Source organism: Halopenitus sp. POP-27, assembly GCF_029889855.1.
Classification (GTDB): Archaea; Halobacteriota; Halobacteria; order Halobacteriales; family Haloferacaceae; genus Halopenitus; species Halopenitus malekzadehii.
Window position 1 is genome coordinate 1 of record NZ_JARANU010000017.1, and the last position, 55,732, is coordinate 55,732.

The window sequence follows — 55,732 nt, forward strand, 5'->3', positions numbered from 1 at the left end:
GTACGGGGGAAGTTCGGGGGGAGTTTGGGGGAGAACTACTCGTAGATCGGGTGGGCGTCGCAGAGCTCCTCGACGCGCTCGCCGACCTCGTAGATGACGTCCTCGGAGTCGTGGTCGTCGACGACCCGGTAGATCAGGTCGGCGACCTCCTCGACCTCCTCGACGCCGAAGCCGCGGGTCGTGATCCCGGCGGTACCGGCCCGGATCCCGGAGGGGTCGAAGGCCGAGCGCGTCTCGCCGGGCACCGTGTTCCCGTTGAGAACGATGTTCGCCGCCGCCAGCGCGTCCTCGGCGTCCCCGCCGCTGAGGTCGGGGTGGGACTCACGCAGGTCGACGAGCACGAGATGGGTGTCGGTCCCGCCGGAGACGAGCGAGAGGCCGTGGTCGGCGAGCCGGTCGCCGAGGGCCTGGGCGTTCTCGACGACTTGTTCGGCGTACGTCTGGAACTCGGGTTCAAGCGCCTCGCCGAACCCGACCGCCTTGCCGGCGATGTTGTGCATCAGGGGGCCGCCCTGGCCGCCCGGGAACACCGCCTTGTCGATCGCGTCGGCGTGTTCGTCCCCGCACATCACGATCCCGCCGCGGCCGGCGCGGATCGTCTTGTGCGTCGAGCCGGTGACGAAGTCGGCGATCCCGACCGGCGAGTCGTGGACGCCGGCCGCCACGAGCCCGGTGATGTGTGCCATGTCGGCGAGGTGGTAGGCGTCGACCGCGTCGGCGGCCGCCTGAATGCGGTCCCACTCGACCTCGCGCGGGTACGCGGAGTAGCCGGAGACGACGATGTCGGGATCGAACGATTCGGCGAGGTCGCGGAGCCCCTCGTAATCGATGGTGCCGGTCTCGGGGTCCACCTCGTACTGCTCGACGTCGTAGAGCTGCCCGACGAAGTTGGCCGGATGGCCGTGTGAGAGGTGCCCGCCGTGGGTGAGATCCAGCGACAGAATCTTGTCGCCCGGCTCGAGCATCGCGAAGTAGACGGCCTGATTGGCCTGGGTCCCCGAGTGCGGCTGGACGTTGACGTGTTCGGCGCCCCACAGCTCCTTGGCTCGATCGATCGCGAGCTGTTCGACGTCGTCGGCGTACTCACAGCCCGCGTAGTAGCGGGATTCGGGATACCCCTCCGCGTACTTGTTCGTGAGGACGCTGCCCTGTGCGGCCAGCACGGCCTCGCTTGCGTGGTTCTCGCTCGCGATCATCGCAAGCGTCCGTTCCTGCCGTTCGAGCTCGCCCTCCAGCGCGTCCGCGACCGCGGGATCGGTCTCGCGAACCTGGTCGTAGTCCATATTGAACTCCCTGAGTGACACCACAATAAGCCTGTCCGTCCGGCCGGAACCGTGACACGTTCCCTCGGGAAACTGACCGATCCAACCGATCCGACCGATCCGACCGATCCGAACCACGTTCACTGACGAACGGCTCGACGCAGGACCCAACCGACGGAGTCGAGGACGACGCCGACGCCGGCGCCGACGGCGTTGATCCCGGCATCGGCGAGCCCGCCCGACCGCCACGGGAGCGGCACCTGAAGGACCTCGATGACTGCCCCGTAGCCCGTCGCGAGCACGACCGCGGCCCCGACCACGCACAGCCGTGACCAGCCGACGGATGCTGCGGTCAGCGTTCGGCGACAGGAGACGGCGAGGGCGCCGTATGCGATCAGGTGGCTCACGAGGAAGGGATCGAGGCCGAACGGAATCGGACTCCCACCCGGATCACCCCCGGCGAGTCCGCCGTCCGGAACCGGAACCAGTGAGGCCGCGAGGACGACGATCGCGAGAACCGCGAGGACTGCGAGACCTCTCGGTCGGTACCGACGTCCCAGCAGTGACGCGACCGTCGCGGGTCGGCCGTCTCGGTCCATCGATCCGTCTCGATCCATCGATCGGGGATCGGATCGCCACCCGTTTATCCGACGCGATCGATGGGACACCAATGAGCGACACGCTGACCGACGACCTCTATCAACGCACGATGGCGCTGATCGAGCCCGGGGACATCGAGCTGATCGGCTGTATCGTCCACTCACAGTACGACGGACAGTCGGATCTGGAGATGCACGAGCTGACGGTCGCGATCAACGACGTGATCGCCGAGGCAGCCGGAACGGGCGAGACGTACATCGAAGCCGGCAACGACGACACCGACTTCTCCTCGAACCAGTTCCAGGGTCGCACACTCGCGGACGAGGCGTTCGTCTGGGAGTGCCAACAGCTGCTTCGGGACGGAACCTTCGATCTGGTCTTCTATTACGAGGCCGACGCCGACCAGGAGGCGATCGTGGACGGGATCGAGGCGCTCGAGGGCGTCGAGAGCGTGACCCCGGTTCCCTGACCGGACGGAGACACGATGGTGAACGACGTCGACGTCGAGCCGGAAACGGTCTTGATCCCGGGGGGCCGGGACGTGCGAGCGAGCCACGACCGTGCCCACGCGGGCAGGGACGCGGCCGCCTGCGTGGTCGCGTGCCCGCCCCATCCCGAACACGGCGGAACCCGTCATAACGGTCACCTCCAGGCCGTCTCGTCGGTGCTCCGGGACCGGGGCGTCGACTGTCTCCGGTTCGATTACGGGGACTGGGACGGCGGTCCCGGCGAGTTGGCCGACGTCGAGGCAGCGATGGCGTGGGCACGCGATCGCTACGACCACGTCGGCCTCTTCGGCTACTCCTTCGGCGGCTGTCTCGCGCTGGTGGCCGCCGCGGACGCCGATCGAGGCGAGCTTGCCGCCGTCTCGGCGCTCGCGCCGGCCCGACGGGTTGCGGACGGGATCGACGCGGCGGCGGCGATCGACCGGATCGCCGTCCCGCTCCAAGTGGTCTATGGATCGCGGGATACCACCGCGGAGTGGGAGCCCGTCGTCGACCGCGCCCGGGCGGTCGAGACCGGAGGATCGGATTCGGAAGCGACAGGGGCGGCGTCGACGGGGTCGGATCCGGCGGCGGAAGCAGATGCGGGGGAGGGGGCGACGTGGTCGGATCCCCCGGAAGCCGGAAGCGACCACTCGGCAGTCTCGCTCACCGAGATCCCCGCGGACCACTTCTTCGTGGGGCAAGCCGACCGGGTCGGAGAAACGGTCGGATCGTGGCTCGCCGACCGGCTGTAGTCACCGTCGATCGGGACGGCTGGCCGGGCCTCACACCTCGAGGTTCGGAGTCGGGATCGCGCCCTCGTCGTCCGTGGGATCGTACTCGTCGATCGCCGCAAGGACGACCGCGAGCGTTCCGTCGGCGCTCCACCGGCCCGTGTTGATCGCGAGGTCGTAGATCGACCGGTCGCCGACGTCGATGTCGTAGTAGGACTCATAGCGTTGGGCCTCGATCACCTCTCGAACCCGCATCTCGGCCGACAGCTCCTCGCGGTCGGCGGTACGGTCGATCCGGACCTCCTCGGGCGCGTCGAGCCAGATCCGGAGGTCGGCCCGGTTGCCGGCGATCCAGCCGGCCAGCCGCGACTCGAGGACGAACGCCTTGTTCGCCGCACCCCACTCCTCGGCGATCCGCTGAAGCCGGCGATCGAGCTCGCGGTCGAGATCGTCGGACTCGCCCGCCTTCGCGACCAGCTGTGAGAGGCTCATCCCCCGATCCTCGGCGATCGACCGAAAGATCTCCCCGCCGGAAACGTACCCACAGTCGAGCACCGTCGAGAGTCGCTCACACAACGTCGTCGCGCCACAGCCGGGCGACCCCGAAACCGTGATGAAGAGGTTGCTGTCGATGCGTCGATCGGGTGCCGGATCCGTCGTGGTCATCCGAGTGGCGTCTCGCGCGCGAGACGGGTAAGGATGGGGGTACCGACGAGGATGCGGATGAAGGGGACGGACGGGAACGAGGAGAATCTTGAGAGGAGAGACGATCGGGAGATCGATGCGGCTGCCTCGATCGGCCCGTCGGATATGATTAACTCATATTGTATATAAATACGCGATTTGAATATGATATGATTTAATCACTAAACGGGGAGAATGACGAAGTCACGACTGACGAACGGTTCCATTCAACAGCGTTAAACGGGCATTTTGTGGCGTCTATCAGCGATTTAAATGGATTTCACGGCCGAACCCAACGATGTCCACAAGATACAGTATAACCACATATATAAAATATAGTATTTATATGTCTTATTAATAGATCTGATGGGAAACCGACGTCTATCACTACCGGCCTCGAACCGCCACCGACGGGGCGTCACGCCCGGCGATCACTCCTCGACGAGTTTTGATCGAGCCGCATCGGGAAGGTTGTCGACGACGTCGGCCCCGCTCGTGACTTCGTCCATCACGAACCGCGAGGAGGTCTCGTTGACCCCGTCGATCGCCACCATCTCCTCGATCACGGCGTTCATCTGGGACCGATCCTGCACGCGGGAGACCACGACGAAATCGACGTCGCCCATCGTGTAATAGACCTGCTCGACCCCCTTCACATCGGCCAGATCCGTTCCGATGGTCTCGGAGTAGCCCTGCTCGTGGGTGACGGACACCTCGGTGAGTGCGACCATATCGAGACCGAACGCCAGCGGGTCGAGATCGGCGGTCACACTCCGGATCACGCCGGCATCCTTCAGTTTGTTCAGCCGGTAATGGACCGCCGACTTCGAGAGGTCGAGCTGCTGTGAGAGCGTATCCAGGCTCACGTCGAAATCCGACTCGACGCACCGCAACAGCTCGATGTCCATCTCGTCGAACCGGCCGTCGCTCGAATTCGACATACCACGCGTTCGAGACGACGCAACATAAATATTTTCAAGATACCCAGATTCGTTCGGACAGCGTTCCGTTATATCGCGATATCTGTGATAGTTATTCGGACAGTGTTCGAAGACTCCAACGACGAGACGGGATCGGCCGAGGGGCGAATCGGGCGTGCGCGACGTCGGCGGTGTGCGGGACCGTGTCGACGTCGACGGCCCTCGGAGATTCCGATGCCGATACCCCAATGCCGATACCCCAATGCCGATACCCCAATGCCGATACCCCAATGCCGATACCTCGATGCCGGTCGCGGACGGTCGGGACTCTCAGGCGATCATCGCGTCGTCGGAGATCTCGAGTGCGGCGTCCAGCGACGTGATCGCCTCGTCGATCTCCGACTCCGTGATCGTCAACGGCGGCGCGATGATCAGCGTGTTGATCATGTTCGCGACGTACGTTCCGTTCTCGTAGGCGGCGGCAGCCACCTCGTCGACGACCGTGCTCCCCTTTCCGACCTTGTCCTCACGCTCGCCGAAGGGCACGCGTTCCTCGGAGTGCTTCGTCAGCTCGAGCCCGCGGAAGAGCCCGACGCCGCGGGCCTCGCCCACACTCGGGTGGGCGTCGGCGAGCTCCTCGAGCTGCTCGCCGAGGTACTCGCCCGTCTCACTGGCGCGCTCGATCAGGTTCTCCTCCTGATAGGTCTCGATCGCCGCGAGGCCGGCCGCACACGCCACGGGGTGGCCCGCGTACGTGTGACCGTGGGTCAACATATTGTCCTCGAAGTGGGCCGCGATCTCCGGCGTCACGATGGTCGCACCCAGCGGCTGATAGGCCCCGGTCAACCCCTTCGCCATCGTCATGATGTCGGGGGTGACGCCGAAGACGTCGCTGCCGAACCATTCGCCGGTACGGCCGAAGCCGGCCATCACCTCGTCACAGATGAGCAGCGCGCCGTGGTCGTGGGCGATCTCCTTGAGTCGCGGAAGGTACTCCTCGGGCGGTACGAGGATGCCGTTCGATCCGACGATCGGCTCGACGAGCACGGCGGCGACGGTGTCGCCCTCGAGCATCAGCATCTCGTCGATGTACTCGAGGCTCTCCATCGGGTCCATCGTGGACCCGTACGCGTACGGATCCGGAGCCTTGATCGCGCCGGGAATGCCGGGTTCGGCGGCGAGCCGGCGCGGGTCGCCCGTCACGCTGATCGACCCGTACGTCGCGCCGTGGTACGAGCGGTATCGGGAGACGATCTTGTCCTTGCCGGTGTAGAACTTCGCGATCTTGATCGCGGCCTCGACCGCCTCGGTGCCGCTCGTGGAGAAGAACGTCTTCGTGAGGTCGCCCGGGGTGACCTCCGCGAGCTTCTCGCCGAGGCGTGCGCGCGCCTCCGTCGTGTAGTTCGGCGCGACGTACGGGACGGAGTCGGCCTGATCCGCGATCGCCTCGGATACCCGGTCGGCGGCGTGGCCCAGGTTCGAACACATCAACTGCCCGGAAAAGTCGATGAAGTCGTTGCCAGCGGCGTCGGTGAAGCGAACGCCGTCGGCGTCGACGATCTGGGTCGGGTCGACCTCGCTTTGATACGACCACGTCCCGAAGACGTGTTCCTTGTCGATCCGCTCGATCTCGGTTCGGTCATCGGTCGGGTCGGACATGATGTATCCACCGTACGCAGGGCTATTTGATTAATCTTTGCACGAGGCGAGTCTTTAGAGCACAACCTCCGAGGTTCGACCGTTCTTGTGGAACTTTTCCGACTAGATCGGGAATACCACGTATATCGTCCATCAAACGAGGAACGTTTATAACCCTCCGGTGTGATGGTGTAGCAAACGCATGTCGAGTCAGACAGAGCTTCAGTACGGCACGGTGGAGAACTACGTCGGCGGTGAGTGGACGACGCCGACGGTGGACGGCGAGAACGTCACCAATCCCGCGACGGGTGAATCGATCGCGCGCGTCGAGTACAGCTCGGCGGACGAGGTCGACGACGCGGTCGCGACCGGCCAGGCGGCCTTCGAGGAGTGGCACCAGCGCCCGGTCGAGGAGCGGATCCAGCCGCTGTTCGAGTTCAAACAGCTGCTCGAGGACCACCAGGACGAACTGGCGGAGCTGCTGGTACAGGAACACGGCAAGACCTTCGGCGAGGCGAAAGGCGAGCTGCGTCGCGGCATCGAGAACGTCGAGGTCGCCTGCGGAATTCCCTCGCTGATGCAGGCGGGCCACGTCGAGAACGCGGCGCCGAACATTGACGAGACCGCGGTTCGGAAGCCGCTCGGCGTCTTCGCCGCCGTCACGCCGTTCAACTTCCCGGGGATGATCCCGCTGTGGTTCCTCCCGTACGCGGTGGCAACCGGCAACTCGTTCATCCTGAAGCCGAGCGAACAGACGCCGCTGACCGCGGAGTACCTCTTCGACCTCATCGATCAGGCGGGATTCCCGGACGGCGTCGTCCAGCTCGTTCACGGCAGCGTCGACACGGTGAACACGATCCTCGAACACGACGGCATCGAGGGCGTCTCCTTCGTCGGGAGTACGCCGGTCGCACAGACGATCTACGAGAAGGCGGCGGCCAACGGCAAGCGCGTCCAGGCGCAGGGCGGCGCGAAGAACCACGTGATCGTGACGGAGTCCGCGGATCTGGAGTTCGCCGCGAAGAAGACCGTCGGGTCCGCGTTGGCCTGCGGCGGCGAACGCTGTCTGGCGAACGACGTCGTCGTCGTCGAGGAGTCGGTCTACGAGGAGTTCGTCGACCTGGTACACGCGGAGGTCGAACGGCAAGTCGTCGGCAACGGGCTCGACGACGACACGACGATCGGCGCGCTCATCTCCGCGGAACACGAACAGCGCGTCCGCAACTACGTGGAGACGGGCGTCCAGGAGGGCGCGGAACTGATCTACGACGGCCGCGACGAGACCGTCGAGGGCCACGAGGACGGCAACTTCCTCGGTCCGTGTCTGTTCCGTGACGTGACCTCGGACATGGTGATCTCCCGGGAGGAGATCTTCGGTCCGGTCCTCGGCCTGCTGTCCGCAAGCGGCATCGACGAGGCGATCGACGTCATGAACGAGAGCGACTTCGGGAACGCGGCGAGCCTGTTCACCGGTAGCGGGTCCGAAGCGGCGAAGTTCCGCCACCGCGCGGAAGCCGGCAACCTCGCCGTGAACGCGGGGACGGCGGCGCCGATGGCGTTCTTCCACTTCGGCGGTCAGAAGGACTCGTTCTTCGGCGACCTGCACGCGCAGTCGGAGGACGTGGTCCGGTTCTACACCGACGAGACGGTCTACATCGAGCGCTGGCCCGACGCCTAACGCGTCCGCGACGCCGAGGGCCGCCGTCGATCCGGTCGGTCCGTGAGGGAGCGGATCGTGGTGGCCCGTCTTCCCGCAGGATGATCGCCCGTGTCCGGTGTGTGTGTGTCAACGCTGAATCAATATACTATTTAGGATCCGTTTCGCGAATAGAGAAGGCCGAAGACGGATGTACCGACCGGAAGACGGGAGAACGTACACATCCGGAGACGCGTTATGATCTTGTCTGATAGTATTTATATACAACATCGTGTATTATTTCCTGAATAATTCTTTTGCGTGTCGACGTCGAACGGATCCCATGGCCGAAGCGACAGCTGAGGACGAACTGCGATCGCTGATCCGAGACCTGGTCCGGATCGAGACCGAGAATCCGCCCGGCAACGAACGGGCGTGTGCGGAGTACATCGTCGAGTGGTTCGACGACCGGGGTCTCGACGCCGACCTCGTCTCGGAACCGTATGCCGACCGGCCGCAGGTCGGTCTCCGAGTCGGGGACGGCGATCCGACCCTCGTGGTGAACGGTCACATCGACGTCGTTCCCGCGGGCGATCGGGCGGAATGGACCCACGATCCGTACGGCGGGACGGTCGAGGACGGGCGACTGTACGGACGCGGCAGCGCCGATATGAAGGCGGGCGTGGCGGTGGGAATGGCCGCGACCGCGGCGCTCGCCGAGGAGGTTGAGTCGGGCGACCTCGACGGGTCGATCGTGTTCCACGCGGCGATCGGCGAGGAGACCGCGGAGCCGGGGACGCGGACGCTGCTCGAGTCCGGCTACGACGGCGACTACGGGATCGTGCTCGAACCCACCCAGCTGCGAGCCGCGACGAGCGAGAAGGGACTCGCCTGGTACGAGATCACGGTCGCCGGCGATCCATCCCACGCGAGCCACCCCGACCAGGGGACCAACGCCGTGCTGGCGGCACGGCCGGTCCTCGACGCGCTCGCCGACTACGACGAGCGCATCCGGGAGCGTGAGGACGACCTCGTGGGGAGCGCATACGCGACCGTCACGATGGTCGAGGCCGGGACCAAGGAGAACGTCGTTCCCGAACGGGCGACGATCACCGTCGATCGTCGGTTCCTCCCGGCGGAGGACGTCGACGAGATCGACGCGGAGATCGACGCCCTCCTGGAGGAGGTCGCCCGCGAACACGGCGTCGACGCCTCCTGGGAGCGGACGCGCACCTACGAGTCCGCCGCGATCGACGTCGACAGCGAGTTGGCGACCGTGATCCGACGGCACTCCGCGGCGGCCGCGAACGCCGACACCGACCCGTGGGGGATCGAGGCCTCGACGGACGTCCGCAACTTCGTGAACGACGCCGATATGGAGGCGATCACGTGGGGGCCGGGCGACCTCGCGCAGGCACACACCTACGATGAACACGTCGATCTGGCGAACGCGGCGGCCGGCCTCGAAGCCCTGGTCGGCGCCGCACGCGAGTTGCTCGGGGACGCGTAAGAGACGAGAGGTGGCGGAGGGTCGTGCAGGCACGAGCGGTGTGAGCGGGTGAAGACGTGCCCGCACGAAGACGTGCCCGCGTGACGACGGACGTGCCGAAACGACTCGGGTCGACTACCCACCCAGATAGAGCTGCCGAACCTCCTCGTTGTCGAGGAGGGTCTGGCTCTCGTCGGCGAACCGAACGCTGCCCATCTCGATGACGTAGCCGCGATCGGTGTTCTTGAGCGCCTTGACGGCGTTTTGCTCGACCATCAGGATGCTCACGCCGGCGTCCTGGACGGTCTGGATCAGCTCGAAGATGGTATCGACGAGCGACGGCGCGAGCCCGAGCGACGGCTCGTCGAGGACGAGGATGTCGGGATCGCTTATCAGCGCCCTGGCGATGGAGACCATCTGCTGTTCCCCGCCGCTCATCGTCTTGGCCTTCTGGTCGAGTCGCTCCTCGACGCGCGGGAAGATGTCGAGCAGCCACTCGGTGTTCTCGGCCTTCTCCTCGTCGTCGATCAGCCACGCGCCCATGTCCAGGTGTTCCTGGACGGTCATCTCCGGAAACATCGTGTTCCCCTGCGGGACGATGCTGAGCCCGCGACCGACGAGCTGTTCCGTGGTCAGATCGGTGACGTCCTCGCCGTTGAGCCGGACCGTTCCCTCCCAGCAGGGGAGGTAGCCGGTCAACGCCTTGAGAACGGTCGACTTGCCGGCGCCGTTCGGGCCGATGATGCAGACCGACTCGCCGTCCCGGACCTCCATCGAGACCTCGTGAACGATCTCGTTGGAGCCGTAGCCGGTGGTTACGTCGGTCGCTTCCAGGATCGCGTCCGTGTCGTGTTCACTCATCGTCATCACTCCCGAAGTAGGCCTCGAGGACCCGTTCGTCGTTCTTGACTTCAGATGGCGGTCCGCGCGTCAACACCGATCCGGACTCCATCACGACGATGTCCTCACACTCCGACATCACCACGTCCATGTCGTGTTCGACGAGCACGAAGGTCTTCCCCTGTTCGAGGAAGGTCCGCATCATCTCGAGGATCTTGTTCTCCATCGTCGGGTTCACGCCCGCGAGGGGCTCGTCGAGCAGGATGAGCTCCGGTTCGAGCATCAACACCTGACAGATCCCGACGAGCTTCTGTTGCCCGAACGAGAGGTCTCCGGCGAGGTTGTTCTGCTTCTCGGTGAGCTCGATCATCTCGAGCAGTTCGTCCGCACGCGACTCCGGCTGGTCGGTGAGCTGGCTCGCGATGAGCAGGTTTTCACGGACCGTCATCCGGTTGAGAACGCGCGTCTGCTGGAAGGTCCGAACGAGTCCCCGCTCGGCGTTCTTCCGGAGCGCGTTGTTCGTAATGTCCTCGCCGTTGAAGTAGACCGATCCGGACGTCGGCGACAGCACGCCGGTGATCAGGTCGAAGAGGGTCGACTTGCCGGCGCCGTTCGGCCCGATGAGGCCGACGAACGTCCCCGGCTCGATGCCGAAGGAGACGTCGTCGACGGCGACGAGTTCGCCGAACTTCTTCGTCATACCGTCGAGTTCGAGGATGTAGTCGTCGTTAGGAACGGACATTCAGATCGACCTCCATCGGGGGAGATAATCGTTCTCCTTGAGGTATTCGATGATCCCCTCCGGCATGAAGAGGATGATCGCGATGATCGCGACCCCGAAGAAGAACTGGTAGGCCTGCGGGAACGCCGACCAGAGCAGCTCGTAGAGCACCACGAAGATGATGCCGCCGAGGAGGGGCCCGAAAACGGTCCCCAGCCCGCCGAACAGCACCATCACGATCGGGAACTCGGTGTACTGAATGTTGAACACGCTGGTCGGGTCGATGTACGAGATGTTGAACGCGAGCACCCCGCCGATCAGTCCCGCGACCGCCGTGTGGATCGCCATCCCGATGATCTTCTCGCGGACCGTCTTCACGCCGAGAGAGGCCGCAAGCGTCTCGTCGTCGCGGATCGCCAGTAGTCGAAGCCCGAACGGAGAGTTCGCGATCCGGTAGGTGAGGTAGATCAGACACAGCGTGATCGTGACGATCAGGTAGTACTGTCCGGTCAGGTCGAGTTCGGGGAAAAAGGAGATCCCGCTCCCGCCCCGCGTGATCGGCCGCATATAGGAACTGGAGAAGAACAGCCGGGCGCCCGTCGCTGCCGCGAGCATCGCGATCGCGAAGTACGCGCCGCGAAGCCGGAGCATCGGGATGCTGAGGGTGGTCCCGACGACCGCGGTGACGACCATCGCGGTCACGAGCGCGAGGGGCCACGGGAAGCCGAGGTCGACGATCGTGAGGACCGTGAGGTACGCCCCGAACCCGACGAACCCGGCGTAGCCGAAGTTGATGTAGCCGGTGAACCCCGACAGGAAGTTCCAGCCGTACGCCAGCCCGGTGAACATGAAGATCGAGAAGGTCACCTGCGTGATGTAGGATCCGGCAAGATGGGGGATGGCGGCTAACACGACGAGCGCACCCAGGAACAGCCCGCGGTACTGGGTCCGTGACAGCGACCGTACCGTGGTGGCGAGCCGCGTTTGTGCGACGCTCGCGTCATCCGCGTCGTCCGCGTCGTCCGAAACAGCGTTTCGTGCCATATTCACTCACCCTCCGCGTCACTGCGGCCGAACAGTCCCTGCGGCCGGACCAGCAACATCACCACGAGCAGGACGAACGCGAGCATCGTCGCCTCGTTCGAGGAGATCTGATAGGTCGCGACCGCCTCGACGATGCCGAAGCCGATCCCGCCGACGGCGGCCCCGACGAGGCTTCCCAGGCCGCCGATGATAACGACCACGAAGGACTTGAGGAGGTACTGCAGCCCCATGAAGGGCTGGATCGTGTACAGCATTCCGGCGATCGCCCCGGCGGCGCCCGCCGTCGCGGCGCCGAGCCCGAACGAGACCATCCGAACGTGTCGGGTGTTGATCCCACATGCACGTGCGATCTCGGGGTTCTGCGAGGTGGCTCGGATCGCCTTCCCCCAGTCGGTGTACCGAAGGAAGAGGAAGAAGAGCGTAGCCACGACGATCGCAACCCCGAATCCGAGCGGGCGGTTCAGCGAGACCGTCGCGCCGAGGATCGAGACGGATTCCGCGAGGTAATCGATGGAGCGGTAGTCGGCGCTGAAGGCGAGCTGCGCGAGGTTGCGCAGACACAGCGCCAGCCCGAACGTCAGGATCAGCGAGGTGAGTTCGGTGTTCTCGTGGATCCGTTCCAACAGCAGCCACTGGATGAACGCGCCGAACGCGAACAGCAGCGGAACCGACAGGACGAGGCTGACCACCGGGCTGACGTTCAACAGCGCCCAGCTGTAGAAGGCCGCGTAGGCGCCCAACATTACGAACTCCCCGTGGGCCAGGTTGATGACGTTCTGGACCCCAAAGACGAGACTCAACCCGAGCGCGATCAGGCCGTAGAAGGCCCCCAGGAAGATCCCGATGACGAGCAGTTCAACGATTAGTGATGTCGTGACCATTCTTGTGAAGCGTCGTTCCGTATCGTGTGTGTGGACACGTGTAGTGCGTGTAAGCTGGTGTGTCTATCGTGCGAATACTGCATCGAAATGCCGGGAGCGTTACCACCCGGGGTGCGGGTAGATGGGATCCGCGGTGGCGTACTCGGCCGGCCGGACGGCCTCCTGGGTCATCCCGTCCTCACCCTCCTGCCACTGGCCAAGGCTGGGCGTCTGTCCCACCTGGATGCCCTGGTCGTCGACCTCGTAGACCCCGTTCGCGAACGGGATCTCCATCTCGATCTCGTGGAGCTGTTCGGCGATCGCCGTCTGGTCGATCTCGCCGACGTTCCGGATCGCCTGCTCCATCACCAGACAGCCGGCGTAGCCGCCGGCGGCGTGGTAGTCGACCTCGCCGGGGTCGGAGTACTCCTCCGAGAAGAGGTCCATGAATCCCTCGGTGAACTCCTGATTGTACGGCAGCTCGAAGAACGGCGCCCAGAAGAGGTCGCCGGTGACCCCGAGCGCGGCGTCGCCGACCGACTCCGCGAACGCCGGCGCCATTCCGCCGACGACCCACGCGAAGATGCCGGGCGAGAGGCCGACCGATTGAGCGGCCTGCGTCAGCCCGATCGCATCCTCGGTGTAGCCGCCGCCCATCACGATATCGGGGTCCTCCTCCGCGACCGTGTTGAGGACCGAGGAGTAATCGTTGATGTCGGTCGGATACGCCTCCTCGTGAACGACCTCGAGGCCCTGTTCCTCGGCGTAGGGGATGTGGCCGGACGCGACCGACGTCGGGAACGCGGCGTCCTCGTAGACGACGGCTATGGTCTCGGCGCCGTTCTCGACCGCGATGTCGATGGCGCTGCGGACGTAGGTGTACGCCGGCGCGATCGCCTGCGTGGTGTACTGGACGTCACGCTCCTCGAGGACGGAGGTGTCGGACATCATCGGCATAATACACGCCATCTCGGCGTCCTCGATGATCGGAATGACTGCGCTCGAAACGGTGCTCCCGTACGGGCCGAGCAGGACGTCGACCTCGTCCTCGTTGATCAGCCGCTGGTAGAGGTTGACCCCGCGGGAGGGATCGGACTGGTCGTCGTAGTGGACCAACTCGACCTCGCGACCGAGAAGGCCCTCGTCGTCGTCGGCAAGAAGGCTGTTGCCCTCGTTGATCTGGTGGATCCAGAAGTCATATCCCTCCTTCATCGTCACGCCCTCCGTGGCAGTGGGCCCGGTCGTCGACGTGCTCGCCCCGATGGTGATCACGTCGTCGCCGCCACCGCCGCCACCCATACAGCCCGCCGTCGCGGCGAGCGCGCCCGCGGCCGCAGTCGTCTCGACGAACCGACGCCGACTGAACCGCGGCGTCGCGGATCGGTTTCGAGGTACTTCAGAGTCGTTGTGATCTGACATGGTACGGACTCGCATTTGCCACCCACATATATAATAGTTTCCCAAGGTGTGCGAGAACTCGGGAGCGAGGGTAAAGTTTTTTAAATAATTTAGAAGGATATTGAATAGTAATCAAGAATAATATCGATCGGTGATATTCATTCAATCATTCATTCGTCACCGTGCGAAAACGAGCACCGGTCACCGATACCACGCTCGTATCCGGAACGCCGCCGTGCGGGAAGTCCACCATCGGCGTACTCGAAGCAACGCTCCCACTCAGGGGTTCCCACGACGCGCCAGAACGAGGAACACGACCGTCGCCGCCAGACAGCAGCCGGCAAGTGACAGCCAGGCGACCGCGAACGACGCCGTATCGACGAGATAGCCGAATATCGGCGGCGCGACGATGGCGCCGGCGTTCACCGCGGTCTGTGCGCCGGCGGTCGCCGTTCCCATCTGGTCGGCGGGAACGATCACGGTGAGGTACGAGTAGTAGATCCCCATAAACCCCAACAGCGCATATCCGATCACGGCAAGCACGAGAACGCTCGTCGAGACGGTCTCGACGACGGTCAGCGAGGCGAGCCCGCCGCCGGCGACGAGCCCGTGGAGGCCGAGCAATCGTGGGGCACTCCAGGCTTCGGATCGTGGCAACCGATCGAGGACGTATCCGGAGACGATGCGGCCGCCGCTGCCGGCCACCTGGACCACGGCGAGGAGGAATCCTGCGACGGCCGCCGAGGCCGCCAGCGTGTCGGTCCCGAACACGACGACGTACCCGGTCGTCGTGAACATCGCCGCGCCGAAGAAGAACCCGGCAACGACCAGAAGCGTGTACTCGGGCGGTGCCTCGAGTTGCCACGGTCGCGGGATTTCGGGGTCGTCCGTCCCGCCGGATCCCTCGTAACTCGCCGCGAAGCCGACCGCCACCACGATCGCGACGCCGGCGACGGCGAAAAACCCGCCGGGCCAGCCGACCAGCCCGCCGACCGTCGTGACGACGACGGCGCTGATCGCGCTGCCGGCGGTGACCCCGACCTGCTTGATACCCATCGCGAGGTTGCGCCGTCCCTCGGTGACGGCGTTGACGATCGCCCGATTCGTCGACGGGATCGCCGTCGCGTAGAGGACGCCCAGACAGAACACGACGACGAGCAGCGCCGCGTACGAGGGTGCGAGGCCGATCCCGCCCGCGGTAACACCGAGGCCGAGCAGCCCGACGATCATCGTTCGCCGCTCCCCGAAGGCGTCGATCAGGGCGCCGACCGGAAACAGCGAGATCGTGTAGCCCACCATCAACGTCGTCACCACGAGCCCGATAAGCGACCCCGACAGCGAGAACGCGTCCCGAAGCAACGACGTCCCGGCGAAGACGCTATAAAAACAGAGGCTCGCGGTCGTCTGCCAGCCGGTGATGACGGCGACGGGTCGCCGGACGCTGTGTGAGGCCATCGGACGTGCGACCGACTTCGACGGGGTGGGTCAAATCAGTTTGCTCCGGATCGGCGAGAGTCCCGCCGCAGTTCGATCCTGACCGCCGGCAAAGCTTTGTACACCCGGTCTCGAACGGTCGGTATGCGGATCGATATCGATCGGGATAGACTTGTCGAGACGATGAAAGAGCAGGCCGAGATCGGCGCCACCGACGACGGTGGCCTCCACCGGCTGACGCTGAGTGACGCGGACCGGGAGGTCAGGGACTGGTTTCGGGACCGAATGGAGGCAGCAGGCCTCTCGGTTCGAGTCGACGAGATGGGAAACATGTTCGGACGCCGTCCGGGAGCCGACCCGGACGCCGGAACCGTCCTCCTCGGGTCCCACCTCGACTCACAGCCGAACGGTGGCATCTATGACGGACCGCTCGGGGTGATCGCGGCGCTCGAGTTCGTCCGAACCCTCGAGGACGAGGGGATCGAGACCGACCACCCGATCGAGGTCGTCAACTGGACCAATGAGGAGGGATCCCGGTTCCAGCCCGCGATGATGTCGAGCGGCGTCTGGGCCGGCGAGATCCCGCTCGAAGAGGCCTACGACACGACGGATGCCGACGGCATTCGGTTCGAGGACGCGCTGGAAGAGATCGGCTACCGGGGGGACGTTCCCGCGGAGCCGACCCGGGAGTACGACGCGGCGCTCGAGCTCCACGTCGAGCAGGGACCGTATCTCGAGCAGGAGGAGCGGGACGTCGGCGTCGTCACCGGGATCGTCGGCCTCCGCTGGGGGGAGGTCACGTTCACCGGCCAGGCGAACCACTCGGGAACGACCCCGATGCACTACCGCAGCGACGCGCTGGTGGCCGCAAGCGACGTCATCGGACAGGTCCGGCGGATCCCCGGCACGCTCGGCGAACGGACGGTGGGGACCACCGGCGCGCTGGAGGTCGAACCCGGCTCGATCAACATCGTTCCCGAGACGGTCCGGTTCACGGTCGACTTCCGGGATCCCGACGACGACGTCGCCGACGAGGCGATCGAGCGCGTCAAAGCCGAGGTCGCCGCGGCGGCGGATCGCGAGGGCGTCGACTGGGAGTACGAACGGCGGATGGACGCCGCAAGTGTCACGTTCCCCGACCGGTGTGTCGATGCGGTCCGGTCGGCGGCCGCCGATCTCGGCTACGACGCGCGCGAACTCGTCAGCGGCGCGGGCCACGACGCCACGTACATGGCGAGCGTCTGTGACACCGCGATGGTGTTCGCGGTGAGCGAGGGCGGCAAGAGCCACACGCCCGAGGAGTACACGAGCTGGGACGACTGTTACGCGGCGGCGAACACGCTCGCGAACGCCGCACTCGATCTCGCCGGAGTCGCGGAGCGAACAACGGGAGGTGATGACGCGGATGTCTGAGGACGACCGCGAGGGATCCTCCGGGGACCTCGATCGGATGCGTGCGGAGGCCGACCGGCTCGGGTTCGACGTGTCGGACGCGCTGCTCGAGGGGTGTTTGGACACCGCTCGCGACCTCGAGCGAACGGCCGGCGATCTGGGGACGGAGGCGACCAGCACGGCCACCCGGTCCCCGGAGGTGGCACCTGCCGGGGATCATCGGGAGTTCCTCGCGACCTACGAGACGCCGCGCCAGGAGTCCGAGACGGGGGCGCTTGCCGGACGGCGCGTGGCGCTGAAGGACAACGTCGCGGTCGCCGATCTGCCGATGACGTGCGGGTCGGACCGGGTTGCGGTCACGCCCGAGACCGACGCCGCCGTGACCGAACGGCTGCTTGCCGCCGGCGCGTCGGTCGTCGGGAAGGCGAACATGGACGCGTTCGCCTTCGGACCGAGCGGCGAGTTCAGCGACTACGGGCCGGTCGAGAACCCGACCGCCACCGACCGCGTTCCCGGCGGCTCCTCCTCGGGAAGCGGCGCTGCGGTCGCTGCCGGAACGGTCGACGTCGCGCTCGGAACCGACACCGGCGGGTCGGTCCGCATTCCGGCGGCGTGTTGTGGCGTCGTCGGCGTCAAGCCGACCCACGGGGTTGTTCCGCGGCACGGCTTCGTCTCGTTCGCGCCGTCCCTCGACACGATCGGCCCGCTCGCCAGGGACGTCGAGACGGCACGGCGCGCGCTCACGGCCATCGCCGGCCCGGATCCGCGAGACCCGACCACGAGTTCCCGAGGACTCCCCGCCCGCGGCACCGACGACACGCTGTCGGAGGACGGAACGCTGCCGGAGAACGCCACCGTCGGCCTCCCGACGTCGTTCTTCGAGGCGTCGGACGACGTCGTCTCGGAGTCGGTCCGTGAGGCCGTGGCGGCAGCGGACGTCGAGGCGACGTCGGTCGAACTCGACCGCGGAGCGATCGAGGAGGCGTACTTCCTCGTCGGCGCGGCCGAGTTCGTCTGGTACCTCGATCAGACCGGCGTCGTCCGTGGACAGGGTCCCGACTACACGCCGGCGGTCCGATCGCTGCTCGCGGCGGTCAAGGAAGCCGACCTCGGCGATCACGTCGCCTCCCGGCTGCTCGCGTCCGCCTTCCTCGACACCGAGACGGACGGCGAGGCGTATCTCGCGGCACGGCGGGAGGCGATCGCGTTCGGTGAGCGCGTGCAGGACGCACTCGCCGACGTCGACGCGCTCGTGATGCCGACCCTTCGAACGCTCCCACCGACGCGGGGACGAATGGAGACGACGGCGGACCTGTTGACGCTGCTGGGGAACACGGCCCCGTTCAACCTCGCCGGAACCCCGGCGACGGCGGTCCCCGTCGACACCGTCGACGGGCTTTCGGTCAGCGCGCAGGTGGTCGGCGCGCCCTTCGACGATCACGTGACGATGGCGATCGCCGACCGGCTGCAGTCCTGATCCGGTGTCTCGCCGATCGACGGTGGTGGATCGGCCTCATCGGGTCGGCCCCATCGGGCCGGCCTCATCGGATCGGCCTCATCGATCGGCCTCATCGGGTCGGCCCCATCGGGCCGGCCTCATCGGGCGACCACTCCTCGCCGACGCGATCGGCGCCCATCAGCTGGTCGCCGTCGTGTTCGGTGAACACGATCTTCCCGTTGGGCCGCGGCACCGCCCACTCGGCGGCCAACCAGTCGATGACCGCGAGCGCGAACGATCGACGACGCTCGAACGATCGGCCGCGGCGAACGTCGGCGTCGAGGACCGCCAGGGGCCCCTCGACGGCGCGGCCCAGGGACATCGCGGAGGGGGGATGCTCGCGGATCGTGACCGCGATGTGGCCGGTCGAGGTCCGCATCTCCGCGCCGTATATGTCGGTCACCGCCTCGGAGAACGCCCGCCGGTCGGCGTCGGTCGGATCAGCCGTCGTGTCGAGGGCGAGATGGGGCATCGTTCGAGAATGTCCGGAAAGAGGCATAAATGATTCGGTAGGTACACACATACCATACCAGTTCGTTCGGGAATTTCGCTGCTCGACGAGGGTACGCCGTGGGCCATCGACCAACGCGTTCGACATCGCAGAACAGGTGTGGGTGGCGATCGCGACGAAATGTGGAACGGTTCCCGACCCGATCGGGCCTGAAGGACCGTCGGTGAGGTTGGACAAGCAGGGGAGACCGTCGGTGAAGCCGGACGACCGAGGGACATCGATCGCCCGCATCGCGTGGTATCGTGGGATACGTGTCGTCTATCGCTCTTGCAGTATTTATTACACACATAGAGGTGTAATAGTGCTGTGATGGACGGCGAAAGCGATCACGAGGGATGGAGTCGGGAACGAGCCAGCCACCGACGGCCGATCGCGTTCGAACATACAGAAACCGAGATGGCCGATGACCGGCGTGAAATCGGTCGATGGCGGCGAAACGGGCGGAACGGTTGCATATCCTGTTCCGCATCGTAGAACAATGGTTGAGGCGATTGCGGTACCGAGCGACATACCCGTGACAGACCGACGGTGATGACCGATGGTGATGACCGACGGGCGGCCGGCTCAACGGGTGAGGTCGAGATCGAGCGCCCGGTTCAGCAGGTCGTCGTCGTAGTAGGCGTCCGTTTGTGCCGGATGGATGCGGTCGATCGTGCGAACGCGACGGATCGTGTTGTGGAACCCCTTGAGGCTGGCCTCGTCGACCATGCGCCCGTCGATGACGACCGCGCCGGTGCCGCCGCGTTTCGCCCGGTTGTACCGTTCGATCCGCTCGACGTCGCGTTCGAGCGCCTCGGGGGTCGGCATATGGACCGTGTTGGCCTGGACGGTCTGGTTGGGATGGAGCGACCAGGATCCGTCGATCCCGAGTCCTGCCTCGTGTTCGAGGCGATCGACGTAGGCGTCGCCGTTGTAATAGGTCACGCCGGCCCGTTCCGTGAACAGGTCGTCGAACGGACCGCCGATCGAGAGGAGGCCGGCCGCGCTCGTCTCGTTCGAGAGCGCCTCGAGGGTCCCGTCCCACCGCGGCCGGTCGCCGAGATCGCGGCTTCCGAGATCCGCCGCGTAGTCGAGCGGTCCGAACGCGATCGCGGCGAGCCGGGAGTCGGCGCCGAACCGGGCGATCGGACGCAGGTCGGACCGGGCTCGACTCGTCTCGACGACGACCGTCAGGTCGAAGCTTCCGGGCTCGTAGCCGTGGGCCGCCTCCACCTCGGAGACGACGTCCGCCGCGCGTTCGACGTCCGGCCGGCGACCGACCTTGGGAACGACGAACCCGTCGATGGCGTCGCCGGCGCCGGCGACGAGCGCGTCGATCTGGTCCCGGCCCGCGTCCCGGACGGTCTCGTCCAGATGGCTCCACTCGACGCGCGGCCAGACCTCGCCGCCGACGTCGTGGGACGGAACCAACTCGACGACGTTCTCGACGCCATCGCGTTTCGAGTCCGGCGCCGTTCCGTCCTCGAGATCGGGAACGAGCCAATCCGGCGCACGAAACCCCTCGGCCGTCAGGGCGGAGCGAAGGTACTTCGCGGCGTCGTCGGGTCCGGCGTCATCCGTCGAGACGGCAGCCGGTGCGGTCTGAAACGTCCGACACAGGCGAATATCGTCGGTCATCTGTCTGTCTCCGGTTGTGGCGAGTTACCGTGTGGTTAGAACCCTTTCGGAACCGAGGCCGAGGGAGACGGCGACGTCAACGGGGCGATGGACGATCGATCTCGCTGGAACGAGTACAATATATAAAAAATAAATATATAAAAGTAAAACGGTAATACTGGAAAACCGCTCGGCCGAGTTCCGTGACGAGACGGCATCCATCGAACGGTGAATGCGACGACCACGAAAGACGAGTATATTCGATGATTGGAATTTATTTTGAACAGACGGGTACATATATACGATAGCACACGATATTCTATCGGTATTGGGAGTGGTGATCCCGGGAACACTCATCAATTAGCTAGATCGAACATAAGCACGATCTCGAGAAATGCGGACGGATATCCACAGCAAATATAATACTAGTATATCTTATATACTGTCTAAATATACTATTTCTTATATGCTATCGGCGCAACCCACTCCGGGTTCCCCGATGATGATCCCTGCGGCTCCCGGCGGTGGGTATCCATCGGCAGCCGATCCTCGCGGCGCAAACACGCTTGGAGACGATCAGTTGTAGCCGCGCCACCGGTGGCCGCACTCCTGGCACTTGAAAAAGCGCGTCGGGGGCTCGTCGGCCGCGCCGGTCTGTTTGATCGTGTACCAGGCTTCGCCGTGGCCACACTCGTCGCAGACGACGTCGGTCGCGGTCGGCTTCCCCTCGAAGTTCGCGTTCTCCTCGGTTTCGATCGGCGAGGAGTCGCCCTGTCGTTCCGTCGAGACGAACTGCTCCGCGAGATCGTCGTCCTGGTCCGCCGTCGCGCCACAGTCGTCGTTTTGACACACCATTCGGCCGTCGACCGACACCATCATCGATCCGCACTCGTCACAGAATTGCATCGGTGCTGTTTACCGGGCTATGGCCGGGAACGGCTTGAAGGTTCGCTCCGAGAGCCGACCGGACAGACGGAGCCTCTCGCGCCCGTGCTCACGCATCCACTCTCGTTCACTCGTTCACGCGGTCGAACATCGGACCGTCGGTCGAGACCATCGGACAGTTCCGGACGCGGAACCGGTCCATCTCGATCACTTCGACGATCTGTGTCCCCTCGTGGGTACAGGCCATCGTCGGCGGATCGGTGCTGTGTGGGCAGCGTTGGCAGTACTCGCGTTTGTCGACGAGCCGGTCGTCGTACTCGGGGGACTCCCCGAACTCGCCGGCGTCGTCGGCGAAGTCGGCCGCCGCGTTCGGTCGGGGACCGCTTTCGGCGTCGAGGGCCGACTCCGTCGGGGGAGCTGACTCAACCGATCCCGGGTCGTCAGTCTCGAGCGCCCCCCAGACGTCCACCTCACCGACGTCGACGTCCATCGCCTCGAAGGGATCGTCCGCAGCCGTATCGGCAGGATCCACATCGGCCGGATCCGCATCGGTCGGATCCGCATCGATCGCGAGCTCGTCGACCATCCGGTCCAGTTCGTCCCGCCCACGACCGGTCGTGTCCGCAGAGTCGGCGGCGGAGCGGTCGGGACCGGAATCATCCGTCTCGGTGCCATCCGTCTCGGTGCCATCCGTCTCGGTGCCGTCCGTTTCGGCACGGTACCGGTCGGTCCCGTACTCCGAGAGATCGATCGGGTCGATCTCAGTCGCCTCGTCCGTGGACGTGTCCGTCCCGGTCGGCTCAGCCGGCTCCGTCGGCTCCGGCTCGTCGCCCGGCTCCGCCGATCCATCCTCGCTCATTCCGACTCACCCTCACCCTCGAAGACGTCGGCCGCTTCGCGCGGCTCCGTCGTGTCACCCTCCAGCGCCGGCGGGTCGCCGACGAGGAGCCATGCGCTGCCGAAGAAGCCCGATTTCGGCTCGACGCCGGTGAAGTGGCTGTCACAGTGTGGACAGCGAGCGCGGCCGAGGAGTCCGATCCGGACCGATTTCTCACACGATTCACAGGCGGCTTCAGCCACCCCGTTTCGGTTCGCCTCCTCGAGCAGCGCCTCGTGTGCCTCCCGCCGTGCGTGGGTCGTCTCGAGCCGGTCGAGACGGCGCTGTGCGTTTACGAGCGCGCCCGCAAGCCGAGTGAGCTTCTCGTCGTGGTCCGAAACGCGCTCGGCGTGGGCGTCCACGTCCGCACGCACCCCATCCACACGCGTGTCGGCCGCGTCGACGTCCCCTTCGAGGTCGTCTATCCGGGCCGAGACGGACTGAACCGTCGATCGAAGCGTCCCGAGGCGGTCGTCGATCTCGGGGTGGGTGTGGTCCTTCGAGGCTCGCGATTCGGCCTCCTGGAGCACGCTGATGATGCGTTCGCGAACGTCGGCGATCTGCTCGTCGAGCTCGTCACGAAGCGTCTCGACGTCGGTTTCGATCCGGTCGAGTTCGGCGTCCGTTCGATCGAGGCCCTCACGAACCCGATCGAGCGTCTCGGAGTCGGGAACGTCCACCCCGCGCTCCTCGGCGAGGCGAACGACCGCACGAGCGAGCAACTCCTCCCGGCGGTCGGCGGAGAGCTCCGCCAGTTCCGCCGGCCACTCGTCGTCCCCCGGGGATGCTCCCTCCCGGCCCTCCTCCGGAAGTGTCATCCGATCGCGATCACCCATCTACCGCCTTTTCGACGCCAACACATAAGTAAGCTTGCGCAACGGTCGTGGGAGTCGACGCGCTTTAGCCGGTCACGGGTGTTCCGTCCGGTATGCGATTCACGCGACGAGTCGGCGGGGTGCTGTCGATCGGGATCGGGGGCAGTCTTGCGATCGCCGCGGTCGTCCTGGCGGGGATCGGCACCCTGGATGGCGTCCTCACGGCGGTGCCGGGCGTCACCGCGGCGCTCGGCGGTCCGGGTGGCGGCGGAACGGGCGGAACGGGCGGCGGAGTCGGTACCGGCGGCCACTCGGTGCTTCACCCGGCCGCCTACGCGGCGGGTGCAACGCTGCTCGTCGCGGGTACCGCCGCAGTCCGTGATCGGACCATCGATCCGCGAACGACCCTCGTGATTCCCGCCATCGGCCTCGGGCTCGCGCTGATCGGCGGCGTCCTCGGTGGCACCCTCACGGCGGTCACCGGCGATCCCGTGGGAGCCGGCGTCGGCGGTCTCACACCGGAGAGTACGTTTGCGATCGCGGGAACCGCGGTCGGAACCGCGGTCGCACCCGTCGTCGTTGGAGCGCTCCGTGAACACACGATCGTCCTCCTGGCGGGGTTCGTCGTGGCGATCGCGGCCGTCGCCGCGTCGCCGACGCCGGTTCTGGCCGCTGCCGTCGGACTCGGCGGCGGAACGGGCGCGATCGCCGTCGCCTGGCGGCTCGACCCGGACGGCTGGCGGCCGTGAGCCAGCTACGGCGGATCCCGGCATCGAACGACGCGATACCCCTATCCGTGTCGGGACCGAACCGCGGGTATGGCGACCGAGGCGTGTGCGGTCTGTGACACCGACGTGCGGATCGCCGGCGGGATCGGCGATCTCTGGAGCTTCGCCTTCGAGTCGACGCAGGGGTTGACGCTCGAGCTCGTCGACGGCTCCGAGTTCTTCCTCTGTTTCGACTGTCTGGAACGGCTCCCCGACGACACGGAACCGACCGCGGCGGACGTCGAGCGACTGCAGGCCGCGACCGAAACCGACGCGGGAACGGCGGCGGACGGGACGGAGACGGACGTCCCGTCGAAGTAGCGACGAGACGGCCCCGACGCCCGCTCGGAGAACGGCGAGACGGCCCCGACGTCGGTGTCGATCGACCCGACAGTTTTACTCCGATCGCAACGGACCCGGGAGTGTGGACCCCGACCGGATCCCCGCCGAATTCCCGGCGCCGAGCTTTCGCGGCGCACAGGAGCACGCCCTTCACGACATCAACGACGCGTTCGCGGCCGGCAACGAGGTCGTGCTGGTTCGCGCGCCGACCGGCAGCGGCAAGTCGCTACTTGCGCGGTCGATCATGGGGGCGGCCCGGACCGTCGAGGCGGCCGAGCCCCGGGAGGCGACCGGCGCGTACTACACGACGCCGCAGGTCTCACAGCTCGATGACGTCGCGACCGACGAACTCCTCGACGACCTGAACGTGATCCGCGGGAAGTCGAACTACGCCTGCGTCCTGCCGGGTGAACACGACACGCCGGTCGACCGCGCACCCTGCGCCCGGCAGCGCGGGTTCGACTGCAGCATCCAGCACCGATGTCCGTACTTTTCCGACCGGTCGATCGCCTCCTCCCGGCGCTTTGCCGCGATGACGCTCGCCTACTTCATGCAGACCGCCGGGTCCGAGGTGTTCGGAAAGCGGGATGTGGTCGTGATCGACGAGGCCCACGGACTGGCCGAGTGGGCGGAGATGTACGCGACGATCGAACTCACCCCGGACCGCGTTCCCGTCTGGGAGGACGTCGGCGTGCCCGACGTCTCGGGCGAATCGGGCGGTCGCGGCGGCGGTCGAGAAAGTGGCGGTAGTCGAAACGGTGACGGCGGCGGGAACGGCGACGGGAACGCCGACCACGGTCAGCTCGACCGCACCGCCCGGTTCGTCGAGCAGCTCCGTGACGCCTGCGAACGGGCGAAGGACGAGCTGGTCGGCCGGCCGGAGCTGGAGCCCGCGGAGGTCGCCCGCCGCGACCGGCTCCAAGAGCTGATCGGGGAACTCGGGTGGTTCCTCGAGGATTACCGCGACCCGCAGAGCCCGACCACCTGGGTCGTCGACCAGCCCGGCGGCGAGGGAACGGCGATCACGATCAAGCCGCTGGACCCGGCACGGTACCTGAAACACACCGTCTGGGACCGAGGGAACCGCTTCGCGCTGCTGTCGGCGACGATCCTCTCGAAGGAGGCGTTCTGCCGCGGGGTCGGGCTTGATCCGTCCGACGTCGCGCTCGTCGACGTCGAGCACACGTTCCCGCTCGAGAACCGCCCGCTGTACGACGTGACGCAGGGGAAGATGACCTACGAGCACCGCGCGGAGACGATCCCCCGGATCGCCGAGTTGGTCGTCCGCCTGATGGCTCGTCATCCCGACGAGAAGGGGCTGATCCACGCCCACTCGTACGCGATCGCCGAACAGCTCGCCGATCGACTCCGCGACCGCGGCGTCGCACCGCGGGTGCGCAGCCACACGAAGGCGACCCGGGACGACGAACTGGAGGTGTGGAAGGCGAGCGACGACCCGGAGGTGTTCGTCTCGGTGAAGATGGAGGAGGCGCTCGATCTCCGGGACGAGCTGTGTCGCTGGCAGGTGATCTGCAAGGCGCCGTACCTGAACACGAACGACTCCCGCGTCGAACGCCGGCTCGAGGAGGGCCAGTGGGCGTGGTACCATCGCGCCGCGCTGCGAACCGTCATCCAGGCCTGCGGGCGCGTCGTACGCGCGCCGGACGATCACGGGACGACCTACCTGGCGGACGACTCGCTGCTCGACCTCTTCGAGCGGGCGCGGGCCGACACCCCGCCGTGGTTCGCCGACCAGATCGCCGCGATGGGGACGCCGGACCTCCCTGCGGCCGATCCGGCGGCGGCACTATCCGGGATCGACGCGACGCCGACCGCGGCTGCGGCTGCCGGCGGGGGGGCCGTCGACGCCGAAACGGAAGCCCGAATCACGAGCGATGACACGGCAACGAACGGTTCCACGGCAGACGGGAGCACCGGATCGGGATCGACGAACCGGGACGCGGGGACCGGAACCACGAGTAGCGGGACAAGCGGCACCTCGACCGGCGGCGGAGGCGGGGCCGAAACCCGGTCCGAACGCGACGCGAAGCGCCGCAATGATCACCCGCTCTCCGACGTCTGGGGCGACGGCTAGTCGGGCGTCAGATCAGGGAGACGCCCCAGGCCACCATCGAGGAGACCATCAGGAACGCGAAGAACAGCGCGAACAGTTTCTCTCGGTCCATACGCCGAGTAGGCAGTCGAACACGCATAATTCCTGTGTCCTGCCCGCGACGCCGACCAGTTGGTGATCGAGAAGCATCTCCTGGCGCCGATCGATACGGATCATCATCAACGATCAGTATATATGTGCCTTATACGCGCGGTGGTTCTGGGCGAACTCCGATCCACACCTTATACCATATAAGGTGTTTGTATCCCCTCAAGGAGATAGTAACCTTCATAATCCCTCACGCCTCACCGACGTGTATGGCATCCCACGGGCTGGCGACCGCGCTCACGCTGTACGGGTCGCGAACACTGACGCTGTCGCAGGCGGCCGCGCAGGCGGGGCTCAGCGAGGCCGAGTTCATCGAACAGCTCGAGCGACACGACATCGAGGTCACCGAGTCCGAGCGCGCCGCGGCGCTCGACTCCGACGCGGTCGCCGCGACCGCCGATTGAGGCCGATCGACGGCTCACCCGTCATCACGGAAGTTCCACAGTCACGTCGACAAGCTGGTCTTCGGTCTGCCAGCGGTACAGCCGCCCGTCTTGGTCGAATAGCTCGAAGACACCGTCCTGCATCCAGCCGAACGAATTCGCCTCGTCCTCGTACTCCCGCTTGAGGACGTGACTCTTCGCGAAGTACTCGGTCGTCCCGACGAGCAGGCCTTGCTCGACGAGAAAGTCACTCGGTTCCATCTCAGCGACGCCGACGAGGGACGTCACGATGTCGGCGATCAGACAGAATTTCTGAATGCTGTTGTCCCATTCTCCCCGGATATCGACCATCCTGAAGGCGTAGGCGTCCTGCCGACGGTTGAGACGGTCGACCACCAGATTCAGCCGTCGAATTGGCTCCCGATCGTAGTTCCCGAGTACGAAATACGACCGATCGTTCTCGTAGACGGGGGTCAACTCGCCTAGGGCGTGGAGAATCTGCTCGTTGTCCGCCAGCGTGATCGTTTCTTCGTCAAGGTGGTCCTTCGCACTGGTGAGGACTTCCTTGGGGACTGACGACTCCTCATCGGGCATACGCAGTCGTCCCAGTCGCACAAGATATGGTTTATAGAGTAATTTACCCGGTCATATATACACGGATCACTTCAGAGTAATTTACCCAAGAGTAAACTACTTGCCGCCAGGGCGTGTACTCCATCGTATGAGTACCGAACTGGAGGCTGCTAACGGAACGGAACCCCGCGAACTCGTCCACTTCGTCACCCAACGGACACGGTTCGCGCTCGTCAACAACATCCTCCAGCATCCCGAACAGCTCCCTTCGATGTACGAACTCGAGGAGCTCAACCCCAGCGTAAGCGACGCCACCGTCTACAAGCACATCCAGAAGCTCATTGACGCGGGGATCGTGAAGGAGGTCCCTTTAGACGATGATCAGCGTCGACAGGGCTATCCCTGGAAGTTCTACGGCCTCTCGGAGGAGGGCCGAACCTTCCTCGAGGAACACAACCTCCTCGCCGCGGAGGAAACTCTCCAACGGATCTACGAGACCATCAGCGACAAGCCCGAAAAGATGGTCAAATACGAGAACGCCCCCCGCCCGGACACATAAACCCGCTGCCGGCACTACGTCTCAGAACCCAAATCCTCGTCGGGAACGAGGTAGACGTCGCCGTCGTGTTTCACCGCGGACACGGCGTCGGGACGGTCCTCGTCGTCGAAGAAGTCGGGATTCGGGACCGTGACGGCCTCGTAGGTCTCGGGGTCGAGCACCTGCACGGCGTGTTCGTCCTCGACGGTCACGACGGTCGTTTCGGTCGCGTCCTCGTGCCGGCCGACGCGGTCGGCGTCGGGCGTCTCGCCCTCCGCGTACTCGGAGACGTACTCCTCGCCGGAGGCGAGCCGGGTGCCCCGGAGTCGGTTCGAGACGCTCTCGACGAGCACGGGCCCGTCGCCGTCGTTCGGATCGATTATCTCGCCGGCCGCGTACCGGGGCAACCGGACGGCGAAGGTCACGCGATACACCTCGTTACCGTCGCCGTCCTCGGTCACGAGCGTCGGGTAGGACTCGAAGCTGCCGCCGAGCCGCTCGACGATCCGGGTTGCGACCGACTGACCCAGTCCGTTCGAGGAGATCTTGACGTTCGGGCCGTCCTCGGTCTCGATCACCTCGGTGATGAACGCCTCCCGATCGCCTTTCGCCTCCTGGTCGGCGACGTGGGACTCGGCGATCGCGAGTGCCTCCTCGCGTTCTGCAGGGGTGAGATCGCGGTCGTCGGCTCGGATCTGGACGATCGCGGCGTAGTAGCCGCCGGCGATCCGGCCGCATCGGTCACAGGTTCCGCGGGAGATCTTCACCGGCACGGTCACGGATTTCTCACGGAGCGTTCCCCGGACGATCCCGGAGAACTCACAGTGCATCCGGATCGTGTTCTCGTCGACCTGCTCGGGCTCGACGCCCCAGTTCACCTCGGCGGCGTCGACGTGGACTCCGAGCGCCTCGGCCGTCTCGTCGACGGCGACGTCGGTGTAATCGCGTGCGCCGACGTCCCGCCAGGACTCGCCGCGACGGACGGCGCCGCACCCGGAACAGACGAGGACCTCGATCCGGTCGGGGGCGTCGACGAGGTCGAAGTCCTCGAAGTAACAGTCGTCACAGAGCTTTCGATCCCGCGTGCGCGGCTCACCGGGGCGCGGCTCGTCTCGATCCGCGACCGGATCGCCACAGCGGGGACAGAACTCGCGGGAGTCGCTCATTGCCCCGCGGTAGGTGACTCTACCGGTTAAGTCGACCGAATCACCCGGCTCCGTCGACGTCGGCGGCGTCAGCGTCGGCGTCGGCGTCGGCGTCGGCGATCGCGGGGCAGAACGGAGATCGGTCCACCTCCGTGACACGGAGACCCAGGTGACGGATCGCGAACGCCGGCAGCGTCTGCACCGGTGGTGTGGCTTTAACACCGGCGGGAGCGATGTGCCGCGTATGGCAGACGATCCTGCGGACGAGGAGACGCAACGGTTCGCCACACGCAGCCTCCACGCCGGCGCACAGCCCGACCCGACGACGGGATCGCGGGCGACGCCGATCTATCAGACGACGTCGTACTCCTTCGATGACGCCGACCACGCGGCGTCGCTGTTCGCGCTGGAGGAGCCGGGCAACATCTACTCGCGGCTGATGAACCCGACGAACGCGGTCCTCGAGGAACGGATCGCCTCCCTCGAGAACGGCATCGCCGCGGTCGCGACCAGCTCCGGGATGGCCGCGTTGAACCTCGCGACGTTCCTGCTTGCCGGCCCCGGCGACAACATCGTCTCGGCCTCCTCGCTGTACGGCGGCACCTACACGTACCTCACCCACTCGGTCGAGCGAAAGGGGGTTACCACCCGCTTCGTCGACACGCTCGACGTCGACGCCTACGCGGAGGCGATCGACGAGGACACGGCGTACGTCCACCTCGAGACGATCGGCAACCCCGCACTCGTGACGCCCGACATCGAGGCGATCGCCGAGGTCGCCCACGAACACGACGCACCCCTCCTCGTGGACAACACGTTCGCGACGCCGTACCTCTGTAACCCGCTCGATCACGGCGCGGACCTCGTGTGGCACTCGACCACCAAGTGGATCCACGGCGCCGGCACCACCATCGGCGGCGTCCTCGTCGATGGCGGGTCGTTCCCGTGGGGCGAGCACGCGGAGAAGTACCCCGAGATCGGCGGCGACAACCCCGCCTACCACGGCGTCAACTTCACCGAGCGGTTCGGCGACGCGGCGTTCACCTACGCCGCCGTCGCCCGCGGCCTGCGCGACCTCGGCTGTCAGCAGTCGCCGTTCGACTCCTGGCAGACGATCCAGGGGCTCAACACGCTCCCGTTCCGGATGGAGCGCCACTGTGAGAACGCCGCGATCGTCGCCGAACACCTCCTCGACCACCCCGAGGTAAGCTGGGTCAACTACCCCGGACTCGAGACCCACGAGACTCACGAGGCCGCCAGCGAGTACCTCGACGGCGGCTACGGCGGAATGATCACCTTCGGGCTCGAGGCGGGCTACGACGCCGCGAAGACGACCGTCGAGAGCACCGAGATCGCCTCGCTGCTGGCGAACGTCGGCGACGCGAAGACCCTGATCATCCACCCCGCCTCGACGACCCACCAGCAACTCAGCGAGGAGGAGCTGCTCTCGGCGGGCGTCACGGAGGACATGGTCCGGATCTCGGTCGGCCTGGAGGACCCCGCGGACGTCATCGCCGACCTCGATCAGGCGATCGAAACCGCGACGGAGTAGTCGGATCGGCAGCCGAATCGGAAACGGACGGTCGCCGAAACGATTAGGGGCGTTCCGCCCCCGGTATCAGACGGTATGACCAAAGTAAGCGTGGTCGGCGCCGCGGGCACCGTGGGTGCCGCGGCCGGCTACAACATCGCGCTGCGTGACGTCGCTGACGAGCTCGTGTTCGTGGACATCCCGGACAAGGAACCGGAGGCGGTCGGTCAGGCCGCCGACGTCAACCACGGCGTCGCCTACGACGCGAACACGACCGTTCGCCAGGGAGACTACGCGGACACCGCGGGCTCGGACGTGGTCGTGATCACCGCCGGAATCCCCCGCCAGCCCGGCCAGACCCGGATCGACCTCGCGGGCGACAACGCGCCGATCATGGACGACATCGGCTCCTCGCTGGCCGAACACAACGACGACTTCGTCACGGTGACCACCTCGAACCCGGTGGACCTGCTCAACCGGCACCTCTACGAATCCGGCGACCGCGACCGCCACGCCGTCGTCGGGTTCGGTGGCCGGCTCGACTCGGCCCGGTTCCGGTACGTCCTCGCCGATCGGTTCGACACGCCGGTCCGGAACGTCGAGGCCACCATCCTCGGCGAGCACGGCGAGGCCCAGGTTCCCGTCTTCTCGAAGGTGCGCGTCGACGGCCGGGACCCGAGCTTCGACGCCGACGAGCGCGAGGCGATCCTGGGTGACCTCCAGGAGTCCGCGATGGACGTCATCGAGCGCAAGGGCGCCACCCAGTGGGGGCCGGCGACCGGCGTCGCCCACGTCGTGGAGGCGATCCTCAAGGACACCGGCGAGGTGCTCCCGTGCTCGGTCGTCCTCGACGGCGAGTACGGCTACGAGGACACGGCCCTCGGCGTCCCCGCCAAACTCGGGGCGAACGGCGTCGAGGAGATCGTCGAGTGGGACCTCGACGACTACGAGCGCGAGCTGCTCGCTGAGGCGGCCGGAAAACTCTCCGAGCAGTACGCCGAGATCGCGTAACGGCCGCGCGTCGAATTCTAGCGAAGCAAACCCTTATTTCGGAAGCCGTCGTATCTTCGCTCAATGAGTTCCGCGATCCAGATCGTGAATACGCCGGAGGTACTTCACGGGAAGCCACGGATTGCCGGCACGCGCATCGGCGTGCTGCAGGTCGGCGAAGCAGTTCGTCGGAACGAATGGACGGTCGAGGAAACCGCCGACGAGTTCGATATCGACGCCGATCACGTTCGGGCTGCACTCGCGTACTACGATGACCATCCCGAGGTGATGGCTACGCTCCGCACGCAGCGGGAGGCGCGAAAGCGAACGATCGACGCGACGACCAGGGCCGAGTAGTGCGGCTGCTGTGTGATCAGAACGTTCCACGAAAATACGTCACCGCGTTCCGACAACACGATCGACTCACGGCAACGACGGTCGACGAGCAACTCAGGCACGATGCTCCGGACCGCGAGATCGTCGCACGCGCCGAACGTGATGGCTGGGTCGTGTTCACGAACGACGAGGACTTTTACGTGGTGGGCGGCGATCACGGGCTGCTAGTATATGATCAAGTTACGGACCCGGCACCCAGTGCAGTCGTGGCGGCAATAGAGCGAATCGACGCCGCATACGAATCCGACGCCGAGATACTGGAAACGGTGCCGGGCGGCTGGCTCTAGCTCGCCAGTTCGGTTGCAAGCAAATCGGTAGGTAGGTTCCGGATCGGTGGGTCGTTCACGCGTTGGAGCCGTCACCACTCCCGCTTTTCGCGCCGTCCTCCTTTTCCCCCTCGATCCGCTCGGAACCACCTTCGATCCGCTCCGAGAGCCAGTCGTAGTGGTCGAGCAGCGCGCTCACTCCGGCGTCCGTGAGCCGGTAGACGTCGGCGATGCCCTCGGTCCGCGACGCGACGTGGCCCGACTCCTCGAGCGCGGTCAGCATCGCGTGGAACGACTGCGGGTCGATCCGTTCGTCGTAATGGGACGTGAGTCGGTTCTTCAACTGCTGTGCGCGCAGGCTCCCCGCCTCGTACAGGAGCGCACAGACGTCGCGGCGACGACCGCTGTGGAGCCACTTGGACATAGCGGTCGATCGGTCCCGATGGTGATAGGGCTCCCGTCTCGGGACGGAGCAGTCGCGGTCCGTCCGCGCCGGATCGCGATCGCGATCAGGCGTCGTCGGGGGGATCCGCTGAGCGTCCTCGGAGAACGTCGTCCGGTATCCTCGAGTCACTCCTCGGCCGATCCGGGGACCGATCCCTGGAACATCGTTCGGAACGGGAAGTCGGTCCCCCGCGTCTCGAAGCGGTCGAGCGAGAGGGGAGCAAGCGCGAACGGGACCGACTCGCCGGTGAGGTGCGCGCGGACCGCGGTCCCGATCGAATCGGCGGCCATCACGCCCGCGCCGTGGAAGCCGGCCGCGACGACGAGGCCATCGGGAGCCTCGGCGGGCGCGTCGATGATCGGCTTCGCGTCGGGGGTCGTGGCGTCGGCCATCGGGCAGCACTCGTACCGGACCACGGCGGGAGCCTCGTCGACGGCCGAAAGGATCGACGGGATCTCGTCCGCGATGAGGCGGTCGAGCGTCTCGCCGAACTCGCGGGGGTCCTCGGGCGGGTCGGTGACCCGATCATCGCCGCCGTACCGGTGTTCGGTCCCGACGAGCAGCCGGCCGTCCCGGGTGCCGCGCCAGTACGCGCCCAGGACCGCGTCCCCGCCCATCGGGACGTCATCGGGGAGATCAGCCTCGAGGTAGGCGACGTTCCAAGTGAACGGCCGGATCGGAACGGCGAGAACCTCCTCGAGCAACGCCGGGGTCGCGGAGCCGGCAGCCGCCACCACGGCGTCGGCGTCGACGGGGCCGTACTCGGTCTCGATCCCCGCGACGGCGCCGTTTCCGCCGCGGCCCGCCCCGTCGACGCGGACGGACTCGACGGTCGTGTCGGGACGGAACTCCACCCCGCGTCGGACGCATTCACGGTGCATCGTCGCGAGGAACTCGTCGACGTCGAAGTAGCCCGTGCCCTCCCAGACGAGCGCCTTCTCGTAGGGTGCCTCGGGGTCGAAGACGTCGGCGTACTCGGCCGCGTCCACGAGCGAGACGCTGGAGGCATCCGCGTCCGCGGCGGCTGCCGCCTCGCGAGCCCCCGGAACGTCCGCCGGCCGAACACCCCTGACGTACTCGCGGTCCGTCCACTCGAACACGCCCGTGCCGTCAAGATCGCGGAAGAACTCGAGCGCGCAGTCGCTCCAGGCGGGCCAGTCGGGGTAGTCGACCGGCGTCGTGATCACTCCGGAGGCGCGGCTCGAGGTTCCGTTTCCGATCGCGTCCCGGTCCAACACGACCACGTTGTGGTCCGACGCGAGCCGGTAGGCGGTGCTCAATCCCGCGACGCCGGACCCGACGACGGCAACACGTGTCATACCGGTCGATCGATTCCGGTTCGCATAGTGGTTTCGCCGGCCGCGAGCGGAAACGCCCTCAACGAGAGGAAACGCCTTTCCCCACGAGGCGCCCCACTTCGAACAATGCGTGGGAGGCCGTCCCGGGGAGGGACACGATGAAGGTCGCCGAAGCGGTCCCGGAGTTCGCCGACGCGTTCGGCTTCGAGGAGTTCAACCGGATGCAACGCGAGACGTTGCCCGCGCTCCTGGAGACGAACGAGAACGTGGTCGCGAGCGCGCCGACGGGGTCCGGCAAGACCGCCCTCGCCGAGCTCGCGATCTGTAAGACGCTCGCCGACGGCGGGACGGCGCTGTTCGTCGCGCCGCTGCGCGCGCTCACCAACGAGAAGGAAAGCGAGTGGGAGCGCTTCGAGAACCTGGGCTACTCGGTCTACGTTGTCTCGGGCGAGCGCGACCTGAACCCCAGACAGGCGGAGCGCGCCGACGTCATCGTGATCACTCCCGAGAAGGCGGACTCGGCGACGCGGAAACACGACTCCGCGCGCTACTCGTTCATCGGCGACGTCGACTGCGTGCTCATCGACGAGGTCCACCTCCTCGATTCCGACCGCCGGGGCGGCGTCCTCGAGGTCGTCGTCTCCCGGCTCCGCCGGATCTGTGACCCGCGGATCGTCGCTCTCTCGGCGACGATGTCGAACGTCGAGGACGTCGCCGACTGGCTCGACGCGCCGCCGGAGGCAACCTTCGAGTTCGGCGACGAGTATCGCCCGGTCGATCTGGAAACCGGCGTGAAGACCTACTCACACGGCGACAACGCCTTCGCGGACAAGTACCGCCGGCTCTACCGGGCGCTCGACCTGGCCGAGCCCCACATCCGCGAGGACGGGCAGGCGCTCGTGTTCGTCTCCTCCAGACAGGACACCGCCCAGGCCGCGAAGAAGGCCCGCGACGAGATCGCCGAGCGCGACGTCCCGGTCGGCGCACGCGGGGAATACGACTTCCACACGGCGGCCCAGGAGCTCACGAACGACACGCTCCGCCAGTCAGTCCTCGACGGGGTCGGCTTCCACCACGCCGGGCTCGGAAAGGACGACCGCGACCGCGTCGAGGAGTGGTTCCGGGAGGGGCTGATCTCGATCCTCTTTTCGACGTCGACGCTGGCGTGGGGCGTGAACCTCCCGGCCCGCTGTGTGATCATCCGGGACACGAAGTATCACGACCCGCTGGCGGGCGAGACCGACGTCTCGCCGCTCGACGTGCTCCAGATGCTGGGCCGCGCCGGACGCCCCGGCTACGACGACATCGGATACGGCTGGGTCGTCTGTGATCGGTCCGACGCCGACCGGTACCGCCGGCTGCTCCGAGAGGGCAAGCCGATCGAGTCGCGGCTCGCGGAGGACCTCCCGGGCCACCTCAACGCCGAGATCGCGATGGGGACGATCCGCGACCTCGATGACGTGATGGACTGGATCGAGACGACGTTCTACTTCGTGCGCGCGCGCTCGGAGCCCGAGCGGTACGACTTCGACTCGATCCGTGAGCGCGTCCGGGACACGCTCGAGGACCTGGTCACGGACGGGTTCGTCGAGACCGACGCGGATCTGGGGATCGAACCGACCGCCGTCGGGCGGCTCGCCTCGAAGTACTACCTCCGGCTCGATACCGCGAGCCGCTTCCACGAACTGGCCGAGCGCGACTCGCTGTCGGTGGCCTCGATCCTCGAGTCGATCGCCGCCGCCGGCGAGTTCGACTCCGTCTCCGCGCGGTCGGCGGAGGCCGACGCGATCGACCGGATTCTCTCGGCGTCCGATCTCGAGACGAGCCTCGAGGAGGGCCACCGGAAGGTGTTCGCGATCCTGGCGGCGAGCATGGACGACGCGGTCCCCTCGGACCTCCGGTCCGACGCGTGGGTGATCCGGCAGAACGCGCTCCGGTTGATCGCCGCGCTGACGGAGTTCCTCGACCGCTTCGCCGGCCCGCGCGCGGCCAACCTCGCGCGGCGCGTGGAGGCACGGCTCGACCACGGCGTCGCCCGCGAGGCGGTTGCGTTCACGGCGATCGACGGCGTCGGCGCGAACCGTGCCGAGCGACTCGCCGACGCGGAGTTCGACTCGCCGACCGTGGTGGCCGAAGCCGATCCGAGCACCCTCGAGGCGGCCGGGATGAGCGAGGGCGTCGCGAGCCGGATCGTCGAGGCAGCCGGCGATCTTCCCCGGCTCGACGTCGAGTGGGGATCGTTCCCCGAGTACGTCGGAACCGGGGATAACGAGCTGTGTGAGGTGACGGTTCGAAACCACGGGGGCGGCGCCCGAGTCGGCGTCCGCGTGACCGTCAACGACGTCGAGATGCACGCGAAGACGGTCTATCTCGACGGCGAGACGACCGTTCCCGTCGGCGTGTTCGGCCCGCCGGACGCGGCGGATCTGTCCTTCGTGGTCGAGGCGACGTTCCCCGACCATCCCCTGCTTCCGGTGCGTGCGAGCCGCGCGGTCGACGTCGAGTGAGCCGCGCCGTCGACGTCGAATAGGACATCGGGACAGCGAAGTTGCTGTCGACGCGCCACGCCCAGAGTTCAAAGGCGATGCCGCGCCAGACGGCGTATGCCATCGCGACTCCGCGTTCTGGCCGGCGACTGTACCACGACCCTGAGCGGCACCCGCGAGCGAACCCAACGCGGCCGCGTGGTCGTCGTTGTCAAGCCGGACAACACGACGCTCGTCCACGACGCCGACGGCTACCAGCCGATCGAGTGGCTCACCCGCCCCGATTCGGTGGCGATCGAGACCGACGCCGCGGGGTTCACCGTCACCGCGCGCGACGGCGACCGGACCCTTCGGGTGATCACCCACGAACGGGAGGCCGGGATCGAGGTCCCGGTCACCGAGGCCGGGCTGCCGGTCGGAACCTGTCCGGACTGTGCGTCCGCGCTGATCCGGTCGGGCGGACACGTCGCCTGCACGGGGTGTGAGGAGCGGTACGGGCTCCCGACGGGCGCGACGGTGCTCGACCGGAGCTGTGAGGAGTGTGGGCTCCCCCTGCTTCGCGTCGAGCGAGGGGAGGCCTTCACCGTCTGTCTGGACGTCTCCTGTGACTCGCTGGCGGACGCCGTCGTCGACCGGTTCGACCGCGTCTGGTCGTGTCCCGACTGCGGCTCGGACCTCCGCGTTCAGCAGGCGACCGGCCGGGTCTTTCTCGGCTGTGACGCGTATCCGGCGTGTGAGACGACGTTCTCGATCCCCGACGGGGTCGTCGTCGACGACTGCCCGTGCGGGCTGCCGATCCTCGAGAGCGCCACGGGGCGGCGCTGTCTCGACGGCGCCTGCGAGGCGTGGGAGGCGTGGAGTGGCAACGGCAACGGCGGAGAGGACGGCGAGGACGCCGAACCGCCCGGAGCCTGAGTCGTCATCCACGGACCGCAACCCGTTTAGGACCGCCGCCCGGCCGGTCAGGTATGCAACCGGACGGCGAACTCCGCGACGACGGGATACACGTGGGCGGCGATGCCCGCCAGCGGTTCTACGACTCGCGGGGCTACGGGCGCCCGCGTGACGGCAACGCGATCTCGCTCACGCCGCTGGAGGCGGCACACCTCCTGTTCCGGGGGGATCTCGGGGCGGTGACCGTCGACGGCGAGGACCTCGGGTTCGAGGCCTTCTTCGTCCACGCGGCCGCCGTGCAGGACCGGTTCGCGGTCCGGTTCCTCGTGTACGCGGACCTCCGGGACCGGGGGTTCTACCTCTCGCCGACGCGCGAGGGCTGGCCGGGACACGACCGGCAGGCGGGGACGGACGCGGACTTCATCGTGTACGAACGCGGCGAGAGCCCGCCGAGCGGGGGCATCGCCCACCGGCTGCGTGTGGTCGGCGAGCGCGAGTCGATCCTGGCGGCCGGGCTCGCGGGGACGACGCTCGCCGTCGTCGACGAGGAGAGCGACATCACGTACTTCGAGACGGCCGCGATCGATCCGGCCGGAGGAACGGACTACGACGCACCCCAGGGGATCACGGGCGTTCTGCTCGCGGACCGGGTCGTCGTCTGGGACGCGCCGACGGACCTCTACGACCGGGGGTTCTACGGACGCCCGCTATCCGGACGCGCTGCGACGCTCGACGGCGCGCTCCAGCTGTCGCTGCTCGAGGCCGCGTATCTGGCCGGAACCGGGTCGTTGCGGTTGACCGAGACCCTCGCGCTCTCGGAGCCGGTGGGTGAGGGGGGAACTCACGGCGGCGTCATCGGCGATGATGACGGAAGCGCTGCCGCGGCGATCCGCGGACGCGGGCGCGCCGTCGAAGGGGAAAAATTCGACCGACGGCGTCGCGTCTACAGGGACCTACGCGACCGTGACATCGTCCCGAAGACGGGGTTCAAGTTCGGCGCCGACTTCCGGACGTACCTCGACGTCGAGACGGTCGAGGACCTGCCACACTCCGAACATCTGGTTCGCGTCATCGAGCCGGACCACGCGTTCGTCCCGCGGGAGCTGTCGCTTGACGTGCGGCTCGCCGGCGGCGTCCGCAAGCGAATGGTTTTTGCGCTGACCGACGCGAGTTCCATCGACTACCTCTCGGTAGATCGACTCACTCCATGACCGACGACGATCACACGCCACGCGAGGTCGCCACCGCCGCCGACGCGCGCGACGACGCCGATGCGAGCGCCGCGGGCCGCGGGACCGTGACCGACGGAGGAACCGACACCGCAGCCGGGGCCGACGACGTGGAGCTCGACCCGTGGGGATCGGCGACGGTCGACGACTACCGGACGCTCTTCGAGGAGTTCGGGATCGAGGAGTTCGACGACGTCCTCCCCGACGTTCCCCACCCCCACTACCTGATGCGTCGCGGCGTCGTCTTCGGCCACCGCGAGTACGACGCGGTCGCCGAGGCGATGGCGAACGACGACCCGTTCGCGGCGCTGTCGGGGTTCATGCCCACCGGCGATCCCCACATCGGCCACAAGCTGGTCTTCGACGAGCTGATCTGGCACCAACGGCAGGGCGGGGACGCCTTCGGGCTGATCGCCGACCTGGAGGCTCACTCCGCGCGCGGGCTCTCCTGGGACGAGATCGACGAACACGCCCGGAGCTACGTCCTCTCGCTGATCGCGCTCGGGTTCGACCCCGAGGAGGGAACCGTCTATCGGCAGTCCGACAACCGGGAGGTGCAGGACCTCGCGTTCGAGCTCGGGTCGAAGGCGAACTTCTCGGAGCTGCAGGCGCTGTACGGCTTCGACGGCGAGACGAACGTCTCGCACATGCAGTCGACGATCACCCAGATGGCCGACATCCTCTACCCGCAGCTGGTCGGCGGCCCGAAGCCGACCGTCGTGCCGGTCGGACCCGACCAGGACCCGCACCTGCGGCTCTCCCGGGACCTCTCCGAACGGATGCGGTTCTTCAAGGTCACCGAGGCGTTCGCGAGCTTCGAGCTGACCGACGACGAACGGCACCTCGTCCGGGCGGCCTACGACGCGCTCGCGGCCGCCGGTGACGGGGCAGCCGACGCCGACGGAGGGACAGAGATGGGGACGGCGAGGGAGGACCCGGTTCGCTGTGCGGACGCCGCCGACTGGCTCGAGACGTACGACCCGACGCCGGATCTGACGGACGCGACGGGGCCGGCGATCGAGAAGCTCCGCGCGGCCGGGAAGGAACCGCTCCGTCCGCGCGTCCGGTTCCTCGACCGGAACGCGACCGACGAGGCCTTCGAGGACCTGATCGGCCGGATCGAGGGGGACAAGCGGGTCTTCGAGGAGCACATCGACGCCTTCGACCTGACGCACGAGGCCGCCGAAACGCTCGCGCGCGAGGTCGAGCTCGACCACGACGGCTTCGGGTTCCGCCAGCCGTCCTCGATCTATCACCGGTTTATGTCCGGGCTCACCGGCGGCAAGATGTCCTCGTCGATCCCGGCGAGTCACATCTCGCTGCTGGACGATCCCGAGGACGGATACGACAAGGTGAAGGCAGCGACCACCGGCGGGCGATCGACCGCCGAGGAGCAGCGCGAGCTGGGCGGCAAACCCGACGAGTGTCCGGTCTACGAGCTGTACGCCTACCTGCTTGCGAACGACGACGACGATCTGGCGCGGACGGTCTACGAGGAGTGTGAAGACGGGGACCGGCTCTGTGGCGGCTGTAAGGAACAGGCCGCGGAGCTGATGCGTGAGTTCCTCGCCGATCATCAAGAGAAACGCGAGGAGGCGGCCGAGCTGCTCGAGGGAATGGACATCGACTTCGAGTCCGACCGGCGCGGCACCGGCGGCGAACACTGACGGTCGCTCGGCGATCGCTCGGCGATCGGCGGTCCCCCGAGGTCCTCACGGCTCCACGGTCCGCGAGACCCCCGTGGTCACCCTACCACTATCATTCGACCACTATCACCCGATCTCGGTCCGGAGATGGCTCCCGAGTAGCCCGCCGATCGCGCTCAGCGCAACCCAGTAGACGAGGATCGCCAGGATCGCCAGGATGACGAGCACCGCGATCGAGAAGCCGATGACCGCGTCGGGGACGAGCGGGAGGAACGCAAGCACGACGAGGAGGATGAGTATCGACGGGACCGACGCGAACAGTCCGGAGAGGCCGCCGACGATCGTGCCGTCTTCGGGATCCGGGCCCTGGAGGTAGCCGGCGAGGATCCCGCCGGCGATCGGCGACAGCGGGACCCACGTGAGGACGGTGGTCGCGATCGCGCCGATCGCGGCGTTAAGCAGGGTGTTGCCGTCGGTGTCCATACCGTAGATGAGGTCGGCATCGGGTATAAATGCGGGCACGGGCCACCTCCGGGACACCGTGGGAGATCTCGACTGATCGGCCGATCGCGTCGTTCCGCGTCTTTTAACTCCGAGACGCGCCAACCGCGGGTATGAGCGAACCACGCGTCCCGGGGACGGCGGACGCGATCGAACTCCCGTGCGGGGAGACGATCGGGCACGGCGACCTCGATCTCGGGATGCGCGAGTACGACTGTGCCTGCGGGAAGACGCACGCGGTGGTGATGGACGTCCATCCCCCGGAGCGGTTCCTGCCGGAGTTCCTCGTCGAGGTGTTACGCGAGGCGGTCGAGACGACCAGCGAGGAGATGCCCGAGTTCGGCACGCCACATCTGCTCGGCGTCGTTCTGGAGGAGTTCCCCGACCGGGTGGTCGCCGAGGACGCCTCCGAGAACGCGGACGTCGGGTACGCGCTCGTCTGGGTGACCGATTTCGACTCCCGGCGGCTCCACGAGGTGATCGTCGAGCTCGTCATCGAGTTGATGGAACACGCCGTGAGCCACGCCGAGGACGACGGCGCGCTGCGGGAGTTCGAGGAGCAGATGACCGAGTTCGACGTCGCCGAGTTCGTCGATCGATACCGGGCCGAACGCGACCTCGAGGCCGAGGATCCGTACGCTTAGGCCGGACGGCCGAGGCGGACCTCGAGACCGAGGATCCGGCCGCAATGCGGCCGTATAGCGGTCGGGTATATAAGCGATCGGACGGTGTCTGACGAACGTCAGACTCCTGTCTCACTGAACGCTATGTGTGTGGCTCCCGTACGTAAGACGTATGCACACCCGGAAGTTCGAACCGCTGCGCGGTGTGCTCGCCGAGGCCGATGAGCCGTTGACGGCGCGGGAGATCCTCTCGCTGCTCGAGGAGCGCGAGGAGTTCGACAACCCGCACCGTGTCGCAACCGTGTTGGGACGGTGGGCCGAACGTGGCGAAGTCGAAGTGATCGCGGACAGTCCCTATCGGTACCGGCTTAACACGTAGCCGGCGTCGACGCCGAGACGAGGGAGCCGGACGATGCTGGAACCGGCCTCGATCGTGGTACGTGACGCCATCACTTGCGAATTTCGAAAAACTCCTTCGAGAATCGCATTCTTTCGCCGGCCTTATTACGATGTACGCACTCCAAACGCATAATGAGCGACTCAGCAGTGGCCTCCGAGGCGACGGAGACGTCCGAGGACCGCACCATCCTGCTCATCGGCAGCGGCCCGATCCAGATCGGGCAGGCGGCCGAGTTCGACTACTCCGGCGCGCAGGCGTGTCGCGCCCTGCAGGAGGAGGGTGCTCGGGTCGTCCTCGTCAACTCGAACCCGGCGACGATCATGACCGACCCGGAGATGGCCGACCGCGTGTACATCGAGCCGATCACGCCCGAGGCGATCGCCGAGGTCATCCGCGAGGAGAACCCGGACGGCGTCATCGCCGGGCTCGGGGGACAGACCGGCCTCAACGTCACGGCCGAGCTGGCCGAGCAGGGCATCCTCGAGGAACACGACGTCGAGATCATGGGGACGCCGCTGGACACAATCTACGCGACCGAGGACCGCGACCTCTTCCGCCAACGGATGGAGAACATCGGTCAGCCGGTGCCCGCGTCGACGACCATCTCGCTGGGCGAGGACGAGTCGGTCACCGACTTCGACGAGGAGGCGTTCCGCGGGCGCGTCCAGGACGCCGTCGACGACGTGGGGGGCCTGCCGGTCATCTCGCGGACGACCTACACCCTCGGCGGCTCCGGCTCCGGCGTCGTCGAGGAGTTCGAGGAACTCGTCGATCGCGTCCGCAAGGGACTGCGCCTTTCGCGCAACAGCGAGGTCCTCATCACCGAGTCCATCGCCGGCTGGGTCGAGCTCGAGTACGAGGTGATGCGCGACGCCGACGACTCCTGTATCATCATCTGCAACATGGAGAACATCGACCCGATGGGGATCCACACCGGCGAATCGACGGTCGTGACCCCCTCCCAGGTCATCCCCGACGACGGCCACCAAGAGATGCGCGACGCCGCGCTCGGCGTCATCCGCGAGCTGGGCATCCAGGGCGGCTGTAACATCCAGTTCGCCTGGCGCGACGACGGCACGCCGGGCGGCGAATACCGCGTCGTCGAGGTGAATCCCCGCGTCTCCCGCTCCTCGGCGCTCGCCTCGAAGGCGACCGGCTACCCGATCGCCCGCGTGACCGCGAAGGTGGCGCTCGGCAAACGGCTCCACGAGATCGACAACGAGATCACCGGCGAGACGACGGCCGCCTTCGAGCCGGCCATTGATTACGTCGTGACGAAGGTGCCGCGCTGGCCCATCGACAAGTTCGACGACGTCGACTTCGAACTCGGCACGGCGATGAAATCGACCGGCGAGGCGATGTCGATCGGCCGGACCTTCGAGGAGAGCATGCTAAAGGCGCTGCGCTCCTCGGAGTACGACCCGGCCGTCGACTGGGTCGACGTCGACGACGAGACGCTCGAGGACGACTACCTCGAGACGCCGACGCCGGACCGTCCGTACGCGATCTTCGAGGCGTTCGCGCGCGGTTACACCGTCGAGGAGATGTGCGATCTCACCGGGATCAAGGAGTGGTACGTCGAGCGGTTCAAACGCATCGCCGACGCCCACGAGGGCGCGAAACACGGCGAGTTCACGGAGGCAGCGATCACCGGCTTTACCGACGCCGAGATCGCCGACGCAGCGTCCCTGGAGGCACCCGCGGACGTCGAGCCGCAGACGACCTCGACCGACGGCGGCACGGTCGAGACGGTCTCCGTCGAGGAGGTCACCTCGTCGACGCCGAGCCGCACGTTCAAGCAGGTCGACACCTGTGCCGGGGAGTTCGAGGCGACCACGCCCTACTACTACTCCGCGCGCCTGCCCGAGTACCTCGCCGGCGCCGACGCCGACGCCGGCAGCGGCGAGAGCGACTACGGCGAGCTCCAGCGGATCGACCCCGACGTCGAGAGCGTCGTCGTCATCGGCGGCGGCCCGATCCGCATCGGGCAGGGCGTCGAGTTCGACTACTGTGCGGTCCACGCGGTGCGCGCGCTCCGCGAGATGGGGATCGACGCGCACGTGATCAACAACAATCCCGAGACCGTCTCGACGGACTACGACACCTCCGACGGGCTCTTCTTCGAGCCGATCACCGCCGAGGAGGTCGCCGACGTCGTCGAGGCGACCGACGCCGACGGCGTGATGGTCCAGTTCGGCGGTCAGACCTCGGTGAACGTCGGCGAGCCGCTCGAGGCGGAACTCGATCGCCGCGAACTCGACTGTGAGATCGTCGGGACCTCCGTCGAGGCGATGGACCTCGCGGAGGACCGCGACCGTTTCAACGCCCTGATGGACGACCTCGGGATCGCCCAGCCGGCCGGCGGCACGGCGACGAGTCGCGAGGAGGCGCTCGAGCTCGCCCACGGGATCGGCTACCCGGTCCTCGTGCGTCCATCCTACGTGCTGGGCGGTCGCGCGATGCGCGTCGTCGAGGACGACGCGGAGCTCGAGGAGTACATCGAGGAGGCGGTTCGCGTCTCGCCGGACAAGCCGATCCTCATCGACCAGTTCCTCGACGACGCGGTCGAACTGGACGTCGACGCCGTCGCGGACGGGGAGGACGTCCTCATCGGCGGCGTGATGGAGCACGTCGAAAGCGCCGGCGTCCACTCCGGCGACTCCGCGTGTATGATCCCTCCGCGTTCGCTCGACGACGACACGCTCACCCGCGTCCGCGAGGTCACCGAGGAGATCGCGACCGCGCTCGATACGGTCGGCCTCCTGAACGTCCAGCTCGCGGTGACCGGGGTCCACGACCCCGGCGCCGACCCGACCGTCTACGTGCTCGAGGCGAACCCACGCTCCTCGCGGACGGTCCCGTTCGTCTCGAAGGCGACCGGGGTCCCGATCGCGAAGATCGCCGCGACGGTGATGGCCGGCGAGTCGCTCGCGGACCTGGACGTCGACGAGCAGATCCCCGAACACCTGAGCGTGAAGGAGGTCGTCCTTCCGTTCGACCGCCTGCCGGGATCGGACCCACGTCTGGGCCCCGAGATGAAGTCCACCGGCGAGGTGATGGGCACCGCGACGTCGTTCGGCAAGGCCTACGACAAGGCCCAGGACGCGACCGGCAAGCCGATCCCCGAGGAGGGGACCGCCGTCGTCGACCTCTCGGCCGACCAGTTCCCCGACCCGGGAACCGAGGCCGGCGAGGCGCTCGTCGACGGCTTTGCCGAGCACTTCGAGCTGTCGACGGCCACCGACCTGATCGAGGCCGCCCGCTCGGGTGAGCTGGACCTGATCGTCTCCCGCCAGCGCGACCTGCTCGAGGTCGCCGTCGAGGAGGAGATCACCTACTTCTCCACGCCGGCGAGCGCGAAGGCGGCCCTCGAGGCGCTCGATCACGCCGGCGACGATCTGGACGTGATGGCGGTCTCGGACCGTCCGAAGCGCGTCGCCGACTGGGGCGCGGCCGAGTAGTCCGCGTCCGTCCTCCGACCGATCGCGTCCGCACACACGGTCGGGAGCGCCGAAGTCGTTACCCGGTTTGCCACCCATAGCGATCGGTATGCCGACCGACCAGCCGACGACGGATGGCCCGGTGTCGCCCCCGGGCGAGGAGACCCCAGGCGACGAGATTCCGGCGGCGGTTCCCGGCGAATCACGGATCCGCGAGACGAACGGTGTTCGACTGCACGCCGTGGAGGCCGGGCCCGTGGACGGGGAGCTCCTCGTGCTCCTCCACGGATTCCCGGAGTTCTGGTACGGCTGGCACGCCACGATCGAACCGCTCGCGGCGGCGGGATACCGCGTGGTGGTTCCCGATCAGCGCGGCTACAACCTGAGCGAGAAACCCGACGGGATCACACCGTATCGGATCGACGAGCTGGCCCGCGATGTGGTGGGACTGATCGACGCATACGACCGCGAAACGGCGGTTCTGGCGGGCCACGACTGGGGTGCGGCGGTCGGCTGGTGGCTCGCACTCCACCATCCCGACAGGCTTCGACGATTCCTCGCGATCAACCTCCCGCATCCGACGGTCTTTCGGCGAACGCTCCAGTCGTCGTGGCGGCAGCGCCTCCGGAGTTGGTACATACTGGCGTTTCAGTTCCCGTGGATCCCCGAACGGGTCGCCCGAGTGAGGAACTGGGCGCCGATCGTCGACGGGATGCGCCGGTCAAGCCGGCCGGGCGCGTTCGACGCCGAGGATTTCGACCGGTACCGCCGCGCGTGGGGTCGACCCGGAGCGTTCACCGGGATGGTGAACTGGTACCGGGCGGTCGGTCGAGATCGGCCGACGCCGACGCGCACGACCGTCGACGTCCCGACGCGCATCGTCTGGGGAGCCGGGGACCGGTTCCTCCAGCGGTCGATGGCCGTCGAGAGCCTTGCGTACTGTTCGAACGGGACGTTACAGACGGTCCACGACGCGACCCACTGGATCCTCCACGAGCGACCGAACCGGGTGGTTCAGGCGATCCGCGAGCACGTCGAGTGAGGGGTCGTCCCGACGGCTGGTGCGAGTGATTGACGGCGAATGAGGGGTGATAGTGAGAGTAATTGATGGCGAATGGGGGTGATAGTGAGAGTGGTTGACGGCGAGTGGGAGCGACCAGCGGTCAGACGAACCCGGCCTCCGGATCCGACCGGTCCGTGTAGACGCGGTAACACGGTCCCGCCAGAAGGAGGATCGCGACGCCGGCCAGCCCGAGCAACAGGACCGGGTCGAACGTCACCCCGCCGCCGGCGAGCAGCCGATCGGCCGAGACGCCGACCGCCACGCCGGCGACCACCCACGGCGTCTCGCCGATCGCGGTCCCGAGGAGGAAGGGGCGGACGTCGACTCGGGTGAACCCGGCCACGACCGAGACCGCATCGGACGGGACCGGCAACAGCCAGCTTGCGGCGATCGTTCGCGTCGCACCGGCGGCCGCGACGAGGCGCACGCCGGCACGCGAGAACCGGTTTCCGGACGGGTCCCAGCCGGCACGGGCGAGCGCGTACGGCGGGAGCGCCGTGACGGTCACCAACGCGATCCCGGCAGGAACCCCCGCCCAGCCGTAGCCGTAGCCCGCGGCGACCGCGATCAGCGTCGTCGGAAGCGCCAGCGCCGGGCGGACGATCGCAAGCCCACACAGCGCGATCGCGAACAGCGCCGGATCGTCGGCGACGCGTTCGACGGGCGTCACGAGCGTTCGCGGGCCGGCCAGCCACACGATGGCGGCGAGACCGGCTGAGACGGCCAGTCCAGCGGCGAGACGACGCTTCACGCGACCGGCTATCCGGTCGACTAATAAACGCCTTGTGGAGCCCCGACGGGGCGATCGGCGAGGCCAGCCGCGGATCGTCTCCCAGGGTCGTCCTGTCAGTTTTTAAGCACCGCCGTCGAACGGGGGTGTGTGGACCGCGATCGCCCACCCGAGGCCGACGCAACGCGCGACCGGAAGCGCGAACTCGGGATCGAACTCCTCGCCAGCCTCGAGGTGGAGTCGATCCCGCTCGCGGAGGCGATCGACCGGATCGAGACGGTGACCACGAGCCCCTCGCTGACCCGGGAGATCCTCGATGCCGCCCGAAAACGCGGCGTCATCGACCGGGAGGACGGCCGGATCCGGACGCGACGCGGGGGGACGTCCGTCTCCCCGGAGGAGGGCGTCACGATCCGCGAGGGGGACTTCGAGTGCCGTCGCTGTGGGACGTCGATCTCGACGGGACACTTCATCGAGTTCGAAACCGGCGAACTCGGTCCGTTCGGATCCTCGTGTGTCCGGATGGTGCTCGGTCTGGAGGAGTAGCTCGGTCTGGAGCGGGTGGATCCCGGCCGCGGGATCGGTCAGCGACCGCGGCGAAGTTCCTCGATCAGCTGCTCGATGAGCGTGGCCTGCTCGTCGATCCGCTCCGCCTGCGTCTCGACGGCCGCCCGCAGCTCCGCGACCTCCCGGGCGAGGGCGTCGTCGGTCACGCCGGCCGGCTCGAACCCCGAATCGCCGAAGTCGGCGTCCGCCCCGGACGCCTCACTGGATGACCCGGCGGCTTCAGCAGCCGATCGGGACCCAGCGGACTCGCCGGGCGTGGCAGTACCGTCGAGGGTCTCGCTCCGAGGAGACCGCTCCGACGTGACGTCAGCCGTCCCGTTCTGTGAGGCGCCGGTCCGCCGTGCGGTTTCAGTCCGCGGCGGCCCGGTCTGTGCGGCGTCCGCGTCGGATCGGTCCGACGACGTTCCGTCGACGGCGGTCGGCGAGGCGGACGGGTCCGGCGCAAGCGGGTCACCGGCTTCCACCGATCGGGCGTCCTCGGGACCGGCTCCGTTATGCTCCGTCGTCCCCGTCGTCCCCGTCGTCTCCGTCGTCCCTGTCGGTGCATCGGCCCCGGAATCGACCCCGGGATCGGCATCGGCGTCGGCGTCCGCCGCTGGGGAGGCCGAAAGCGGGTCGACGCCGACGCCGAAGTCCGGCGAGCCGTCCCCGCCGGCGTCATCGGATGCCTCCGCGGCGTCCGCCTCGTCCTGCTCGCGGACGGCTCGCAATTCCGCCGGACTCTCGACGTCGTGGTAGGCACAGACGGCGTCGGACAGGGTCTCACGGACCTCACGGGCCGATTCATTCGGGGCCTTGAATCGTTCTCGCCGGTCCCGCATAGCGAGGACGACCGAGGTCGCAACGGTCCCCTCCTCGAAATCGAGGTCGATCACGCCGTCGTAGTGGAACTCCTCGAACTCCTCGTCCCAAACGACCGAGCCGATGTGCTTGACGAGCCGGTCGCTCGTGATGATGAGCGTCAGTTCCGAAAAGCGGAACGTGCTGATGACCGACTCGCCCGGGTCCGTGACGCCCGCCGCCGAGAGCACGCCCGCGAGGATCGGGTGGAGGGCGTCGTCGGTTCGTTTCGCGGGGACCGTGATCGTCTCCTCGCCGTCGAGCCCGCGGTCGAGGGTGATCTTCGTCTTGCGGCGGCCCTCGGAGACGTCGACCCGCTCGGCGCCGTGTGGGTAGGCGTCGACGGTCTCGTCCGAGAGCAGCCCGTCCGACCGATAGACGAGCGTTCGTGTCGGCGTCACCGCGAGGACGTCCTCGCCGCCGAGATCGACGCGGGCGACGACGTCCTCCTCGCCGACTGCCGATGCGAGCAGGTCGGGAAGACTCATTGGAAAATCCATTCGCCGCGCCAACTATAAATCCGCGGGTCGATCGCGGACGGTGGGGACCGATCGCGGACGGCGAGGGTCGATCGCCGCCATCGTGGGGCGCTTGCACCCGATCGACGATCCGAACCGACGACTGCCCCGACGATCCCCGTCCGGATCACCACCTCGACGATCCCCCGGGTGACCACACCATCCGAACCGCTCCCGGCGACCCCACCCTGTCCCGCGGTCGCAAACCGCCCGCGGATGGGAAGGTTAAAGGTCGTCATCCCGGTACGTGCAACTGCGGCCGGGTGGCTTAGCTGGACATAGCGCCGCACTCATAGGGTTCAGAGATTCGGTGCGGCAGTCGCCTTGGAAGCGTCCGCGACCCCACCGGGGCCCCGCCGAGCCTCGGACCTGGGCAATGCGGAGATCGCGGGTTCGGAGCCCGCCCCGGCCATCTACCATATTGTTCATATGGCCAGTCATAACTGTCGGACGTGGCTTGGCTAATTCATATCCCGATAGTGTTAGATCGGCGCCTACTCCCGTTTCTATGTCTGGAGGTGTCGCCGTATGATCCGGCTCGGCGACCAGCCGGATCCGGCGTCTTGCCAGCACTGCGGGACCCACGTCACCACAAACTTCCGACGTACCTTCGGCGACGAGGACGCTGTCGCCCACCGCTGTCTCGCCTGCGACTCTCGCCCACGTATTCAGGCCGGCGTCGAGCACCCCGGAGACGCGAAGTCCGCAGTCGCCCATCAGCCGGATCGCGATCTCGTGTTCGAACGAATCCGCCGATCGACATCCGATCTTTCGCGTTTCTACAGAAACGTGAAACCGCCCGCGAGTCGGGTCGCGCGCAGTATGCGTCCGTGGAGTCACTCGGCGGCCGTCACCGGTTCCGATCGATCCATCGACACCACGCGTGGAAGTCCTCGGCACCGCACTGCTGGGCGATGTTTCGTAGCGTATCGCCGCTGATCTCGTGGCCGATCGGGACCGTGACGTTCCGCGTCTCCTCCGTCACCGGGTGAACGTATCGCAGTTTGAGGTGGCTTCCAGTTCGGTCTACCGGCGTGTAGTTCATATCAGTCAGAACGGAGACGATCTCCTGACTAGTAAATCGCTGTCGGACCACGATTATGCCGTCTCGTCGGCGTCGTCGAACCACGGCGCATCAGGGACCCCGACCTCGTCGGACACCTCGTCGGGATCGAGGCCGAGCTCCTCGAGGTCCTCGTCGGTGACGGGGTCACCAGCTTCGCCAGTGTGGAGCGCGACCGCCTCATCGAGCATCTCCAGCGCCTCCGAACGCGTGTCCCCGCAGGAGGCGACGTTCAACTCCTCGTCGATCGCCGACCAGCCGCCCTCGTCCTCCTCGATCAGGCGGATCTCACGACCCGTGCTCATACACGGAGGTAGTCGACACTCCGGAATAAGCGTTCTGTCGACCAGGACCATCCGACGGCTATCGGCCCGCGGACCCATCGAGCGCGCCGGTCAGTTCTTCTCCCTCCGGTACACGCAGTGGGGCGCGAAATACGATGCTCCGGCCGGGTTCGGGACCTCGAAGGTCTAGAGTCGGGCAGTCTCCTACGCGAACAAGGTCGATCGACTCGACGAGTTCGCCGCCGCCCGGCTCCCGCCTGGGGATGGCAATGAGGACGTCGCCGTGGCCGGATCTGCCACGAACCAACCAGCACACGAGGTTCTCGGTGTCGATGTGTACGCCCCGGCCATATTCTCATCCGTTTTCATCCGGACCGGCCCGCCGCCGAGCCGACGGTATTTATCCGTCGACACCGTCGATCGTGTGTATGAGCCTCGACGGATACGCCGACGCGATCACCGACCTCGATCCCGACCACGGGGAGGTCGAAACCGCCGAAGTCGTCGTGACCGACGACGTGCTGGTGAAGGCGTTCGTCCTCGCACCCGGGGGAGAGGTCTCGCCACACGAACACGGCGACGCCACGAACGTCTTCCACGTCCTGGAGGGATCACCGACCGTCGTTCGTGAGGACGAGACCGAACGGATCGACGCACCCGGCGTCGTACACAACGAACGAGGAGACGTTCACGGTGCCCGCAACGATTCGGACGAGCGGGCCGTCCTGACCGCCAGCCTCTGTCCGCTTCCGTGAGGGACCGCCGATGAGCGCCGAGATCGACGTCGACGAACTCGAACCGTTGATCGAGAGCGAGGGTGATTCGCCCGCGGGCTCGCTCGTGATCGTGGACATCCGGTCGACACGGGCCTTCGATCGCGGCCACATCCCCGGCAGTCGGAACGTCCCGGCCCCCGAGTTGCGGAGCCGCCTCGAGGAGGTGGCCGATGCGGACCGGATCGTGACGGTCTGTCCCCACGGGATATCCAGCCAGCAGGCGGCCGATCTGATCGCGTCGTCCACGATCACCGCCGACGTGACCGTTGAGAGCCTCCGCGGTGGACTGGCGGCTTGGGACGGCCCGATGGAGACGGCCGCGACCGACACCGGATCGGCGGACGAGGGGCTCCACCAGGGATCGGCGGACGAAGGACCTCGCCGGGAACCGACGGATGAGGGACCTCGGCGGACGAGTCCGAACGGGTCTGACCCCGAGGCACCGTTTTGAGGCCGACCTGCGGACCGTCCGGGGACGACCCGCTGACGGCCTGCAGACGGCCCGCTGACGATCGTCCCCCGTCCGACTCTACGATCGTCGCGTTCGCGCCGCGACGAGAATGGACGCGAGCAGCAGCGCGACGATCGCGTATATAACTCGGGGGTACATCATCGACGAGCGGACGCCCGCCGACCGGATCACGCCACCGTCTGACAAACCCTTAAGTAGCAGGACCGACCACTAGCCGGTGATGGGCAACAAGAACAAGACCATCTCGTTCCGCGTCAACGAGGACGCCTTCGAGACCCTCCGCGAGATCGCCGAGCAGCGCGACATCTCGCTGTCCGCCGTGTTCCGCGATTACGTGGACACGCTGGTTGCCCACGACGGCAAGGTCCGCGTCGTCCCCGAACACGAACTCGAGAGCGCGGGCGAAAGCGATGATTCCTTCCCGCCGAAGGTGGAGGTGCCGAAGAGCTTCATCCGCGAGCACGAGCGGTTGGAGCTCGAGGCCGACCACCTCCGCGAGCAGCTCGAGGAGCACAAACGCTACGTCACCTACCTCCGCGAGCAGCTCGAGGACGAGGACGAGGAGGTCATCCAGCTCGAGGAGCTCGACGGCGACGCCGACGAGCCATCCTTCCGGCTCGGGTGACCCCTCCGAGGACCGCGGCCGGATCGTCAGGCGGCTCGATCGGCGAACTCGGCCGCGGACGTGCGTGTTCCCTTCGTGATCAGGACGTCGCCGGCCTGCAACACCGTGTCGATGTCCGGGCCGACGAGCCAGCCCTCTCCCGGCCGTCGAACCGCCAGGACGCTCGTCGAGACGGACGTCTCGGGAACGCCCTCGTGGATCGCGGTCCCGTCGAGGTCGCTGTCGGGATCCACCGTCGTTCGAGTGATGATCTCGTCGGACTCCTTGACCGCCAGCTCCACGACCGGATGGACGTCGAGGTCGCGGAGGACGCCCTCGGTGATCTCCACGGCGGCGTCGGAGATGACCTCCGTCGCGACGCCGAGGTGGATGAGCCCCCGGAGCGCGACCGGGTCGTCGGCCTCCCGGGCCGCCCGGAGCGTCCACGCCTCGAATCGGGACTGTAGCGCGTCGACCTCGACCTCGAGGTTGCTCACCTCCTCGGCCAGCTCCTCGGCGTCGAACAGCACCGATCCGTAGGCGAGATCGACCGCGAGCTCCGAGAGATTCTTCATCAACACGATCGAATCGACCGCCCGCTCGAGGTCCGAGACGTCCGGCTCGATGGGCTCGTCGGCCACGTAGGCCTCCTCGGTCGCAGTCTCGTGGACGTCCGGGATCGACGCCTCCGGCCCGCGGAAGATGGCCACGTCGTCGGGACACAGCGTGGTCGTGGGGCCGGGATTCAGGATCCACTCATCCGCACGGCGGATCGCGATGATCCGGACGCCGGTCTCCGACTCGAGGTCGATGTCCTGTAGCGTCCGGCCGGCGTACGGCGATCCCTCCGCGATCGTCCCGCGAACGAGCAGTTCGACCGCCTCGGAGAGGGCGCCACGCATCGCGTCGGGGAGGCCGATCTCCTCTAAAACGACCTTCGCGATGTCACCGGCGGCATCGCTGATCTTGTCCGCGCCCGCGATCACGCCGAGAACCGGCGCGAGCTGCTCGGCCTCGTTCGGATTCCGGGCGGCAAGCATCAGGCTCATTCGGGCCCGCATCTGGAGAACGTCCATCTTGTGCTCCAGTTCGAGCACCTCGCGGGCGATGTCGGTGCTCTGGTGGAGGACGGCCGAGTACGAGAGGTCGATGAGCAGCTCCGCGGTGTCCTTCATCTCGACGAGCAGGTCCTTGACGCTCGCCGGCTCGTATTCGACCGTTTCGGGGGTCCGATCCCCCTCGAATCGTCCCATACGCGACACTCACCGGCGCGTGGCAAAAGCCTTGTCACGTCGCCGACGGACGGTTCGCGACGACGCTGACGGGACCCTCATCCGTCGCCGTCGCATCGGTCGTCATCGCATCGGTCGTCGTCCCTCATCGATCGTCGTCGATCGCCGTCCGCCCGCGGTCGGTGAGAACGTATCCGTCGACTGCATCGACCGCGTCAGCCTCGGCGTCGACGGCGTCGACGAGATCGAGCAGCGCGAGCCAGCCGAGCAGATCGGCGGTTCGGTCGTGCCAGATCGTCTCCCACGTGTCCGGGTTCTTGTGGTGTTCGTAGGTCGGGACGTCGTCGCGAACGCGGTCGAACACGGCGTCGGGGGATACACCACGCTCGCCGGCGTCGGTGGCGTGCTGATTGACCGCCGCGACCGCCGCGAGCGTTTCGGGAGCGAGCAGCACCCGGTCGAGAAACGACGTGCGGAGGTGCTCGACGGTCGGCTCGCGGTCGGTGCGGGAAAACCCGACGTCGGTTTCCTGCGCCAGCTCGAGGGCCCGCAGGAACGTGAGCCAGGTGCGTGCCACGTCGCGGCTCGGGAAGTCGAGCCGGCGTTGGAGCCGGGCACAGCAGTCCGACTCGTCGCCGGGAACCAGCGGAACCGCCCGTTGGGCCTCGCGAACGCGGTCGAGGTCGCCGGGCGGGGTGGGGAGCATCTTGAAACGCATCGGTGGGTCTCGTGGTGAGGTTACTCGAAGCCGTATCCGGCGGCGTCAGTCATTCCGAACGACTCGGCGAGCAGCTCCTCGTCGGTCTCCCCGTAGCTGTAGGTCGGGCCATCGACGACGTCGACGGTGACGCTGGCGGGCGCGAACACCGTCTCGGGGACGTCGTGGAAGTCCCAGTCGGCGTCCTCGAACACCTCGATGAAGGGGGTCCCGTAGTCGTCGCGAACGGTGGAGACGATCTCGTCGAACCGGTCGTCATCGCGGGCGACCTGGAGGTAGACCTCGCCGCCGTACGCGAGCGCGTCGTTGGTCCGGCCCATCGCGACGTCCTCGTCGTAGCTCACCGGGGCCACCGGCGCGGAGCCGGTCGCCGTGAGGACGTCCGTCGGGTCATAGCCGATCTCGAGCAGCCGGAACATCGCGAGCTCCGGCGCGCGGGCAGCCATCGTGACCGATCCGACGATCGAGCCGGTCGCAAAGGTCGGCAGGAAGACGCCGGACGTGTCGACGCCCGCCAGATCTGCGACGTGCTCGGCGATCGCGTCATCCGGCAGCGACGCCGATTCGACCGCCAACGTCGCGAACTCCGACTCGTCGTAGTAGCCGACGCGTTCGAACTCGGTCTCGCGACCCACCAGCGCGCGAGCCGGTCCCGATCCGAGCCCCTCGAAGTCATCAAAGGAGAGCTCCCAGCCGGCCTTCTGAGAGCACAACAGCGCGATCGCGGGATGGTCGGTCGAGACCTCGACGTACGGTCGGGGCGTGCCCGCCAGTTGCCCCGTCCGTGTCGTCAGGTTCGCCAGTCCGGCGGTCTGGATCTCCGCGAGCAGGATCCCCGCCTCGATGCCGCCGTCCGCCGCCACCCCGAAGTCGATGACGGTGGCCTCGGAGTCCAGCTCGTGGGGGACGACCTTGAGCTCGCCGGCGAAGTCGAGCGCCTCGTCGACGAGTTCGATCGCGGTCCGATTGATGCTGTCCATACGAACGCTGGGCGCTCCTCGCCTAAGGGACTTATCAAGCGGCAAAGCATCGTGCGCCGTTCCCCTCGGTCGCCGCGCACGTATCGACGGCGTCGGCGGTCCATCGCTGGAGGTTTATCCCGGATACCGACACATCCCGGGCCACGATGTTCGACGCACTCGCCCGACGGTCCGACGACGCGATCTCACGACGGTCGATCCTCGGCGGAACCGCCGGGATCCTCGGCGCGGCAGCGACCGGCGGCATCCTCCTCACCACGAGCCCGACCGTCGCAAGCGCCGCGATCGACGGCGATCCGGCGGCGCTGGAGGCGGGCGACACGCCGACGGTCCTCAGCAACGACGGCGGGATCGAGGCCGTCTATCTCACGCCCGAGGTCACCGTCGAGTGGGCGAACTTCGGGAGCGGGGTCCAAACGATCGACCTGACGGTCGCGGTCGGGAGCGACGAC

The 55,732-nt window shown here is 67.0% G+C and carries 57 protein-coding genes, 1 tRNA gene and 1 pseudogene (1 of these 59 cut by a window edge); 30 read left to right on the forward strand and 29 right to left on the reverse strand.

What is annotated here, in order from left to right; translation table 11 throughout:
- Positions 1–35: 35 nt before the first annotated feature.
- Positions 36–1,283 (reverse strand): serine hydroxymethyltransferase, encoded by a 1,248-nt coding sequence (glyA, locus tag OQF70_RS10745; RefSeq protein ID WP_280537542.1) that lies wholly within the window; start codon positions 1,281–1,283, stop codon positions 36–38.
- A gap of 119 nt (positions 1,284–1,402) precedes the next feature.
- Complete coding sequence (locus OQF70_RS10750; protein ID WP_280537543.1) at positions 1,403–1,861, reverse strand: VanZ family protein; 459 nt, start codon at positions 1,859–1,861, stop codon at positions 1,403–1,405.
- Between the two features lie 71 nt (positions 1,862–1,932).
- On the opposite strand from OQF70_RS10750, the gene OQF70_RS10755 reads away from it, so the two are divergent.
- Together OQF70_RS10755 and OQF70_RS10760 are read left to right on the forward strand one after the other, a co-directional pair.
- Complete coding sequence (locus OQF70_RS10755) at positions 1,933–2,331, forward strand: DUF5778 family protein (RefSeq protein ID WP_280537545.1); 399 nt, start codon at positions 1,933–1,935, stop codon at positions 2,329–2,331.
- Positions 2,332–2,346: 15 nt separating this feature from the next.
- Positions 2,347–3,102, forward strand: coding sequence for an alpha/beta hydrolase (locus OQF70_RS10760; protein ID WP_280537546.1), 756 nt, complete (start codon positions 2,347–2,349; stop codon positions 3,100–3,102).
- Between the two features lie 30 nt (positions 3,103–3,132).
- Here OQF70_RS10760 and cmk read toward each other — a convergent pair whose 3' ends face one another.
- The 3 genes from cmk to OQF70_RS10775 form a co-directional block, all read right to left on the reverse strand.
- Positions 3,133–3,747: a (d)CMP kinase gene (gene cmk / locus OQF70_RS10765; protein WP_280537548.1), complete on the reverse strand. Its 615-nt coding sequence runs from the start codon at positions 3,745–3,747 to the stop codon at positions 3,133–3,135.
- Positions 3,748–4,196: 449 nt separating this feature from the next.
- Positions 4,197–4,706 (reverse strand): Lrp/AsnC family transcriptional regulator, encoded by a 510-nt coding sequence (locus OQF70_RS10770; protein ID WP_280537549.1) that lies wholly within the window; start codon positions 4,704–4,706, stop codon positions 4,197–4,199.
- Between the two features lie 309 nt (positions 4,707–5,015).
- Entirely contained in the window at positions 5,016–6,344 is a 1,329-nt protein-coding gene (locus OQF70_RS10775) for an aminotransferase class III-fold pyridoxal phosphate-dependent enzyme (protein WP_280537551.1), read from the reverse strand.
- 181 nt (positions 6,345–6,525) lie between these two features.
- Between OQF70_RS10775 and mmsA the strand changes: the two genes are divergently transcribed.
- A complete protein-coding gene (gene mmsA, locus OQF70_RS10780) occupies positions 6,526–8,001 on the forward strand; it encodes a CoA-acylating methylmalonate-semialdehyde dehydrogenase (RefSeq protein WP_280537553.1) in 1,476 nt (491 codons plus the stop codon).
- Positions 8,002–8,302: 301 nt separating this feature from the next.
- On the forward strand, positions 8,303–9,469 hold the full coding sequence (locus tag OQF70_RS10785; protein ID WP_280537556.1) for a M20 family metallopeptidase: 1,167 nt from the start codon (positions 8,303–8,305) through the stop codon (positions 9,467–9,469).
- A 114-nt stretch (positions 9,470–9,583) separates the two neighbouring features.
- On the opposite strand, the gene OQF70_RS10790 is transcribed toward OQF70_RS10785, so the two are convergent.
- From OQF70_RS10790 to OQF70_RS10815, 6 genes are all read right to left on the reverse strand, one after another.
- On the reverse strand, positions 9,584–10,309 hold the full coding sequence (locus OQF70_RS10790) for an ABC transporter ATP-binding protein (RefSeq protein ID WP_280537557.1): 726 nt from the start codon (positions 10,307–10,309) through the stop codon (positions 9,584–9,586).
- Complete coding sequence (locus tag OQF70_RS10795; RefSeq protein WP_280537558.1) at positions 10,302–11,030, reverse strand: ABC transporter ATP-binding protein; 729 nt, start codon at positions 11,028–11,030, stop codon at positions 10,302–10,304. Before OQF70_RS10795 ends, OQF70_RS10790 begins: the two co-directional genes overlap by 8 nt.
- Positions 11,031–12,053, reverse strand: a complete 1,023-nt coding sequence (locus tag OQF70_RS10800) for a branched-chain amino acid ABC transporter permease (protein ID WP_280537560.1) — start codon at positions 12,051–12,053, stop codon at positions 11,031–11,033.
- Between the two features lie 2 nt (positions 12,054–12,055).
- Entirely contained in the window at positions 12,056–12,934 is an 879-nt protein-coding gene (locus OQF70_RS10805; protein WP_280537561.1) for a branched-chain amino acid ABC transporter permease, read from the reverse strand.
- Between the two features lie 99 nt (positions 12,935–13,033).
- Positions 13,034–14,332, reverse strand: a complete 1,299-nt coding sequence (locus OQF70_RS10810; protein WP_280537563.1) for an amino acid ABC transporter substrate-binding protein — start codon at positions 14,330–14,332, stop codon at positions 13,034–13,036.
- 258 nt (positions 14,333–14,590) lie between these two features.
- Positions 14,591–15,766 (reverse strand): MFS transporter, encoded by a 1,176-nt coding sequence (locus OQF70_RS10815; protein WP_280537565.1) that lies wholly within the window; start codon positions 15,764–15,766, stop codon positions 14,591–14,593.
- Positions 15,767–15,889: 123 nt separating this feature from the next.
- Between OQF70_RS10815 and OQF70_RS10820 the strand changes: the two genes are divergently transcribed.
- Entirely contained in the window at positions 15,890–17,158 is a 1,269-nt protein-coding gene (locus OQF70_RS10820) for a Zn-dependent hydrolase (protein ID WP_280537566.1), read from the forward strand.
- A complete protein-coding gene (locus OQF70_RS10825; protein ID WP_280537567.1) occupies positions 17,151–18,614 on the forward strand; it encodes an amidase family protein in 1,464 nt (487 codons plus the stop codon). The genes OQF70_RS10820 and OQF70_RS10825 overlap by 8 nt, the downstream gene beginning before the upstream one ends.
- A gap of 91 nt (positions 18,615–18,705) precedes the next feature.
- Here OQF70_RS10825 and OQF70_RS10830 read toward each other — a convergent pair whose 3' ends face one another.
- From OQF70_RS10830 to OQF70_RS10850, 5 genes are all read right to left on the reverse strand, one after another.
- Positions 18,706–19,107, reverse strand: a complete 402-nt coding sequence (locus OQF70_RS10830) for a tautomerase (protein ID WP_280537568.1) — start codon at positions 19,105–19,107, stop codon at positions 18,706–18,708.
- Between the two features lie 603 nt (positions 19,108–19,710).
- Positions 19,711–20,763, reverse strand: coding sequence for an L-malyl-CoA/beta-methylmalyl-CoA lyase (gene citE, locus OQF70_RS10835; protein WP_280537569.1), 1,053 nt, complete (start codon positions 20,761–20,763; stop codon positions 19,711–19,713).
- Between the two features lie 555 nt (positions 20,764–21,318).
- On the reverse strand, positions 21,319–21,648 hold the full coding sequence (locus OQF70_RS10840) for a transcription factor S (RefSeq protein WP_092816469.1): 330 nt from the start codon (positions 21,646–21,648) through the stop codon (positions 21,319–21,321).
- Positions 21,649–21,754: 106 nt separating this feature from the next.
- Positions 21,755–22,486, reverse strand: coding sequence for a hypothetical protein (locus OQF70_RS10845; RefSeq protein ID WP_280537570.1), 732 nt, complete (start codon positions 22,484–22,486; stop codon positions 21,755–21,757).
- The gene (locus tag OQF70_RS10850) at positions 22,483–23,322 is read right to left on the reverse strand and encodes a hypothetical protein (RefSeq protein ID WP_280537571.1); all 840 of its coding nucleotides are present in this window, start codon (positions 23,320–23,322) and stop codon (positions 22,483–22,485) included. The genes OQF70_RS10845 and OQF70_RS10850 overlap by 4 nt, the downstream gene beginning before the upstream one ends.
- A 110-nt stretch (positions 23,323–23,432) precedes the next feature.
- On the opposite strand from OQF70_RS10850, the gene OQF70_RS10855 reads away from it, so the two are divergent.
- From OQF70_RS10855 to OQF70_RS10870, 4 genes are all read left to right on the forward strand, one after another.
- Entirely contained in the window at positions 23,433–24,068 is a 636-nt protein-coding gene (locus OQF70_RS10855) for a hypothetical protein (RefSeq protein ID WP_280537573.1), read from the forward strand.
- Between the two features lie 69 nt (positions 24,069–24,137).
- Positions 24,138–24,407: a hypothetical protein gene (locus OQF70_RS10860; RefSeq protein ID WP_280537574.1), complete on the forward strand. Its 270-nt coding sequence runs from the start codon at positions 24,138–24,140 to the stop codon at positions 24,405–24,407.
- A 103-nt stretch (positions 24,408–24,510) separates the two neighbouring features.
- Positions 24,511–26,523: an ATP-dependent DNA helicase gene (locus OQF70_RS10865; RefSeq protein WP_280537575.1), complete on the forward strand. Its 2,013-nt coding sequence runs from the start codon at positions 24,511–24,513 to the stop codon at positions 26,521–26,523.
- A 335-nt stretch (positions 26,524–26,858) separates the two neighbouring features.
- A complete protein-coding gene (locus OQF70_RS10870; protein ID WP_021073996.1) occupies positions 26,859–27,053 on the forward strand; it encodes a UPF0175 family protein in 195 nt (64 codons plus the stop codon).
- A gap of 24 nt (positions 27,054–27,077) precedes the next feature.
- Here the strand turns inward: OQF70_RS10870 and OQF70_RS10875 are convergent, their stop codons facing one another.
- Entirely contained in the window at positions 27,078–27,626 is a 549-nt protein-coding gene (locus OQF70_RS10875) for a hypothetical protein (protein WP_280537576.1), read from the reverse strand.
- Between the two features lie 127 nt (positions 27,627–27,753).
- Between OQF70_RS10875 and OQF70_RS10880 the strand changes: the two genes are divergently transcribed.
- A complete protein-coding gene (locus tag OQF70_RS10880) occupies positions 27,754–28,164 on the forward strand; it encodes a MarR family transcriptional regulator (protein ID WP_280537577.1) in 411 nt (136 codons plus the stop codon).
- A gap of 14 nt (positions 28,165–28,178) precedes the next feature.
- Here the strand turns inward: OQF70_RS10880 and OQF70_RS10885 are convergent, their stop codons facing one another.
- Complete coding sequence (locus OQF70_RS10885; protein ID WP_280537578.1) at positions 28,179–29,309, reverse strand: 60S ribosomal export protein NMD3; 1,131 nt, start codon at positions 29,307–29,309, stop codon at positions 28,179–28,181.
- A 40-nt stretch (positions 29,310–29,349) separates the two neighbouring features.
- On the reverse strand, positions 29,350–29,490 hold the full coding sequence (locus OQF70_RS10890; RefSeq protein ID WP_280537579.1) for a hypothetical protein: 141 nt from the start codon (positions 29,488–29,490) through the stop codon (positions 29,350–29,352).
- A gap of 42 nt (positions 29,491–29,532) precedes the next feature.
- Here OQF70_RS10890 and OQF70_RS10895 point away from each other — a divergent pair, with 42 nt between their 5' ends.
- From OQF70_RS10895 to OQF70_RS10910, 4 genes are all read left to right on the forward strand, one after another.
- Entirely contained in the window at positions 29,533–30,840 is a 1,308-nt protein-coding gene (locus OQF70_RS10895) for an O-acetylhomoserine aminocarboxypropyltransferase/cysteine synthase family protein (protein WP_280537580.1), read from the forward strand.
- Positions 30,841–30,915: 75 nt separating this feature from the next.
- Positions 30,916–31,830: a malate dehydrogenase gene (gene mdh / locus OQF70_RS10900; RefSeq protein ID WP_280537581.1), complete on the forward strand. Its 915-nt coding sequence runs from the start codon at positions 30,916–30,918 to the stop codon at positions 31,828–31,830.
- A gap of 63 nt (positions 31,831–31,893) precedes the next feature.
- Positions 31,894–32,166, forward strand: a complete 273-nt coding sequence (locus OQF70_RS10905) for a DUF433 domain-containing protein (RefSeq protein ID WP_092816486.1) — start codon at positions 31,894–31,896, stop codon at positions 32,164–32,166.
- Positions 32,166–32,492, forward strand: coding sequence for a DUF5615 family PIN-like protein (locus tag OQF70_RS10910; protein ID WP_280537582.1), 327 nt, complete (start codon positions 32,166–32,168; stop codon positions 32,490–32,492). Before OQF70_RS10905 ends, OQF70_RS10910 begins: the two co-directional genes overlap by 1 nt.
- A 55-nt stretch (positions 32,493–32,547) precedes the next feature.
- Here the strand turns inward: OQF70_RS10910 and OQF70_RS10915 are convergent, their stop codons facing one another.
- Entirely contained in the window at positions 32,548–32,895 is a 348-nt protein-coding gene (locus tag OQF70_RS10915; protein ID WP_280537583.1) for a PadR family transcriptional regulator, read from the reverse strand.
- A gap of 146 nt (positions 32,896–33,041) precedes the next feature.
- On the reverse strand, positions 33,042–34,235 hold the full coding sequence (locus OQF70_RS10920) for an FAD-dependent oxidoreductase (protein WP_280537584.1): 1,194 nt from the start codon (positions 34,233–34,235) through the stop codon (positions 33,042–33,044).
- 137 nt (positions 34,236–34,372) lie between these two features.
- Here OQF70_RS10920 and OQF70_RS10925 point away from each other — a divergent pair, with 137 nt between their 5' ends.
- The 4 genes from OQF70_RS10925 to OQF70_RS10940 all read left to right on the forward strand — a co-directional run bounded on the left by OQF70_RS10925 (position 34,373) and on the right by OQF70_RS10940 (position 40,490).
- Complete coding sequence (locus tag OQF70_RS10925) at positions 34,373–36,721, forward strand: DEAD/DEAH box helicase (protein ID WP_280537585.1); 2,349 nt, start codon at positions 34,373–34,375, stop codon at positions 36,719–36,721.
- Positions 36,722–36,817: 96 nt separating this feature from the next.
- The gene (locus OQF70_RS10930) at positions 36,818–37,615 is read left to right on the forward strand and encodes a topoisomerase DNA-binding C4 zinc finger domain-containing protein (RefSeq protein ID WP_280537586.1); all 798 of its coding nucleotides are present in this window, start codon (positions 36,818–36,820) and stop codon (positions 37,613–37,615) included.
- A 53-nt stretch (positions 37,616–37,668) separates the two neighbouring features.
- The gene (endA, locus tag OQF70_RS10935) at positions 37,669–38,805 is read left to right on the forward strand and encodes a tRNA-intron lyase (RefSeq protein ID WP_280537587.1); all 1,137 of its coding nucleotides are present in this window, start codon (positions 37,669–37,671) and stop codon (positions 38,803–38,805) included.
- Positions 38,802–40,490 carry a tryptophan--tRNA ligase gene (locus tag OQF70_RS10940; RefSeq protein WP_280537588.1) on the forward strand — a complete coding sequence of 563 codons (1,689 nt, stop codon included), beginning with the start codon at positions 38,802–38,804 and terminating at the stop codon, positions 40,488–40,490. Before endA ends, OQF70_RS10940 begins: the two co-directional genes overlap by 4 nt.
- A 105-nt stretch (positions 40,491–40,595) precedes the next feature.
- Here the strand turns inward: OQF70_RS10940 and OQF70_RS10945 are convergent, their stop codons facing one another.
- Positions 40,596–40,952 carry a DUF5518 domain-containing protein gene (locus OQF70_RS10945; protein ID WP_280537589.1) on the reverse strand — a complete coding sequence of 119 codons (357 nt, stop codon included), beginning with the start codon at positions 40,950–40,952 and terminating at the stop codon, positions 40,596–40,598.
- Positions 40,953–41,083: 131 nt separating this feature from the next.
- On the opposite strand from OQF70_RS10945, the gene OQF70_RS10950 reads away from it, so the two are divergent.
- From OQF70_RS10950 to OQF70_RS10965, 4 genes are all read left to right on the forward strand, one after another.
- A complete protein-coding gene (locus OQF70_RS10950; RefSeq protein WP_280537590.1) occupies positions 41,084–41,614 on the forward strand; it encodes a DUF5815 family protein in 531 nt (176 codons plus the stop codon).
- Positions 41,615–41,765: 151 nt separating this feature from the next.
- The gene (locus OQF70_RS10955; RefSeq protein WP_092816504.1) at positions 41,766–41,972 is read left to right on the forward strand and encodes a hypothetical protein; all 207 of its coding nucleotides are present in this window, start codon (positions 41,766–41,768) and stop codon (positions 41,970–41,972) included.
- A 152-nt stretch (positions 41,973–42,124) separates the two neighbouring features.
- On the forward strand, positions 42,125–45,454 hold the full coding sequence (gene carB / locus OQF70_RS10960) for a carbamoyl-phosphate synthase large subunit (RefSeq protein ID WP_280537592.1): 3,330 nt from the start codon (positions 42,125–42,127) through the stop codon (positions 45,452–45,454).
- A gap of 88 nt (positions 45,455–45,542) precedes the next feature.
- Positions 45,543–46,475, forward strand: coding sequence for an alpha/beta hydrolase (locus tag OQF70_RS10965; protein WP_280537594.1), 933 nt, complete (start codon positions 45,543–45,545; stop codon positions 46,473–46,475).
- Between the two features lie 121 nt (positions 46,476–46,596).
- Here OQF70_RS10965 and OQF70_RS10970 read toward each other — a convergent pair whose 3' ends face one another.
- Positions 46,597–47,247, reverse strand: coding sequence for a VTT domain-containing protein (locus OQF70_RS10970; protein WP_280537595.1), 651 nt, complete (start codon positions 47,245–47,247; stop codon positions 46,597–46,599).
- A 129-nt stretch (positions 47,248–47,376) separates the two neighbouring features.
- Between OQF70_RS10970 and OQF70_RS10975 the strand changes: the two genes are divergently transcribed.
- A complete protein-coding gene (locus OQF70_RS10975; protein ID WP_280537596.1) occupies positions 47,377–47,772 on the forward strand; it encodes a DUF5830 family protein in 396 nt (131 codons plus the stop codon).
- Positions 47,773–47,810: 38 nt separating this feature from the next.
- Here the strand turns inward: OQF70_RS10975 and OQF70_RS10980 are convergent, their stop codons facing one another.
- Complete coding sequence (locus OQF70_RS10980) at positions 47,811–49,121, reverse strand: hypothetical protein (protein ID WP_280537597.1); 1,311 nt, start codon at positions 49,119–49,121, stop codon at positions 47,811–47,813.
- A gap of 287 nt (positions 49,122–49,408) precedes the next feature.
- Here OQF70_RS10980 and OQF70_RS10985 point away from each other — a divergent pair.
- Positions 49,409–49,563 (forward strand) — tRNA-Met (locus OQF70_RS10985).
- A gap of 438 nt (positions 49,564–50,001) precedes the next feature.
- Here OQF70_RS10985 and OQF70_RS10990 read toward each other — a convergent pair.
- Together OQF70_RS10990 and OQF70_RS10995 are read right to left on the reverse strand one after the other, a co-directional pair.
- The gene (locus OQF70_RS10990; RefSeq protein WP_280537598.1) at positions 50,002–50,247 is read right to left on the reverse strand and encodes a type II toxin-antitoxin system HicA family toxin; all 246 of its coding nucleotides are present in this window, start codon (positions 50,245–50,247) and stop codon (positions 50,002–50,004) included.
- A 2-nt stretch (positions 50,248–50,249) separates the two neighbouring features.
- Positions 50,250–50,519, reverse strand: coding sequence for a type II toxin-antitoxin system HicB family antitoxin (locus tag OQF70_RS10995; protein ID WP_280537599.1), 270 nt, complete (start codon positions 50,517–50,519; stop codon positions 50,250–50,252).
- Positions 50,520–50,730: 211 nt separating this feature from the next.
- On the opposite strand from OQF70_RS10995, the pseudogene OQF70_RS11000 reads away from it, so the two are divergent.
- The 4 genes and pseudogenes from OQF70_RS11000 to OQF70_RS11015 all read left to right on the forward strand — a co-directional run.
- Positions 50,731–50,829 (forward strand): annotated as a pseudogene (locus OQF70_RS11000) (J domain-containing protein); the annotation flags it as partial.
- Positions 50,830–50,926: 97 nt separating this feature from the next.
- The gene (locus tag OQF70_RS11005; RefSeq protein WP_280537600.1) at positions 50,927–51,253 is read left to right on the forward strand and encodes a cupin domain-containing protein; all 327 of its coding nucleotides are present in this window, start codon (positions 50,927–50,929) and stop codon (positions 51,251–51,253) included.
- Between the two features lie 10 nt (positions 51,254–51,263).
- Positions 51,264–51,725 (forward strand): rhodanese-like domain-containing protein, encoded by a 462-nt coding sequence (locus OQF70_RS11010; protein ID WP_280537601.1) that lies wholly within the window; start codon positions 51,264–51,266, stop codon positions 51,723–51,725.
- A 241-nt stretch (positions 51,726–51,966) separates the two neighbouring features.
- Complete coding sequence (locus OQF70_RS11015) at positions 51,967–52,371, forward strand: ribbon-helix-helix protein, CopG family (RefSeq protein ID WP_092816520.1); 405 nt, start codon at positions 51,967–51,969, stop codon at positions 52,369–52,371.
- Between the two features lie 26 nt (positions 52,372–52,397).
- On the opposite strand, the gene OQF70_RS11020 is transcribed toward OQF70_RS11015, so the two are convergent.
- From OQF70_RS11020 to mch, 3 genes are all read right to left on the reverse strand, one after another.
- Complete coding sequence (locus OQF70_RS11020) at positions 52,398–53,603, reverse strand: potassium channel family protein (RefSeq protein ID WP_280537603.1); 1,206 nt, start codon at positions 53,601–53,603, stop codon at positions 52,398–52,400.
- A gap of 124 nt (positions 53,604–53,727) precedes the next feature.
- Positions 53,728–54,300 (reverse strand): hypothetical protein, encoded by a 573-nt coding sequence (locus OQF70_RS11025; RefSeq protein WP_280537605.1) that lies wholly within the window; start codon positions 54,298–54,300, stop codon positions 53,728–53,730.
- 20 nt (positions 54,301–54,320) lie between these two features.
- Positions 54,321–55,280, reverse strand: coding sequence for a methenyltetrahydromethanopterin cyclohydrolase (gene mch / locus OQF70_RS11030; RefSeq protein WP_280537607.1), 960 nt, complete (start codon positions 55,278–55,280; stop codon positions 54,321–54,323).
- 146 nt (positions 55,281–55,426) lie between these two features.
- On the opposite strand from mch, the gene OQF70_RS11035 reads away from it, so the two are divergent.
- A protein-coding gene (locus OQF70_RS11035) for a hypothetical protein (protein WP_280537609.1) crosses the window boundary here: on the forward strand, positions 55,427–55,732 show its 5' portion. 366 nt of this gene lie beyond the right edge of the window; the window shows 306 of its 672 coding nt (coding positions 1–306); its start codon is at positions 55,427–55,429; the stop codon falls past the right edge of the window.

Coding starts and splice junctions, on each gene's coding strand:
- OQF70_RS10845 (WP_280537570.1), bottom strand. CDS start 22,486: ATGAGCGAGGATGGATCGGCGGAGCCGGGCGACGAGCCGGAGCCGACG.
- cmk (WP_280537548.1), bottom strand. CDS start 3,747: ATGACCACGACGGATCCGGCACCCGATCGACGCATCGACAGCAACCTC.
- OQF70_RS10820 (WP_280537566.1), top strand. CDS start 15,890: ATGCGGATCGATATCGATCGGGATAGACTTGTCGAGACGATGAAAGAG.
- OQF70_RS11010 (WP_280537601.1), top strand. CDS start 51,264: ATGAGCGCCGAGATCGACGTCGACGAACTCGAACCGTTGATCGAGAGC.
- OQF70_RS11015 (WP_092816520.1), top strand. CDS start 51,967: ATGGGCAACAAGAACAAGACCATCTCGTTCCGCGTCAACGAGGACGCC.
- mch (WP_280537607.1), bottom strand. CDS start 55,280: ATGGACAGCATCAATCGGACCGCGATCGAACTCGTCGACGAGGCGCTC.
- OQF70_RS10870 (WP_021073996.1), top strand. CDS start 26,859: ATGGCATCCCACGGGCTGGCGACCGCGCTCACGCTGTACGGGTCGCGA.
- OQF70_RS10760 (WP_280537546.1), top strand. CDS start 2,347: ATGGTGAACGACGTCGACGTCGAGCCGGAAACGGTCTTGATCCCGGGG.
- OQF70_RS10750 (WP_280537543.1), bottom strand. CDS start 1,861: ATGGACCGAGACGGCCGACCCGCGACGGTCGCGTCACTGCTGGGACGT.
- OQF70_RS10920 (WP_280537584.1), bottom strand. CDS start 34,235: ATGACACGTGTTGCCGTCGTCGGGTCCGGCGTCGCGGGATTGAGCACC.
- OQF70_RS10980 (WP_280537597.1), bottom strand. CDS start 49,121: ATGAGTCTTCCCGACCTGCTCGCATCGGCAGTCGGCGAGGAGGACGTC.
- OQF70_RS10965 (WP_280537594.1), top strand. CDS start 45,543: ATGCCGACCGACCAGCCGACGACGGATGGCCCGGTGTCGCCCCCGGGC.
- OQF70_RS10790 (WP_280537557.1), bottom strand. CDS start 10,309: ATGAGTGAACACGACACGGACGCGATCCTGGAAGCGACCGACGTAACC.
- OQF70_RS10885 (WP_280537578.1), bottom strand. CDS start 29,309: ATGAGCGACTCCCGCGAGTTCTGTCCCCGCTGTGGCGATCCGGTCGCG.
- mdh (WP_280537581.1), top strand. CDS start 30,916: ATGACCAAAGTAAGCGTGGTCGGCGCCGCGGGCACCGTGGGTGCCGCG.
- mmsA (WP_280537553.1), top strand. CDS start 6,526: ATGTCGAGTCAGACAGAGCTTCAGTACGGCACGGTGGAGAACTACGTC.
- OQF70_RS10755 (WP_280537545.1), top strand. CDS start 1,933: ATGAGCGACACGCTGACCGACGACCTCTATCAACGCACGATGGCGCTG.
- citE (WP_280537569.1), bottom strand. CDS start 20,763: ATGACCGACGATATTCGCCTGTGTCGGACGTTTCAGACCGCACCGGCT.
- OQF70_RS10930 (WP_280537586.1), top strand. CDS start 36,818: ATGCCATCGCGACTCCGCGTTCTGGCCGGCGACTGTACCACGACCCTG.
- OQF70_RS10785 (WP_280537556.1), top strand. CDS start 8,303: ATGGCCGAAGCGACAGCTGAGGACGAACTGCGATCGCTGATCCGAGAC.
- OQF70_RS10770 (WP_280537549.1), bottom strand. CDS start 4,706: ATGTCGAATTCGAGCGACGGCCGGTTCGACGAGATGGACATCGAGCTG.
- OQF70_RS10850 (WP_280537571.1), bottom strand. CDS start 23,322: ATGACACTTCCGGAGGAGGGCCGGGAGGGAGCATCCCCGGGGGACGAC.
- OQF70_RS10855 (WP_280537573.1), top strand. CDS start 23,433: ATGCGATTCACGCGACGAGTCGGCGGGGTGCTGTCGATCGGGATCGGG.
- OQF70_RS10880 (WP_280537577.1), top strand. CDS start 27,754: ATGAGTACCGAACTGGAGGCTGCTAACGGAACGGAACCCCGCGAACTC.
- OQF70_RS11025 (WP_280537605.1), bottom strand. CDS start 54,300: ATGCGTTTCAAGATGCTCCCCACCCCGCCCGGCGACCTCGACCGCGTT.
- OQF70_RS10775 (WP_280537551.1), bottom strand. CDS start 6,344: ATGTCCGACCCGACCGATGACCGAACCGAGATCGAGCGGATCGACAAG.
- OQF70_RS10925 (WP_280537585.1), top strand. CDS start 34,373: ATGAAGGTCGCCGAAGCGGTCCCGGAGTTCGCCGACGCGTTCGGCTTC.
- OQF70_RS10950 (WP_280537590.1), top strand. CDS start 41,084: ATGAGCGAACCACGCGTCCCGGGGACGGCGGACGCGATCGAACTCCCG.
- OQF70_RS10795 (WP_280537558.1), bottom strand. CDS start 11,030: ATGTCCGTTCCTAACGACGACTACATCCTCGAACTCGACGGTATGACG.
- endA (WP_280537587.1), top strand. CDS start 37,669: ATGCAACCGGACGGCGAACTCCGCGACGACGGGATACACGTGGGCGGC.
- glyA (WP_280537542.1), bottom strand. CDS start 1,283: ATGGACTACGACCAGGTTCGCGAGACCGATCCCGCGGTCGCGGACGCG.
- OQF70_RS10955 (WP_092816504.1), top strand. CDS start 41,766: ATGCACACCCGGAAGTTCGAACCGCTGCGCGGTGTGCTCGCCGAGGCC.
- OQF70_RS10810 (WP_280537563.1), bottom strand. CDS start 14,332: ATGTCAGATCACAACGACTCTGAAGTACCTCGAAACCGATCCGCGACG.
- carB (WP_280537592.1), top strand. CDS start 42,125: ATGAGCGACTCAGCAGTGGCCTCCGAGGCGACGGAGACGTCCGAGGAC.
- OQF70_RS10830 (WP_280537568.1), bottom strand. CDS start 19,107: ATGCCCCATCTCGCCCTCGACACGACGGCTGATCCGACCGACGCCGAC.
- OQF70_RS10940 (WP_280537588.1), top strand. CDS start 38,802: ATGACCGACGACGATCACACGCCACGCGAGGTCGCCACCGCCGCCGAC.
- OQF70_RS11020 (WP_280537603.1), bottom strand. CDS start 53,603: ATGGGACGATTCGAGGGGGATCGGACCCCCGAAACGGTCGAATACGAG.
- OQF70_RS10815 (WP_280537565.1), bottom strand. CDS start 15,766: ATGGCCTCACACAGCGTCCGGCGACCCGTCGCCGTCATCACCGGCTGG.
- OQF70_RS10945 (WP_280537589.1), bottom strand. CDS start 40,952: ATGGACACCGACGGCAACACCCTGCTTAACGCCGCGATCGGCGCGATC.
- OQF70_RS10895 (WP_280537580.1), top strand. CDS start 29,533: ATGGCAGACGATCCTGCGGACGAGGAGACGCAACGGTTCGCCACACGC.
- OQF70_RS10800 (WP_280537560.1), bottom strand. CDS start 12,053: ATGGCACGAAACGCTGTTTCGGACGACGCGGACGACGCGGATGACGCG.
- OQF70_RS10825 (WP_280537567.1), top strand. CDS start 17,151: ATGTCTGAGGACGACCGCGAGGGATCCTCCGGGGACCTCGATCGGATG.
- OQF70_RS10915 (WP_280537583.1), bottom strand. CDS start 32,895: ATGTCCAAGTGGCTCCACAGCGGTCGTCGCCGCGACGTCTGTGCGCTC.
- OQF70_RS10995 (WP_280537599.1), bottom strand. CDS start 50,519: ATGAGCACGGGTCGTGAGATCCGCCTGATCGAGGAGGACGAGGGCGGC.
- OQF70_RS10840 (WP_092816469.1), bottom strand. CDS start 21,648: ATGCAATTCTGTGACGAGTGCGGATCGATGATGGTGTCGGTCGACGGC.
- OQF70_RS10875 (WP_280537576.1), bottom strand. CDS start 27,626: ATGCCCGATGAGGAGTCGTCAGTCCCCAAGGAAGTCCTCACCAGTGCG.
- OQF70_RS11005 (WP_280537600.1), top strand. CDS start 50,927: ATGAGCCTCGACGGATACGCCGACGCGATCACCGACCTCGATCCCGAC.
- OQF70_RS10905 (WP_092816486.1), top strand. CDS start 31,894: ATGAGTTCCGCGATCCAGATCGTGAATACGCCGGAGGTACTTCACGGG.
- OQF70_RS10860 (WP_280537574.1), top strand. CDS start 24,138: ATGGCGACCGAGGCGTGTGCGGTCTGTGACACCGACGTGCGGATCGCC.
- OQF70_RS10805 (WP_280537561.1), bottom strand. CDS start 12,934: ATGGTCACGACATCACTAATCGTTGAACTGCTCGTCATCGGGATCTTC.